This window comes from Gimibacter soli (genome assembly GCF_028463845.1).
GTDB classification, from domain to species: Bacteria; Pseudomonadota; Alphaproteobacteria; order Sphingomonadales; family Kordiimonadaceae; genus Gimibacter; species Gimibacter soli.
In genome coordinates, this window is sequence record NZ_CP116805.1 from 399,195 (window position 1) to 453,643 (window position 54,449).

The 54,449-nt window shown below is 61.7% G+C and carries 60 protein-coding genes (2 of these 60 cut by a window edge); 30 read left to right on the forward strand and 30 right to left on the reverse strand.

Annotation, left to right across the window (positions count from 1 at the left end; genetic code table 11):
• Nucleotides 1-481: the end of a methyl-accepting chemotaxis protein gene (locus tag PH603_RS01840; protein WP_289504216.1), read on the forward strand. 1,307 nt of this gene lie to the left of the window's left edge; the window shows 481 of its 1,788 coding nt (coding positions 1,308-1,788); the start codon falls outside the window, past its left edge; the stop codon is at nucleotides 479-481.
• Here PH603_RS01840 and PH603_RS01845 read toward each other — a convergent pair.
• Genes PH603_RS01845 through PH603_RS01890 form a run of 10 tightly spaced genes read right to left on the reverse strand, consistent with a single transcriptional unit; the run spans nucleotide 478 to nucleotide 8,307 of the window.
• Entirely contained in the window at nucleotides 478-2,178 is a 1,701-nt protein-coding gene (locus tag PH603_RS01845; RefSeq protein ID WP_289504217.1) for a Na(+)/H(+) antiporter subunit D, read from the reverse strand. The two genes, PH603_RS01840 and PH603_RS01845, sit on opposite strands and share 4 nt — an antisense overlap.
• Nucleotides 2,168-2,413 carry a hypothetical protein gene (locus tag PH603_RS01850; RefSeq protein WP_289504218.1) on the reverse strand — a complete coding sequence of 82 codons (246 nt, stop codon included), beginning with the start codon at nucleotides 2,411-2,413 and terminating at the stop codon, nucleotides 2,168-2,170. Before PH603_RS01850 ends, PH603_RS01845 begins: the two co-directional genes overlap by 11 nt.
• Nucleotides 2,413-3,873 (reverse strand): proton-conducting transporter transmembrane domain-containing protein, encoded by a 1,461-nt coding sequence (locus PH603_RS01855; RefSeq protein ID WP_289504219.1) that lies wholly within the window; start codon nucleotides 3,871-3,873, stop codon nucleotides 2,413-2,415. Before PH603_RS01855 ends, PH603_RS01850 begins: the two co-directional genes overlap by 1 nt.
• Nucleotides 3,870-5,360 (reverse strand): monovalent cation/H+ antiporter subunit D family protein, encoded by a 1,491-nt coding sequence (locus PH603_RS01860; RefSeq protein WP_289504220.1) that lies wholly within the window; start codon nucleotides 5,358-5,360, stop codon nucleotides 3,870-3,872. Before PH603_RS01860 ends, PH603_RS01855 begins: the two co-directional genes overlap by 4 nt.
• Nucleotides 5,357-5,710: a cation:proton antiporter subunit C gene (locus PH603_RS01865; RefSeq protein ID WP_289504221.1), complete on the reverse strand. Its 354-nt coding sequence runs from the start codon at nucleotides 5,708-5,710 to the stop codon at nucleotides 5,357-5,359. The genes PH603_RS01860 and PH603_RS01865 overlap by 4 nt, the downstream gene beginning before the upstream one ends.
• Nucleotides 5,710-6,699, reverse strand: coding sequence for a DUF4040 domain-containing protein (locus tag PH603_RS01870; protein WP_289504222.1), 990 nt, complete (start codon nucleotides 6,697-6,699; stop codon nucleotides 5,710-5,712). Before PH603_RS01870 ends, PH603_RS01865 begins: the two co-directional genes overlap by 1 nt.
• Before the next feature lies 1 nt (nucleotide 6,700).
• Nucleotides 6,701-7,027 carry a monovalent cation/H(+) antiporter subunit G gene (mnhG, locus tag PH603_RS01875; RefSeq protein WP_289504223.1) on the reverse strand — a complete coding sequence of 109 codons (327 nt, stop codon included), beginning with the start codon at nucleotides 7,025-7,027 and terminating at the stop codon, nucleotides 6,701-6,703.
• A complete protein-coding gene (locus PH603_RS01880) occupies nucleotides 7,024-7,311 on the reverse strand; it encodes an MrpF/PhaF family protein (RefSeq protein WP_289504224.1) in 288 nt (95 codons plus the stop codon). Before PH603_RS01880 ends, mnhG begins: the two co-directional genes overlap by 4 nt.
• Nucleotide 7,312: 1 nt before the next feature.
• Nucleotides 7,313-7,783: a Na+/H+ antiporter subunit E gene (locus tag PH603_RS01885; RefSeq protein WP_289504225.1), complete on the reverse strand. Its 471-nt coding sequence runs from the start codon at nucleotides 7,781-7,783 to the stop codon at nucleotides 7,313-7,315.
• A gap of 41 nt (nucleotides 7,784-7,824) precedes the next feature.
• Nucleotides 7,825-8,307 (reverse strand): Rap1a/Tai family immunity protein, encoded by a 483-nt coding sequence (locus tag PH603_RS01890; RefSeq protein WP_289504226.1) that lies wholly within the window; start codon nucleotides 8,305-8,307, stop codon nucleotides 7,825-7,827.
• A 199-nt stretch (nucleotides 8,308-8,506) separates the two neighbouring features.
• On the opposite strand from PH603_RS01890, the gene PH603_RS01895 reads away from it, so the two are divergent.
• Both PH603_RS01895 and PH603_RS01900 read left to right on the forward strand, forming a co-directional pair.
• Entirely contained in the window at nucleotides 8,507-9,247 is a 741-nt protein-coding gene (locus PH603_RS01895; protein WP_289504227.1) for a response regulator, read from the forward strand.
• Complete coding sequence (locus PH603_RS01900; RefSeq protein ID WP_289504228.1) at nucleotides 9,244-10,584, forward strand: ATP-binding protein; 1,341 nt, start codon at nucleotides 9,244-9,246, stop codon at nucleotides 10,582-10,584. The genes PH603_RS01895 and PH603_RS01900 overlap by 4 nt, the downstream gene beginning before the upstream one ends.
• A 61-nt stretch (nucleotides 10,585-10,645) precedes the next feature.
• On the opposite strand, the gene PH603_RS01905 is transcribed toward PH603_RS01900, so the two are convergent.
• Together PH603_RS01905 and PH603_RS01910 are read right to left on the reverse strand one after the other, a co-directional pair.
• Entirely contained in the window at nucleotides 10,646-11,683 is a 1,038-nt protein-coding gene (locus PH603_RS01905) for an alpha/beta hydrolase (protein WP_289504229.1), read from the reverse strand.
• Between the two features lie 144 nt (nucleotides 11,684-11,827).
• On the reverse strand, nucleotides 11,828-12,304 hold the full coding sequence (locus PH603_RS01910; RefSeq protein ID WP_289504230.1) for a MarR family winged helix-turn-helix transcriptional regulator: 477 nt from the start codon (nucleotides 12,302-12,304) through the stop codon (nucleotides 11,828-11,830).
• 164 nt (nucleotides 12,305-12,468) lie between these two features.
• On the opposite strand from PH603_RS01910, the gene PH603_RS01915 reads away from it, so the two are divergent.
• From PH603_RS01915 to ptsN, 7 genes are all read left to right on the forward strand, one after another.
• Nucleotides 12,469-13,083: a ribonuclease D gene (locus tag PH603_RS01915; RefSeq protein WP_289504231.1), complete on the forward strand. Its 615-nt coding sequence runs from the start codon at nucleotides 12,469-12,471 to the stop codon at nucleotides 13,081-13,083.
• Between the two features lie 15 nt (nucleotides 13,084-13,098).
• A complete protein-coding gene (locus PH603_RS01920) occupies nucleotides 13,099-13,800 on the forward strand; it encodes a hypothetical protein (protein WP_289504232.1) in 702 nt (233 codons plus the stop codon).
• The gene (locus PH603_RS01925) at nucleotides 13,797-14,321 is read left to right on the forward strand and encodes an LptA/OstA family protein (protein WP_289504233.1); all 525 of its coding nucleotides are present in this window, start codon (nucleotides 13,797-13,799) and stop codon (nucleotides 14,319-14,321) included. The genes PH603_RS01920 and PH603_RS01925 overlap by 4 nt, the downstream gene beginning before the upstream one ends.
• Before the next feature lie 174 nt (nucleotides 14,322-14,495).
• Nucleotides 14,496-15,272 (forward strand): LPS export ABC transporter ATP-binding protein, encoded by a 777-nt coding sequence (gene lptB, locus PH603_RS01930; protein ID WP_289504234.1) that lies wholly within the window; start codon nucleotides 14,496-14,498, stop codon nucleotides 15,270-15,272.
• Nucleotides 15,273-15,283: 11 nt separating this feature from the next.
• Nucleotides 15,284-16,891 carry an RNA polymerase factor sigma-54 gene (rpoN, locus tag PH603_RS01935; protein ID WP_289504235.1) on the forward strand — a complete coding sequence of 536 codons (1,608 nt, stop codon included), beginning with the start codon at nucleotides 15,284-15,286 and terminating at the stop codon, nucleotides 16,889-16,891.
• A 292-nt stretch (nucleotides 16,892-17,183) separates the two neighbouring features.
• Nucleotides 17,184-17,768: a ribosome hibernation-promoting factor, HPF/YfiA family gene (gene hpf / locus PH603_RS01940; protein WP_289504236.1), complete on the forward strand. Its 585-nt coding sequence runs from the start codon at nucleotides 17,184-17,186 to the stop codon at nucleotides 17,766-17,768.
• 88 nt (nucleotides 17,769-17,856) lie between these two features.
• Nucleotides 17,857-18,318, forward strand: coding sequence for a PTS IIA-like nitrogen regulatory protein PtsN (gene ptsN, locus PH603_RS01945; RefSeq protein WP_289504237.1), 462 nt, complete (start codon nucleotides 17,857-17,859; stop codon nucleotides 18,316-18,318).
• A gap of 27 nt (nucleotides 18,319-18,345) precedes the next feature.
• Here ptsN and PH603_RS01950 read toward each other — a convergent pair whose 3' ends face one another.
• The 7 genes from PH603_RS01950 to PH603_RS01980 all read right to left on the reverse strand — a co-directional run bounded on the left by PH603_RS01950 (nucleotide 18,346) and on the right by PH603_RS01980 (nucleotide 22,549).
• Nucleotides 18,346-19,005: a glycine zipper 2TM domain-containing protein gene (locus PH603_RS01950; protein WP_289504238.1), complete on the reverse strand. Its 660-nt coding sequence runs from the start codon at nucleotides 19,003-19,005 to the stop codon at nucleotides 18,346-18,348.
• Nucleotides 19,006-19,083: 78 nt separating this feature from the next.
• Entirely contained in the window at nucleotides 19,084-19,830 is a 747-nt protein-coding gene (gene truA, locus PH603_RS01955; protein ID WP_289504239.1) for a tRNA pseudouridine(38-40) synthase TruA, read from the reverse strand.
• Between the two features lie 5 nt (nucleotides 19,831-19,835).
• Complete coding sequence (gene fmt, locus PH603_RS01960) at nucleotides 19,836-20,759, reverse strand: methionyl-tRNA formyltransferase (protein WP_289504240.1); 924 nt, start codon at nucleotides 20,757-20,759, stop codon at nucleotides 19,836-19,838.
• Between the two features lie 10 nt (nucleotides 20,760-20,769).
• Nucleotides 20,770-21,288: a peptide deformylase gene (gene def / locus PH603_RS01965; protein WP_289504241.1), complete on the reverse strand. Its 519-nt coding sequence runs from the start codon at nucleotides 21,286-21,288 to the stop codon at nucleotides 20,770-20,772.
• A 99-nt stretch (nucleotides 21,289-21,387) separates the two neighbouring features.
• Entirely contained in the window at nucleotides 21,388-21,729 is a 342-nt protein-coding gene (locus tag PH603_RS01970) for a DUF1491 family protein (RefSeq protein WP_289504242.1), read from the reverse strand.
• Between the two features lie 11 nt (nucleotides 21,730-21,740).
• Nucleotides 21,741-22,079, reverse strand: a complete 339-nt coding sequence (locus PH603_RS01975) for a PilZ domain-containing protein (RefSeq protein WP_289504243.1) — start codon at nucleotides 22,077-22,079, stop codon at nucleotides 21,741-21,743.
• Between the two features lie 86 nt (nucleotides 22,080-22,165).
• A complete protein-coding gene (locus PH603_RS01980; RefSeq protein WP_289504244.1) occupies nucleotides 22,166-22,549 on the reverse strand; it encodes a PilZ domain-containing protein in 384 nt (127 codons plus the stop codon).
• A gap of 170 nt (nucleotides 22,550-22,719) precedes the next feature.
• On the opposite strand from PH603_RS01980, the gene PH603_RS01985 reads away from it, so the two are divergent.
• On the forward strand, nucleotides 22,720-24,108 hold the full coding sequence (locus tag PH603_RS01985) for a sigma-54-dependent transcriptional regulator (protein ID WP_289504245.1): 1,389 nt from the start codon (nucleotides 22,720-22,722) through the stop codon (nucleotides 24,106-24,108).
• A 13-nt stretch (nucleotides 24,109-24,121) separates the two neighbouring features.
• On the opposite strand, the gene PH603_RS01990 is transcribed toward PH603_RS01985, so the two are convergent.
• Entirely contained in the window at nucleotides 24,122-26,425 is a 2,304-nt protein-coding gene (locus tag PH603_RS01990; RefSeq protein WP_289504246.1) for an NADP-dependent malic enzyme, read from the reverse strand.
• Nucleotides 26,426-26,616: 191 nt separating this feature from the next.
• Between PH603_RS01990 and mutS the strand changes: the two genes are divergently transcribed.
• From mutS to PH603_RS02015, 5 genes are all read left to right on the forward strand, one after another.
• A complete protein-coding gene (gene mutS / locus PH603_RS01995) occupies nucleotides 26,617-29,328 on the forward strand; it encodes a DNA mismatch repair protein MutS (protein ID WP_434783336.1) in 2,712 nt (903 codons plus the stop codon).
• Complete coding sequence (locus PH603_RS02000) at nucleotides 29,325-32,093, forward strand: [protein-PII] uridylyltransferase (RefSeq protein WP_289504248.1); 2,769 nt, start codon at nucleotides 29,325-29,327, stop codon at nucleotides 32,091-32,093. The genes mutS and PH603_RS02000 overlap by 4 nt, the downstream gene beginning before the upstream one ends.
• A 22-nt stretch (nucleotides 32,094-32,115) precedes the next feature.
• A complete protein-coding gene (murJ, locus tag PH603_RS02005; protein ID WP_289504249.1) occupies nucleotides 32,116-33,675 on the forward strand; it encodes a murein biosynthesis integral membrane protein MurJ in 1,560 nt (519 codons plus the stop codon).
• Nucleotides 33,676-33,754: 79 nt separating this feature from the next.
• Entirely contained in the window at nucleotides 33,755-34,783 is a 1,029-nt protein-coding gene (trpS, locus tag PH603_RS02010; protein WP_289504250.1) for a tryptophan--tRNA ligase, read from the forward strand.
• 136 nt (nucleotides 34,784-34,919) lie between these two features.
• Nucleotides 34,920-35,543 (forward strand): DUF4136 domain-containing protein, encoded by a 624-nt coding sequence (locus PH603_RS02015; protein WP_289504251.1) that lies wholly within the window; start codon nucleotides 34,920-34,922, stop codon nucleotides 35,541-35,543.
• A 60-nt stretch (nucleotides 35,544-35,603) separates the two neighbouring features.
• Here PH603_RS02015 and PH603_RS02020 read toward each other — a convergent pair whose 3' ends face one another.
• Nucleotides 35,604-36,305 carry a CGNR zinc finger domain-containing protein gene (locus PH603_RS02020; RefSeq protein WP_289504252.1) on the reverse strand — a complete coding sequence of 234 codons (702 nt, stop codon included), beginning with the start codon at nucleotides 36,303-36,305 and terminating at the stop codon, nucleotides 35,604-35,606.
• Between the two features lie 99 nt (nucleotides 36,306-36,404).
• Here PH603_RS02020 and PH603_RS02025 point away from each other — a divergent pair, with 99 nt between their 5' ends.
• From PH603_RS02025 to PH603_RS02040, 4 genes are all read left to right on the forward strand, one after another.
• Entirely contained in the window at nucleotides 36,405-37,280 is an 876-nt protein-coding gene (locus PH603_RS02025) for a TolB-like translocation protein (RefSeq protein ID WP_289504253.1), read from the forward strand.
• Nucleotides 37,281-37,372: 92 nt separating this feature from the next.
• Nucleotides 37,373-37,993, forward strand: a complete 621-nt coding sequence (locus tag PH603_RS02030) for a hypothetical protein (protein WP_289504254.1) — start codon at nucleotides 37,373-37,375, stop codon at nucleotides 37,991-37,993.
• 15 nt (nucleotides 37,994-38,008) lie between these two features.
• A complete protein-coding gene (locus PH603_RS02035; protein WP_289504255.1) occupies nucleotides 38,009-38,320 on the forward strand; it encodes a winged helix-turn-helix domain-containing protein in 312 nt (103 codons plus the stop codon).
• An 89-nt stretch (nucleotides 38,321-38,409) separates the two neighbouring features.
• Complete coding sequence (locus PH603_RS02040) at nucleotides 38,410-38,898, forward strand: DUF2306 domain-containing protein (RefSeq protein ID WP_289504256.1); 489 nt, start codon at nucleotides 38,410-38,412, stop codon at nucleotides 38,896-38,898.
• Here the strand turns inward: PH603_RS02040 and PH603_RS02045 are convergent.
• Nucleotides 38,895-39,794 (reverse strand): MBL fold metallo-hydrolase, encoded by a 900-nt coding sequence (locus PH603_RS02045; protein WP_289504257.1) that lies wholly within the window; start codon nucleotides 39,792-39,794, stop codon nucleotides 38,895-38,897. The two genes, PH603_RS02040 and PH603_RS02045, sit on opposite strands and share 4 nt — an antisense overlap.
• 139 nt (nucleotides 39,795-39,933) lie before the next feature.
• On the opposite strand from PH603_RS02045, the gene PH603_RS02050 reads away from it, so the two are divergent.
• Genes PH603_RS02050 through PH603_RS02060 form a run of 3 tightly spaced genes read left to right on the forward strand, consistent with a single transcriptional unit; the run spans nucleotide 39,934 to nucleotide 43,575 of the window.
• Complete coding sequence (locus PH603_RS02050) at nucleotides 39,934-41,157, forward strand: D-alanine--D-alanine ligase (RefSeq protein ID WP_289504258.1); 1,224 nt, start codon at nucleotides 39,934-39,936, stop codon at nucleotides 41,155-41,157.
• A 10-nt stretch (nucleotides 41,158-41,167) separates the two neighbouring features.
• Nucleotides 41,168-41,956 carry an alpha/beta fold hydrolase gene (locus tag PH603_RS02055; protein WP_289504259.1) on the forward strand — a complete coding sequence of 263 codons (789 nt, stop codon included), beginning with the start codon at nucleotides 41,168-41,170 and terminating at the stop codon, nucleotides 41,954-41,956.
• Nucleotides 41,953-43,575, forward strand: a complete 1,623-nt coding sequence (locus tag PH603_RS02060; protein ID WP_289504260.1) for a Mur ligase family protein — start codon at nucleotides 41,953-41,955, stop codon at nucleotides 43,573-43,575. Before PH603_RS02055 ends, PH603_RS02060 begins: the two co-directional genes overlap by 4 nt.
• Nucleotides 43,576-43,586: 11 nt before the next feature.
• Here the strand turns inward: PH603_RS02060 and PH603_RS02065 are convergent, their stop codons facing one another.
• The gene (locus tag PH603_RS02065; protein ID WP_289504261.1) at nucleotides 43,587-44,408 is read right to left on the reverse strand and encodes a tetratricopeptide repeat protein; all 822 of its coding nucleotides are present in this window, start codon (nucleotides 44,406-44,408) and stop codon (nucleotides 43,587-43,589) included.
• Nucleotides 44,409-44,460: 52 nt separating this feature from the next.
• Between PH603_RS02065 and PH603_RS02070 the strand changes: the two genes are divergently transcribed.
• Complete coding sequence (locus PH603_RS02070) at nucleotides 44,461-45,342, forward strand: SDR family oxidoreductase (RefSeq protein ID WP_289504262.1); 882 nt, start codon at nucleotides 44,461-44,463, stop codon at nucleotides 45,340-45,342.
• Here the strand turns inward: PH603_RS02070 and PH603_RS02075 are convergent.
• From PH603_RS02075 to PH603_RS02085, 3 genes are all read right to left on the reverse strand, one after another.
• Nucleotides 45,339-46,028, reverse strand: a complete 690-nt coding sequence (locus PH603_RS02075; protein WP_289504263.1) for a hypothetical protein — start codon at nucleotides 46,026-46,028, stop codon at nucleotides 45,339-45,341. The two genes, PH603_RS02070 and PH603_RS02075, sit on opposite strands and share 4 nt — an antisense overlap.
• Before the next feature lie 40 nt (nucleotides 46,029-46,068).
• Nucleotides 46,069-46,596 (reverse strand): universal stress protein, encoded by a 528-nt coding sequence (locus tag PH603_RS02080; protein ID WP_289504264.1) that lies wholly within the window; start codon nucleotides 46,594-46,596, stop codon nucleotides 46,069-46,071.
• Nucleotides 46,597-46,662: 66 nt separating this feature from the next.
• Nucleotides 46,663-47,688, reverse strand: coding sequence for a DUF2333 family protein (locus PH603_RS02085; RefSeq protein ID WP_289504265.1), 1,026 nt, complete (start codon nucleotides 47,686-47,688; stop codon nucleotides 46,663-46,665).
• 128 nt (nucleotides 47,689-47,816) lie between these two features.
• Between PH603_RS02085 and PH603_RS02090 the strand changes: the two genes are divergently transcribed.
• The 3 genes from PH603_RS02090 to PH603_RS02100 are packed head-to-tail and all read left to right on the forward strand — an operon-like array spanning nucleotide 47,817 to nucleotide 49,640.
• Entirely contained in the window at nucleotides 47,817-48,164 is a 348-nt protein-coding gene (locus PH603_RS02090; RefSeq protein ID WP_289504266.1) for a hypothetical protein, read from the forward strand.
• Between the two features lie 52 nt (nucleotides 48,165-48,216).
• The gene (locus tag PH603_RS02095; RefSeq protein ID WP_289504267.1) at nucleotides 48,217-48,576 is read left to right on the forward strand and encodes a DUF952 domain-containing protein; all 360 of its coding nucleotides are present in this window, start codon (nucleotides 48,217-48,219) and stop codon (nucleotides 48,574-48,576) included.
• Nucleotides 48,576-49,640: a quinone-dependent dihydroorotate dehydrogenase gene (locus tag PH603_RS02100; protein WP_289504268.1), complete on the forward strand. Its 1,065-nt coding sequence runs from the start codon at nucleotides 48,576-48,578 to the stop codon at nucleotides 49,638-49,640. The genes PH603_RS02095 and PH603_RS02100 overlap by 1 nt, the downstream gene beginning before the upstream one ends.
• 9 nt (nucleotides 49,641-49,649) lie before the next feature.
• Here PH603_RS02100 and PH603_RS02105 read toward each other — a convergent pair whose 3' ends face one another.
• Nucleotides 49,650-50,564 (reverse strand): putative metalloprotease CJM1_0395 family protein, encoded by a 915-nt coding sequence (locus PH603_RS02105; RefSeq protein WP_289504269.1) that lies wholly within the window; start codon nucleotides 50,562-50,564, stop codon nucleotides 49,650-49,652.
• Between the two features lie 206 nt (nucleotides 50,565-50,770).
• Between PH603_RS02105 and PH603_RS02110 the strand changes: the two genes are divergently transcribed.
• Both PH603_RS02110 and PH603_RS02115 read left to right on the forward strand, forming a co-directional pair.
• Nucleotides 50,771-51,373: a sigma-70 family RNA polymerase sigma factor gene (locus tag PH603_RS02110; RefSeq protein WP_289504270.1), complete on the forward strand. Its 603-nt coding sequence runs from the start codon at nucleotides 50,771-50,773 to the stop codon at nucleotides 51,371-51,373.
• A complete protein-coding gene (locus PH603_RS02115; protein WP_289504271.1) occupies nucleotides 51,366-52,019 on the forward strand; it encodes a ChrR family anti-sigma-E factor in 654 nt (217 codons plus the stop codon). Before PH603_RS02110 ends, PH603_RS02115 begins: the two co-directional genes overlap by 8 nt.
• Nucleotides 52,020-52,024: 5 nt before the next feature.
• On the opposite strand, the gene PH603_RS02120 is transcribed toward PH603_RS02115, so the two are convergent.
• The 3 genes from PH603_RS02120 to PH603_RS02130 are packed head-to-tail and all read right to left on the reverse strand — an operon-like array spanning nucleotide 52,025 to nucleotide 53,522.
• Complete coding sequence (locus PH603_RS02120) at nucleotides 52,025-52,579, reverse strand: periplasmic heavy metal sensor (protein ID WP_289504272.1); 555 nt, start codon at nucleotides 52,577-52,579, stop codon at nucleotides 52,025-52,027.
• Nucleotides 52,576-52,944, reverse strand: a complete 369-nt coding sequence (locus tag PH603_RS02125) for a hypothetical protein (RefSeq protein ID WP_289504273.1) — start codon at nucleotides 52,942-52,944, stop codon at nucleotides 52,576-52,578. Before PH603_RS02125 ends, PH603_RS02120 begins: the two co-directional genes overlap by 4 nt.
• Complete coding sequence (locus PH603_RS02130; protein ID WP_289504274.1) at nucleotides 52,941-53,522, reverse strand: sigma-70 family RNA polymerase sigma factor; 582 nt, start codon at nucleotides 53,520-53,522, stop codon at nucleotides 52,941-52,943. The genes PH603_RS02125 and PH603_RS02130 overlap by 4 nt, the downstream gene beginning before the upstream one ends.
• 233 nt (nucleotides 53,523-53,755) lie before the next feature.
• On the opposite strand from PH603_RS02130, the gene PH603_RS02135 reads away from it, so the two are divergent.
• Nucleotides 53,756-54,449, forward strand: partial view of a UDP-glucose dehydrogenase family protein gene (locus PH603_RS02135; RefSeq protein ID WP_289504275.1) — the 5' portion only. 608 nt of this gene lie beyond the right edge of the window; 694 of the gene's 1,302 nt are visible here — the first part of the coding sequence; the start codon lies at nucleotides 53,756-53,758; its stop codon lies beyond the right edge, outside the window.

Below are 54,449 nucleotides of genomic sequence, written 5' to 3' on the forward strand. Positions count from 1 at the left end.
AACGCTGCGCGAAGCGGCCGGGTCAATGAACAATATCGTCGAGCTGATCAACGATATTGCCGACCAGATCAATCTTCTCGCCCTCAATGCCACTATCGAGGCAGCACGGGCGGGCGATGCCGGGCGCGGCTTTGCCGTGGTGGCGGGCGAAGTGAAGAACCTTGCCACACAGGTTGCTTCCGCCACCGGCCAGATCACTGGCGAGATCGACCGGATGCAGAGCGTCTCGAAGGAAGTTTCCGTCAAGCTTGGCAGCATCAACAGCGAGATCAGCACGCTGCAGGATGACATGCTGACGGTGAACGGCGCCGTGGAGGAACAAAGCGTCGTCGCGCGGGAAATCGCCTCCAACATGGTCACGGCATCAGACGCTGTCGGCCGTATCAACGAAAGCCTTGAAGAGCTTGCCGGCAATATCAACGATATCTCAAGCGTCGGCCGCAATCTCTACAAGGAAATCGAAGAGATCAGCGCCAGCTAGGCCGTCAGGTAATAGGCGAGGATATAAAGCGACAGCATCGCCGAAACGATGAGCGCCGAGCCCGCGACACTCCAGCTGCGGGCGAGCGCCCCGCTGCCGCTTGCCACGCGTTCTGCCACCGCCATCACCTGCCGGGCAACGCCTGAAGCAGAAGTGGCAACAGCCGACGCCGCACCTGCAACCCCTGCCATCACCCGCCGCGCGAGGCCATGAAGTGCCACACGGTATAGCCAGTCGGTATCAAGGCTGACCGTTTCCGTACGCTTCATCCAGGGCAGCAGCAGGAAGAAGGCAAGGCCCGAGAACAGCAGCAGCTGGAAATAGAAGACAAGTTTCGCGGCCTTGTAGGCCTCAAACTCGACCGGATAAGGCAGAAGCGCATAAAGCGGATCGGGGTAAAGGCCGAAGAAGACGCAAAGCACGGCGAAGAAGATCATCGCTGCCGCCATGTTCCAGGGTGCATCCTTGGGCCGCAGCCCGGAATCCTTCTGGAAGAAGACAAACCACGGGAACTTGATCCCCGCATGCAGGAACACCCCGGCCGACGCCGCTGCCAGTAGGAAATAAACGGCAACCAGCCCTTCCATGTGTGCGGCTTCCGAAATCATCGTTTTTGTGGTGAAGCCGGACGTGAAGGGGAAGCTTGAAATCGCCAGCGCGCCGATGATGCCGCAGATGGCGGTTACCGGCATCGTCTGGAACAAGCCGCCAAGGTCAGTACATTTGCTGCGCCCGGTGCGGTAAAGCACCACGCCCGCACTCATCAGCAGCAGCGCCTTGTAGATGATATGGGCGAAGGCGTGCGCGGCAGCGCCGTTCAATGCCACTTCGGTGCCGATACCGACAGCCGTGACCATGAAGCCCACCTGATTGACGATCGAATAGGCAAGGATGCGCCGCGCATCGTTTTCCAAAAGCGCATAGATGATGCCGTAGAAGACCATGTAAAGGCCGACACCGATCAGGATGGTGGCACCGGGGAACAGGAGGATGAGGACAAGCACCGCCGCCTTGGTGGTGTAAGCCGACAGGAAAACCGTGCCCGTGGCGCTGGCTTCGGGGTAGGCATCGGCAAGCCACGCCGAAAGCGGCGGGGCGGCCACGTTGATGAGCACACCGCCGAGCACCAGCCAGCCGGAAAGGGTGCCCAGCTGATCCGTCAGCACGCGGATATCGAGCGACCCGGTGTTCGACCAGAGGCCAAGGATTCCCGCCATCAGGACAAGCCCGCCAAGAAGGTGCAGAACGGCATAGCGCTGCCCGGCGGCGCGCGATTTTTCCGTGCCGCCCGACCAGATCACGATGGTCGAGAAAATGGCCAGCATTTCCCAGAACAGGAAAAGGGTCAGAAGATCGCCCGCGAAACAGATGCCGAGCGCGCTGCCGGCATAGGCAAAGGCAGCCGCAAGTTCGGTCCGCGCGGCCTGCCGGAAGGCGAAAAGCCCGCCCACAAGGGTCATCAGCGTGAAGACAATCGCGAACAGGCGTCGCACCGGCGAGACTTCCATTACCTCAAGCGTCAGGTCAAGGTAAGGGGCCGAGAGCATCACGCCCTCAGGCGCCGTCCACACGGCCCAAAGGGCGGCGAGCGGCGCCAGGAATATCGCAGCCACGCCCACGGGCCGCGGGGCCAGCGCGATGACAGCAGCACCGATCAGCAGCAGAAGGGGCGGATAGGCCAGAAGATCAGCGGTCATAATAGTCATCCTTGCGCTTCAGGAGCGCGCCTAGCGCCTTGGCGGCAAACACCATGGCAGCACAGCTGAGGAAGCCGAATGCGGCCGCGAAGGCGAACCAGCCATCGACCCCGAAATAGCCTTCGACAGGAATGAAGACCTGCGCGGCCACGGTGAGGGCCAGAACGACCCAGAGGAGGACCCACAGTTTGCGGATCGTCGTCGGGCGGCGCAGGAAATGGACTTGGTCAGTCATCAGAGGCCTCCTGTCACAGGGCCGATAAGGTCAAGGACCGGCTGGTTGAGGAAGAAAAGCGCGATCACCATGAGGGCGGTGAAGGAGAGCGCGACCACGATCGTCAGCGGTGCCTCGCCGTGCGGCTTCGCGTCCACCGGCGGTGCCTTGGCGAAGGCGCGATAGACGATGGGGAGGAAATAGCCGGCATTGAGGAGCGTGCTGAGCGCCAGCGTCGCCACCACCAGATACTGGCCGGTTTCCATGGCGCCGCCCATGATGAACCATTTGGACACAAAGCCGACCGTCGGCGGGATGCCGATCATGCTGAGCGCCCCGATGGTGAAGGCGCCCATTGTCCAGGGCATCAGGCGGCCAATGCCATCAAGCTGGCCAAGTTCGGTTTTCTTGGACGCCGTATAGATCGACCCCGCCGCGAAGAAGAGCGTGATCTTGGCAAAGGCATGCGCCACCAGATGGAAGGCCGCCCCCAGGAGCGACAGAGGCGCCAGCACCGAAACGGCCAGGACCACATAGGAAAGCTGGCTGATCGTCGAATAGGCCAGAAGCCGCTTCAGGTTGGTCTGGCGCAGGGCCACGAGGCTGGCGAGCAGGATGGTCGTGGCGGCGGCGACCATCAGCCAGGTGCCCATGCCCTGCTCTTTCAGGAAATCGATCCCGAAGATATAGACCGCAACCTTGGCCACTGTGAAGACACCGGCCTTCACCACCGCCACAGCGTGGAGAAGCGCACTGACGGGGGTCGGCGCCACCATGGCGGCCGGCAGCCAGCGATGCACCGGCATCACCGCGGCCTTGCCGATCCCGAAGAGATAGAGGGCCAGAAGGACGACGAGCGCGGTGCCTGCGACCTTGCCGTAGAGGATGCCACCGGGTGTGAAATCAAGCGTCCCGGCAAGGCCCGCCGTCCAGATGATGGCGGGCAGCAGCAGCCCGATGGAAGTGCCGATCAGGATGCCGATATAAATCCGCGCCGAGCGGACCGTTGCCGCGTCCCCCTTGTGGGCGACAAGGGGGTAAGTCGACAGCGTCAGTACTTCATAGAAAAGGAACAGCGTAAACAGGTTGCCCGCAAAGGCGATGCCCATGGCGGCCGACAGGGCAATCGCGAAACAGGCATAGAATCGCGTCTGGTGCTTCTCCCTGTTGCCGCGCATATAGCCCACGGCATAGACGGAATTGACGACCCAAAGGAGCGAGGCAAAAGCCGCGAACAGCATGCCAAGTGGCTCGACACTGAAGGCAACAGACAGTGTCGGCGTGATATCGAGAAGCGTTGCGGCAGGCGCCCCGCCCGCCATCACCGCCGGAATCAGGCTCCAGACCGTGATAACAAGGCCGATGGCCGTGGCAAGCGTCACGCCCTCGCGGATATCGGGGAAGCGACCGGCGAGCGCGATGCCAAGCGCGCCAAGGAGCGGCAATGCGAGCGCCAGAAAGATGGTTTCCTGCCCGGTCATGCGCCACCCCCAAGGAGATCAGCTGCCGCGCGCGCCGCAAGCCCGTACGGGGCGTTGGCGGCAAGCCCGAAATAGATATTGAGGCCGGCGAGCGCCCATGTCGGCGCAAGGAGATACCAGGGCGCTTCCTTCACCGCGGGTGCACCTTCAGGGGCGGGGCGGAAATAGGCGGTCTCGATCACCCGCCACACATAGATGACGGCAAGAAGCGAACTTGCGAGGATCACAGCAATAAGGAACCAGCCGAAGGTGCCTTCCTCCATGGCGGCAAGCACGAGATACCATTTCGAAATGAACCCGGCGGTGAGCGGCACACCGACGAGGCTGAGGGCAGCCAGTGTGAAAGCTGCCATTGTCCAGGGCATGGTGCGCCCGGCACCGGCAAGGTCTGCGAGCTTCGCACTGCCATAGCGGTAAACGAGGCTGCCAACCGCCAGGAAAAGGGCGGCCTTCATCAGGGCATGGTTGAACAGGTGCAGAATACCGGCCGACATGCCTGCCGCCGTCAGGAGGCTTGCGCCAAGGACGATATAGCCAAGCTGCGCGACGGAGGAGAAGGCGAGAAGCCGCTTCAGGTCTTTCTCGAAAATCGCGATCAGCGAACCGGCGATCATGGCGACAAGTGCGAAGGGCATCAGGAAGGCGCTGAACTGGATGTCATGGCCTTCAAGGCTTGGCTGGAAAATACCGAGATCGAACCGGATCAGCACATAAAGCGCCACTTTCGTGGAACAGGCCGCCAGGAACACCGCAACGGTGGAAGGCGCCGCCGCATAAGCGTTCGGCATCCACGCATGCAGCGGGAAGATCGCAGCCTTCAGAAGCAGCCCGACCGTGATGAAACCGGCAGCGGCCAGTACCGGGACAACATCGTCAACACCATGAAGTCGTTCCGTCATGTCCGCCATGTTGAGCGTGCCGGTCATCATGTAAACGAGTCCCACGCCGATCAGGTAGAACATCGCCCCGATGCTGCCCATGATGATATATTTGAACACGGCGCTGAGGGCGGTGCGCGTCGGCCCCGCGGCGATCAGCACATAGGTGGCAAGCGACGAAATCTCCATGAAGACAAAGACATTGAAGGCGTCGCCGGTGATGACCATGCCGGCAAGGCCCGCCACCGCCAGAAGCCACGCGCCGTAGAAAAGCGAGACAGGCCGGCTTTGCACTTCCTTGTCGATCACCGGCTTGCCGTGCAGGAGGGCTGCAAGCGACGCGCCGGTGATGAGGAGGAGCATGAGGCTGCTGAAATTGTCGATATGAAGCCCGATCCCATAAGGCACCGGCCAGCCGCCGAGTTCATAGGCGATGGTACCGGTGGCGGCCACCTGCAGGGCGAGCGTGACGGCAACCGCGAAAGCGGCGAGGCTGACGAAAACAGCCGCCATCCACGGCGCGCGGGCACCGGGGCAAAGAACGGCAAGGGGAGCTGCGACAAGCGGAAGGACAACCTGCAGCACCGGCAAATGATGGGCTGCGATCATGCCTCTGCTTCTTTCCCGTAAACGTCGGCTTCTTCGATGCTGCCGAAGGATTCCTTGATGCGCACCACAACGGCGAGCGCGAGCGCCATGGTCGAGATACCGACCACGATGGCGGTGAGGATCAGCACCTGCGGCAGCGGGCTGGAATAGGCGCGGTCGCTGCCGTCAAGGATGGGTGCCGTGCCACCCACAACCTTCCCCATGCTGATGAAAAGCAGGAAAACGGCGGACTGGCAGATGCCGAGCCCGATCAGTTTCTTGATCAGATTGCCCTTGGCGACGATGGCATACATGCCGGTCATCAACAGCAGGACAAAAATCCAGTAATTGAGAATGCCAAGCCAGGCCATCAATGGGTTTCCCGTTGCGCGAAAGCGTGAAAAATGAGGAGGAGGATGCCGGTGACAGTGAGCCCGACGCCGAGCTCGATCACGAGGATGCCAAGGTGCTGGCCGGCAACCGGATCGGCGGAGAGAACCGAATAGTCGAGGAAGTCACCGCCCATCAGGAGCGTGGCAATGCCCACCCCGGCATAGGTCAGGCAGCCGATCACCGCCATGCGCAGAAGGGCCTGTACCGGCAGCACCGCGCGGGCGGCGTTACCGCCTTCGATCAGGGCATAAAGGATGATGCCGGAAGCCACGATGGCACCCGCCTGGAAGCCGCCGCCCGGCCCGAAATCGCCGTGGAACTGCACATAAAGGCCGAAAAGCACGATGAAGGGGATCAGGATTTTCGACACGACCCGCGGCACAGCGTGGTGGCCGATGCCATATAGCCAGGCTGCCGCACTGCGCGCCGAATGCGCGCCGCCGCGCTTCGGCATGCCAAGGATCGAATAGACCCCGATCCCCGCGGTGAAGATCACAAAGACCTCGCCAAGCGTGTCATAGCCCCGGAAGCTGGCCAGAACGGCGGTCACGAGGTTCGGGATGTCGATGGCCTCGGGCGTCGTCTCCAGATACCAGGGCGTCACATGCTGCTGCACAGGCGTTTCGGCCCCACCAAAGGCAGGCTGCCAGAAACCAAGATACAGAAGCGGTGCCGCCATCAGGGCCAGCACAAGGAACGTCAGGAACGGGCGGCGATCCGGATCGGGCTTTTCCTCGTCATCCGTCAGCGCGAGGGCGCTGAGGAAAAGGACGGTTGCGATCCCCGCCCCGACCGCCGCTTCGGTGAGCGCCACATCCGCCGCATCGAGCGTGAAGAAATAGGAGGCCGCCAGAAGACTGAAAATCGCGAACAGCATGATGGCGGCAAAGAGGTTTGCCGTACGCACCACGGCAACCGCCACGACAAGCAGGAAGCTGACAAGAATGACGCTGAACAGGAGGGACATGTCAGGAGTCCTTTTCTTCTGGTGTGCCAGACGACTTTTTAGCTGCGCCCGCGAGTGTCGCGGCATTGGCAAGGGCATAGGTGGCCGTCGGGGTCGTGAACAGGAAGAAGACAAGAATGATCAGGAGCTTGGCCGTCGCAAGGCTCCAGCCTGCCTCGAGCATCAGGCCGCCGAGGATGAGGAGGGGACCCATCGCATCTGTCACGCTTGCCGCATGCATGCGCGTGAAAAGATCGGGGAAGCGCAGGAGCCCGATCCCGCCGACAAGGACGAAAAGACCACCCGAAACGACAAGGAGGGTGCTGACGACCGACAGGAGCTCAGTCACTGGCCACCCTCCCCGGCCGGCGGCCGTGCCTGACGGCGCAGGCGGCTCTGGAAAAATTCGAGAACCGCGAGAACGCCGATGAAGTTGATGAGCGCATAGGCAAGCGCGAGATCGAGGAAATCCGGCCTGTCCTGAAAGAAGGCAAGCACCGCCAGCAGAAGCACCACCTTGGTGCCAAACATGTTGGCGGCCAATATCCGGTCAAAGATCGAGGGGCCGAGGAGCGCGCGGGCCAGCGCCAGCGCCATGGTCACAAAAATTGCGATGGCAGCAGCGTGCAGCATGTCAATTCTCCAGCGCGACAACACGGGCGGCCATGCCCCCGGCCAGCAGGTCCTTCGCCCCATCAGCCGTCAGGCAGTGCACGAGGATTTCGTCGTCGCTCACATCAAGGGTGACGGTGCCGGGGGTCAGCGTGATGCTGTTGGCAAGGGTGACGCGGGTCACATCCTCCATCTTCGCGGTTTTCAGTCGCACCACTTCAGGCACCAGCTTCACACCGGGCGTGAGGATCAGCCGGGTGACGGCAAGGCTCGACACCAGCATTTCCTTCACAAGCCACCCCCAATAGGGGATCACTTTCAGATGCAGGTGCAGGGGCACCGATTCCCGGTCGACGAGATTCATCCGCCAGGCCAGAAGCGCCACAATCAGGCACGAGACGAGCCCGAACGCCAGGAGGAGCGGCGTATATATGCCCGACCACAAAAGCCAGATGGCGCCAAGCGCCACCAGGAGGACAAGAAGATGCTTCATCTGATTCCCGTCTGATTACTGAAAAGCCGCCCGAGGGGCGCTTACCCCTTGCAGGGGTAAAGCTGCATGAGCGCGCCGTAGAGATAATCGTGCGCATGCACGCTGCCCGGCATGTCCCCGCCGGCTGCAAAGGCGTTGAAGCCATCGATCACCGATCCGAGCGATTCATTCGCCGGCAAGCAGTAATGCGCATGGACATTGGAATGCAGCTGGCCCGTCGGGCCCGGTGCCCGGCTGCTGACCGCGCGCTTCATGAAGTCGGAGCGATTTTCATAGAGGGCCCGTACGGAAGCCTCGACCACACTGTCCGTCGCCAGAGCCCCGCCAAGGAACCCCTGGATATAAGCAGCGCATGTCAAGGCCTCCGGGGTGGACGGACCCTGACGATAGTCGCGGCAGGCCTCTGCCAGATCATCGCCATTGTCCACACCTGTTGCGCGGGTGGGCACCGCAACAAACAGGGCCAGGGAAACCGCACCCAGTATCCAAGTTGATTTTCGCAGCCCGTCCCGGACCTTTTTCATCGAAAGCCACCTTTTCCGTGTGTCGTTGTCTCCCTCACAATCTGGCAATTGTGATATGTAAATGTTTGCCGGATTTGTAAAAAAGTGTGTCAGGAATGTACGGGTCGGGATTTTGCTTTGTGCCGCAGACACAAGGGTGGCAAGAATGCTCACCGATGCGCGTACCGCATCCCCGCCGCACTGACACGAAATGGGAGTCATGCCGAACTTGAAGGTCGATACGTCCCCGGGTTTGACCATATTGGTTGTGGATGACGACCGGGAAATCCGCGAGCTACTGATCCAGCTTCTGTCCGGCGAAGGATATAACCCGATCGCCGCCGAGGGGGGCGAGGAGATGTTCGCGCAGCTTGCCGCCGTGCGGGTTGATCTGATCCTCCTTGATGTCATGCTGTCCGGCCGCGACGGGTTCGAGCTTTGCCGCCAGCTGCGCGCCGATCCGGCCATGCCGCCGATCATCATGGTGACCGCCAAGGATGACGAGATTGACCGCGTGGTGGGCCTTGAGCTCGGCGCTGACGATTATATCGTCAAGCCTTTCGCCAAGCGCGAGTTGCTTGCCCGCATCAAGGCGGTGATGCGCCGCGCCAAGCAGGTGCAGTTTCTGTCGCCCCGTTCGCCCGGCGTGATCCGGTTCGCGGGCTGGCAGTTCCACCCGACCCGCATGGAGCTGGTGGACCCCGACGATACCGTTATCCCCTTGTCACAAAGCGAAACCGACCTGCTTCTGGTGTTCGTGCAGCACCCGCAAATCCCGCTGTCGCGCGAGCGGCTTCTGGACCTGACAAAGGGCCGCCACAGCACGCCCTTCGATCGCAGCATCGACACCCATGTCAGCCGCCTGCGCCGCAAGCTCAGGGATAGCGCCCGGCATCCCGAAATCATCAAGACGGCCTGGGGTGCGGGCTATGTTTTCACCAAATCCCTTGAACTCGGATGAAATCCTGGGCTCCGACAACGCTGAAGGCACAGGCGCTGGTGATTGTGACAGCCGCATTTCTTGTGTCGCATGTTGTCAGCCTGCTTCTTTATGAAAGCGACCGGACAGAAACGGTGATCCTGACCGAAGCGTCCGATCTGGCGGCGCGGATCGCCGGTATTGTCGACCTGACACAAAGTTTGCCGGAGGTGGACCGCGCCCGCATTCTGGCCGCGGCGCAAACCCAGTTCCTGTCGCTGACGGATATCGAGCCCGCCAACGATGCCTGCCGTGAAAATGCGTTCGCCGAGCGGATGCACGCCGAACTTTCCAGCTATTTCTCCACCGTGCCCGGCCTTGACGCTGATGTCTGCGTCCGCAGCATGGAAGAGCTTCGTCTGCTGCCGGGCCCAAACGGTGGTGGTTTCGACGTGCTTGTCACCATCCGTTTCCAGGATGGCAGCCAGTCGGTGTTCCACGCCGCCCTGCCCGAGGCGCCCCCCTTGTTTAACGACCGGGTGATCGGCTTCATCGCCCTTTTGGGCCTCATCTTTCTGGTGATCGCCTGGTACCTGATCATCCGGATCATCACGCCGCTCGACCGGTTCACAAGTGCGGCGGATGAAATGGGGCTGAATATCGATGCCCCGTCGATCGCCGAAACCGGCACACGCGAGGTGGTGCAGGCCGCCCGCGCCTTCAACCGGATGCAAACACGCATTCGCAGGCTGGTGCATGGCCAGACCGAGATGATCGCTGCCATCTCGCACGATCTTCGGTCTGCCATCACCCGGCTGCGACTTCGGGCGGAACTTGTTGGCCAGGACGACAATCGGCGCGGCCTGATGCGGGTGATCGACGATATGAGCGCGATGGTGCAAGCCGCCCTTGATTATGCGCGGGGCGCCAGCCCGTCGGAGCCGATGCGCAAGACCGATATCACGGCGCTTGTGGAAAGCCTTTGTGATGACCTTGAAGACGAAGGCCAGCCGGTCAGCCTTTCGCTTCTGGGCGCGGATATCAGCGGCAAATGCCGGCCAAGTGCGCTCCGCCGCGCGCTCGGCAATGTCATTGCCAATGCGGTGAAATACGGGGGCAGCGCCCATGTCTCGCTGATCGCCGATGCCGACTGGCTGGTCATCCGGGTGGAAGACAATGGTCCCGGCGTGCCCGAAGGGGAGGTCGAGAAGATCGTGCAGCCCTATTACCGGGTCGAGCAGTCGCGCAACCGCAACACGGGGGGCATCGGGCTTGGCCTGCCGATCGCCCTGAATATCGCGCATGCCCACGGCGGCGACCTTCATATCTCCAACCGCGCCGAAGGCGGGCTCCGGGTCGATATCCGCCTGCCGCGGTAAAAAGAAGAAGGCAGGACCCCGAAGGATCCTGCCTTCTGCCTTGTCGGCCGAAGCCGTTTACTTACTTCAGGCTTTCCTTCAGGAAATCGCCACCCTGACGCATCGCTGCTTTTACTGCCGGTACGTCGGCGAGCACGTTGAGAAGGCCATAGTCGTGGATCATGCCATTGTAGCGGGTCGCGATGACCGGCACGCCGGCTTCGTTGAGCTTGCGGGCATAGGCTTCGCCTTCATCCCGCAGCACATCCATTTCGGCGGTCTGGACGAGGGCCGGGGGCAGGCCAGCAAGTTCATTGACCGAGGCGCGCAGCGGCGATGCAAGGATTTCATTCCGCTCGGCGGGGTTCACCGTATAGGCGTCCCAGAACCATTGCATCATGCCTTTGGTGAGGAAGTGCCCGTTGCCAAACTGGTTGTAGGAAGCGTTCTCGAAGCTGGCGTCGGTGACCGGCCACAGAAGCAACTGCGCGCGGATCGCCGGGCCTTGTTCGATTTTTGCCTTGAGTGCTACGACCGCCGCCATGTTGCCGCCGACACTATTGCCAGCGAGGGCAAGCCGTTTGCCATCCACACCGATCTTGTCGCCATTTTCAGAAACCCATTTGGTCGCCGCATAGGCCTGATTGATGGCAACCGGATAGTGCGCCTCGGGGGACGGCGTATAATCGACAAACACGGCTGCGGCACCCGAAGCAACAACGAGATCGCGGACAAGGCGTTCATGCGTCGGGAAGTCGCCGAGGATCCAGCCGCCACCGTGGAAGAACATGAACACAGGCAATTTGCCGCGCGCATTCACCGGCTTCACAATATGCACGGTCACATCCTCGCCGTTCAGGCGAACTGTTTTGGCGCTGACATCAGCGGCCGGAAGCTTCACATTTGCGCCTGCCTGTGCACCAACCAGAATCTGACGGGCATCGGCCGGGCTCAGGGTCTCAAGCGGCTGGCCGCCACTTGCAGCGAGGGCATCGAGAAACGCCTGCGTTGTCTTTTCAACACCGGGGCTGCCCGCTGCCAGGACGGGGCCCGCGAGAAGGGCAGCTGAAACGGTGGCTGCAGCAAGCGCCCGGGTGGTTTTCTTGAAGGTCTTGATCATGGTCTTTCTCCTGTCGTGATGAAGGATGCGTCCTTCGGCGTTTTGGCTTGATGCCGTTTAGTATCGATAACGATTATATCGCGCACGATATAATTAGATACAGTTCTTGCTCTCCGGTACCCCTTGGGCGGACCGTGCCTTTCTTCAGGCGTTTGCGGTGAGATTTGCCCTTACCTGGCCAAGCTGCTTGCGCAGCGCTGCCATATCGGGGTCGGAGAGGTTGACTTTCCGGGCCATGCAGACAGGCACTTCCAGAGCTGTGTCCATCATGGCCCGGCCTTCAGCCGTGAGGCTGACAATCACTTGTCGTTCGTCTTCGCTCGAGCGACGGCGATCCAGAAGCCCGCGGGTCTCCAGCCGCTTCAGGAGCGGCGTCACGGTCGCCGTTTCAAGGGCGAGCGCATCACAAATGTCAGAAACGATCACCCCATCCTTTTCCCACAAAACCATCATCACCAGATATTGGGGATAGGTAAGGTCCAGTTGCTGCAACAGCCCCCGGTAAGCCTTGTTGAAAGCCAGCATCGTGGAATAAACCGAGAAACAAAGCTGGTTTTCGAGCCTGAGGCCTTCTCTGGTACCCGCTGCGGGCTTGTTTGATATGTCGTGTTTCTGTTTCATGAATCACATATATATCGTGTACGATATAATATCAAGCGATATTTTTAAATTTCCTGGTACGAAGGATCAAGTGCCGCCTTCACCGCCAGTTTCCGCTCGCTTGGCTGCCCCCTTTATGCCAGAAAGCTTCTATATTCAGACTTCTGCCGTTACGGGGTGCATCCATGACCATCCATATCCACCAGAACGACCTGCCCGATGGCATCGACTTCGGATCGTCTGTCGCGATCGACAGCGAGACGATGGGTCTTATCCCGGCACGCGACAGGCTCTGCGTGGTGCAGCTGTCCTCGGGCGACGGCAACGCGCATCTCGTGAAATTCGATGGCAAGGACTATAGCGCCCCGAACCTGAAGAAGCTGCTGGCGGATCCTGCCGTCCTCAAGATCTTCCATTTCGGCCGTTTCGATATCGCGGTGATGAGCCAGTATCTGGATGTGGAAACAGCCCCGGTTTACTGCACCAAGATCGCCTCGAAACTAGTGCGTACCTATACCGACCGCCACGGCCTGAAGGAGCTCGCCCGTGAGCTTCTGGGTGTGGATATGGACAAGGCCCAGCAATCGAGCGATTGGGGCGCCGATACGCTGACCGATGCGCAGGCCGCCTATGCAGCGTCCGATGTGCTTTACCTGCACCGGATGAAAGAGAAGCTTGATATGATGCTTGCCCGTGAGGGCCGCACCGAGGTAGCACAGGCTGCCTTCGACTTCCTGCCCGTACGCGCCCGGCTTGACCTCATGGGGTTCGAGCCGATGGATATCTTCTCCCACGCCTGAGGACCCACCCTTCCGATGACCGGCAGCGACCATTTCAGCACCCCCGAGACCGCCCACGCCGTGGGCCGGGCCGCGCTGTTGCCGAAAAAGGGCCGCAAGGTGGACGGCGCCGGCTGGGACCGTTTCATCGGCTTCATGCGGATTGTCCTGCCTGCCATTGCGCTGGTGCTGGGTGGCTTGACGCTATTCTGGCCTTTCATCAACAGCCAGGAAGTGAGCTTCACCCTTTCGAAGGAAGAGGTGAGCGAAGGTGACGGCACCGTCCGCATGACCAACCTGAATTATACGGGCACCGACAAGGTGAACCGGCTTTTCAATGTCCATGCGGCATCCGGCGTGCAGGAAGATCCGACAGCGCCCCGCGTGCGCCTGTCCGACATCCGCGCCGAAATGGATATCGAGCCCTTCACCCCGGCGGTTGTCACCGCCCGCACCGGCATCTACCGGCTGAAAGACGGCACGCTTTCGCTGATCGGCGGGGTTACTGTGCGCGTCGGCGCCGACTATGACCTGAAGATGGCCGGCGCCGAGGTGGACCTGCGCGAACGCCGCGCCACCGGCCAGGGGGATATCCAGGGCAAGTCGCCGCTCGGCACGCTGGATGCCGAACGCTTTGAATTGCTGGTTGACGACAAGACGGCGATTTTCGATGGTGGCGTCAGCTTCCATATCGTGCCGAAGCGCACCGCCCGAACGAACGAGAGCGCCAAGAAATGATGCGAATCCGCCACGCCCTGATTGCTGCCCTTCTGCCGCTTGCGAGTGCCGCAGGCGCCGCAGCTGCCGAACCTGCCCTCAAGGGCCACGATACCGAACAGCCGATCGACATCACGGCGGAACGGCTGGAAGTGCGCCAGCGCGATGGCCGCGCCGAATTCAAGGGTGCCGTCCGGGTCGTTCAAGGCGGCATGACGCTGACCGCCGACAGCCTTGTCGTTTATTATGCCGGTGATATCGCCGGTGGCTCGCCCTCGATCAGCCGCCTGGATTCCTCCGGCAAGGTATCGCTTTCGTCCGACAGCGAAGCCGTGACCGGCGACTGGGCGATCTATGACGTGGAAAAACGGCTCGTGACGATGGGCGGCAATGTGGTGCTGACCCGCGGGTCGAGCCGCCTTGCCGGCGAACGGCTGGAGCTTGACCTGGTCAGTGGCCTGACCCGCCTCGACGGCGCAGCCGCCGATGACGGCCGGGTGCGCGGGCGCTTCAGCCTGCCCGAGAAACAGCCCGAAAGCTAAGGCTGCCGCCCCTTCCCGCTTTCCTCTGGAACTCCCGCCCCGAACGTGCTTAACATGGCCTTCGGGGCAGGCTACATGCACAAATTGAGCCAATTAGCCATTCCTTAACCGGAAGGCCCCACCATGAGGGCGGCAACCGCCCACAAGTCGCGAGCCGCGAGGGATACGAACACGATGACGACCGAGACCAAGCCCGCAGGCAAAGGCGCAAACGGCACGGCAAATAGCCAGGCCGGGCTTGAGGTGCGCGCCATTGGCAAGGCCTATGGCAGCCGGACGATCCTGAAGGACGTATCGCTGAGCCTGAGGCGCGGCGAGGTTGTCGGGCTTCTCGGCCCGAACGGCGCCGGCAAGACCACCTGTTTCTATTCAATCACCGGGCTGATTGCGCCGGATCATGGCGCGATCCTCCTTGACGGGGTCGATATCACGCGCCTCCCTATGTATCGCCGTGCGCGGCTCGGGATCGGCTACCTGCCGCAAGAAACCTCGATCTTCCGGGGCATGACGGTGGCCGACAATATCCGCGCCGTGCTTGAAGTGTCGGAAAGCGACAAGGCTGTCCGCGAAGCGATGCTGGACGAGCTGCTCTCCGAATTTTCGATCACGCACCTGCGCGAGACACCGGCCCTTGCCCTGTCGGGCGGGGAACGCCGCCGCTGCGAGATCGCGCGGGCGCTGGCTGCCCGGCCAAGCTTCGTCCTTCTCGACGAACCCTTCGCCGGCATTGACCCCATCGCCATTGCCGACATCCGGCACCTGACCGTGCATCTGAAGGATCGCGGCATCGGCGTGCTGATCACCGACCACAATGTCCGCGAAACGCTCGATATCATCGACCGCGCCTACATCATCTATGACGGCCATGTCCTCTTCGAAGGGGACGCCGAAGCCGTGCTCAAGGATCCTGACGTCCGCCGTGTCTATCTCGGCGAAGGCTTCAGCCTCTAGGAGCGGACGCAATGGCCCTCACCCCACGGCTCGATCTAAGGCAAAGCCAGCAGCTGGTGATGACACCCCAGCTGCAGCAGGCGATCAAGCTGTTGCAGCTGTCGAACCTCGAGCTTGGCGAGTTTGTCGAGCAGGAGGTGGAGCGCAACCCGATCCTCGAGATCGGCGAGCCGGGCGGCGACGTGCCGGGCGAGATGGAAACCGGCGAAGGCGGCGGCACCGCGAGCGACGAGGGCCTGCGCGACTTTAGCGACGATACCTTCCGCGACGGGCGCGATGATTACGGCGACGCGCAGGAAGGCGGCCTGATTGCTACCGACCGCGGGCTGGAAACCGGGATCGACAATACGGCGGGCTCTGATTCCGCGCTCGATGCCGATTACGGCGACAATGTTTTCAACGGCGACGCGGTTAGCGACCGGGTTTCGGCGGCGAGCGACGCGCCTTCCGGCCTTTCCTATGACGGCGCCGGTGCAGTGCGCGGCGCGGGCGGGGTCGGCGATGACCGGGGCCTTGACCAGACGCTTGAGGCCGGTGAATCCCTCCACGACTTTCTGACCCACCAGATGCTGGTGGCGGTGCATGCACCCGCCGACCGGATGCTGGCTGCCCACCTGATCGATCTCGTCAATGAGGCCGGCTATATCGATGCCGCCGAGGTGACCGACGCCGCCGAACGGCTGGACTGCGCCGAGGAAGACGTGGACCGGGTGCTTGGCATCCTGCAGACGTTCGAGCCCGTCGGCGTTTTTGCCCGGACGCTTGGTGAATGCCTGGCGCTGCAACTGAAGGATCTTGATCGTTTCGACCCCTGCATGCAGGCGCTGGTGGCGCATCTGGACCTGCTGGCGCGCGGTGATCTGGCCGCGCTCAAGCGCATCTGCGGGGTCGATCAGGAAGACCTGACCGACATGATCCAGGAAATCCGCGCGCTGAACCCCAAGCCCGGTTTTGCCTTCGGACACGAAGATGTGCAGGCCGTGGTGCCGGATATTTTCGTTTCCAAGGCCAAAACCGGCGAATGGGTGGTGGAGCTGAACAGCGATACCCTGCCCCGTGTGCTCGTCAATTCCAGCTATGTGGCCGAGCTGAGCGAAACCGCATCGGGCGAAAAGGAAGCCAAGGCCTTCATTTCAGAATGCGTGTCGAACGCCAACTGGCTCGTCAAGGCGCTCGACCAGCGCGCCCGCACCATCCTGAAGGTGGCAACCGCGCTTGTGAAAAAGCAGGATATGTTTTTCGAATATGGCGTACGCTACCTGAAGCCGCTGACATTGAAGGACATTGCCGACGAGATCGACATGCATGAAAGCACGGTCTCGCGCGTTACCAGCAACAAATTCCTTGCCTGCCCGCGCGGCCTGTTTGAGCTCAAATATTTCTTCACCTCGTCGATTTCGGCGACAGCCGGCGGCGACAGCCATTCGGCAGAATCGGTGAAATTCCGGATCAAGGAACTGATCGACGCCGAGGACCCGAAGAAAATCCTCTCCGACGACACGATCGTCGACATCATGAAGCGCGAAGGCGTGGATATTGCCCGCCGTACGGTTGCCAAATACCGCGAGGCGATGAAGATTCCGTCCTCTGTCCAGCGTCGCCGCCTGAAGTCGATCTGACAAAATCCGTCGATTTTGCTGAGTCGCACCGCCCGATGTCATAAATCCTTCATCAGGGCCTTCCCATACCCTTGATTTTTCAGCCACTTGCCACACGTTTAAAGAGACAGGCGACATGCAGCCAAACTTCTTGGTAGGCTTGAAGGGACAGCTGCAACGGCTGTCTGGTTGGGCCTATATGGCCCCAGAAGTAAGGAGAAAGCGGGCGGAAGACCGCCTCTGCCGGTCTTCTCGGTCCCGTGACCGACGACAAGCGGCCTCACCGGCCGTGTAGAAAGGATGATTGGCTCCTATGGATATCAATGTAACCGGACGGAAAATGAATGTGGGCGAAGCTCTGACAACCCACGTGACGGACAGGCTTCAAGCCATTACTGAGAAATATTTCACCCGGTCGATCGATGCATCGGCAACATTCCACAAAGAAGGGCATCTCACCCGCGCCGACATTTCGTTGCACGCCAATCAGGGTATCAATATGCAGGCCCGCGCCGAGACGGACGATCCCTACGCCGCATTCGAGCTCGCAGCCGACAAGATCGAAAAACAGTTGCGTCGTTATAAACGTCGCCTTAAGAACCACCACGCTATGACAGGCCACGAAGAAATGATGTTCGAGCCAGTCAGGAGCACCGTGCTCGCCCCGCACGCAGATGAAGAGGGCGAAGCTGTGAACGGTGCTGATCATCATCCTGTGATCATCGCAGAAGCCAATGTGGAAATTCCGCGGGTTACAGTGAGCGATGCCGTGATGCTGATGGACTTGTCGGATTCGAACGCCTTCATGTTCAGAAACACGAAGAGCGACACGCTCGACGTTGTGTATCGCCGCGGCGATGGCAACATCGGCTGGATCAGTCCGGGCGCGCGAGACTAAAGTGTCTTGCACAGGCACCCCTGACTGATCGATAATGAACCCATTGATCCCCGGACCCCCTATCGGGGTCCGGTCGAGAGGTAGCCTTATGGAGATCGAAGATCTTCTAAACCCGGATAATGTCCTCGCGGGCTTCCGGGCATCGAGCAAGAAACAGGCGCTTCAGGCCCTTTCCCGCCATATGGCGGAGCAAGTGGGCGTGGATTGCCGCGACGCCTTTGACGGGCTGATGGAACGCGAACGCCTTGGCTCCACCGGTGTGGGGCATGGTGTGGCCATCCCGCACGCGCGGATGAAGGGCCTTGATCGCATCGTCGGCCTTTTCGCCCAGCTTGCCGAACCCATTCCGTTCGATTCGGTAGACGACCAGCCGGTCGACCTGATTTTCATGCTGCTGGTACCTGAAGAAGCCGGCGCCGACCATCTGAAGGCGCTTGCCAAGGTATCGCGCCTGCTGCGCGATGACCGTATGTGTGAAAAACTGCGCGCCACGCACAAGGCCCCGGCCCTGTTTGCAATGCTGAGCCAACCGGCCACGAACGCCGCCTGACCCCAGGCGGCGTCCTTCTTTCCAGCGTCAGATCCTGCCTTCAATCACCCAGCTGCCGTCACTACGGCGGCAGGCGAGGTTATTGCCCGAAAGCGAATAGCCGGAAGGACCGTCGAACGTGAAGCGGCGGCAATATTGCTCGCCCCGCCACAGGGTCTCGACCGGACGCATGGCAAAATCGTTGCGCCCGTCCGACCAGCGCACGGTGACGCCGTCGCCTGCATATTCGAGCGAATGGTCGATACAACCGCGACCGGCCTTGTCGACCGTTTTGCCGATCTCGCCGCCCACAATCACACCGATGACCGTGCCGGCAAGGATGGCAGCGAGGCGGCTATCCTTGTCGGAAACCTTGGCACCGACCGTGGCGCCAACAGCGCCGCCAAGAATCTGGCCCATGGCTTTATAATCGCAGCGACCATCGCGCGGCTCGAAGATCGGGGCCGCATAGCCCCAGTCCTTGTATTCACCGCGCCGGTATCCGTGCGCTGGTGCCCAGGGCGGCGGTCCACCTTTGAAATTCTTGTGTTCGCCCTTGTGGCTCTTGTCCTTGTGGCCCTTGTCTTTCTTGCCGTGCGACGCCGCATGTGCAGGCGGGTCGGCAAAGACGGCGGGCGCTGTGGGCGCTGCCAGCACAAAAGCGGCCGAAAGGGCAAGCGAACGGGCCAAACCGGATTGAAGCGTCATGATTACTGCCTCCTCAAATAACCTCGGGAAACAGAATATCATGTCAATTGGGGCGGGATCGCGGCAAAAATCAGCCGATCAATAGTCCACACGCAGGAAATAAAGCCCGTCAGGCGGCGCGTTGAGGCCAAGCGCTGCGCGGTCGCGGGCCTCGAGGGCCGCTGTCACATCATCCGCCGTCCATTTGCCGCAGCCGACAAGCTCGAGCGTGCCGATCATCGACCGGATCTGGTGATGCAGGAAGGACCGTGCGCCCGCCAGCATGTGGATTTCTTCGCCGTGCCGTTCGATCCGCAGGTAATCGAGCGTTTTGACCGGGCTTTTCGCCTGGCATTCCACATGGCGGAAGGTGGTGAAATCGTGGGTGCCAATAAGGCGCTGGCCGGCCTCGTTCATCGCTTCGGCGTCAAGCGGGCGAATGACATGCCACGCCAGCCCCCGGTCAAACGACAAAGGCCCGCGCCGGTTGATGATCCGGTAGAGATAATGCCGGCCCTTGGCCGAGAAGCGGGCGTTGAACTCCGCGTCCACTTCCTCGATCTTCAGGATACTGATCCCGGTTTCGCGAACCTTCAGGAAGTGATTGAGCGCGGCTTGCAGGGCATCCGATGTCATCGGTCGGGCGAGATCGACATGGGCAACCTGCCCCTTGGCATGAACGCCCGCATCGGTGCGACCCGATCCGAAAACAGTGATCTCCTCACCGTGGGCAAATTCGGCAAAGGCATCCTCAAGCACGGCCTGCACGGTGGGGCCGTTGTCCTGCCGCTGCCAGCCCACATAGGGGCGGCCGTCATATTCGATGGTGAGCTTGAAGCGCGCCAAGATGATTACTCGTCCGGACTGACTTTGGTGCCGGTCGGCACGCTGAAGCCGCGCAGAAGGGTCTCGCGGTCCATCGGCGCCTTGCCGGCGCGCTGGGCGCGGTCGATCCGGTAGGCGCCTTCGCCGCACGCAACAAGGAGCGTGTCATCAAGGAAGGTGCCGGGCTCGCCGGACTTCGCCTCCAGATGACCGCCGAGAATCTTCAGCCGCTCACCTCCAATTTCGGTCCAGGCGCCCGGGAAAGGATTAAGCCCGCGCACCAGCCGGTCGACTTCCGAGGCCGGCTTTGCCCAGTCGATCCGTGCTTCCGCCTTGTCGATCTTGCGGGCGTAGGTAACACCTTCTTCCGGCTGGGTTTCAGGTATAATCGTTCCAGACGACAATCCTTCAAGCGCGGGGTTGATCAGCGCTGCGCCCAGCAAGGCAAGCCGGTCATGAAGACTGGCTGTGGTGTCGTCCGCGCCGATAGTCACCGCTTCGCGCATCAGCACAGGGCCGGTATCGAGCCCGGCTTCCATCTGCATGATGCAGACGCCGGTTTCCGTGTCGCCTGCCATCAGGGCCCGGTGGATGGGTGCGGCACCGCGCCAGCGCGGCAGGAGGGAGGCATGGACATTGAGGCAGCCAAGGCGCGGCGCATCAAGCACCGCCTGCGGCAGGATCTGGCCGTAGGCAACGACCACACAGGCATCAAGGTCGAGGGCCGCAAACTCGGCTTGCACGTCAGCGTCCTTGAAGCTTTTGGGGGTGAAGACCCTGAGGCCCGCATCAAGGGCTGCCTGATGCACAGGGCTCGGGCGGACGGACTGGCCGCGCCCGGCCGGTGCCGGCGGCTGGCTATAGACCGCTGCGATTTCGTGGCCGGCGGCGATCAGCGCCTTGAGCGTCGGCACCGCGAAGGCAGGTGTCCCCATGAAAGCAAGGCGCATCGGGCTTCCCTTAGAGGATTTCGACGTCCTTGGACGCCTTCAGCAGTTTCTTCACGATCATGTTGCGCTTCAGCTTCGACAGATGGTCGATGAAGACAACGCCGTTCAGGTGATCGATCTCGTGCTGGGCGCAGGTCGCCAGAAGGCCGTCCATCTCTTCTTCCACCTGCTTGCCGTGATAATCGACATAGCGGATGCGAACGGTCGCCGGGCGTTCCACCTCGGCATAATGCTCGGGCACGCTGAGGCAGCCTTCGTTATAGACGCTGTAATCGTCCGATTCCCACACGACTTCCGGATTGATCAGGAATTTCGGCTTGGGGTTCGCCTCGTCGCCTTCGGTGTCGATCACCAGCATGCGGCGCGGGATGCCGACCTGAATGGCGGCAAGGCCGATGCCGGGCGCGGCATACATGGTTTCCACCATATCATCGAGCGTACGGCGAACGGCGTCGTTCACTTCCTCGACCGGGTCGGAAATTGTGCGGAGGACCGGGTCCGGCACATGGATGATGTTCAGTTTGGCCATTCGGATCGCCTGTTCGTTCGGGTGCGGCGGCCGGTACGGCGCCAGTCATTGGGCCTTACCTAGGCGCAGGGAGGCCAAAGGTCAAGGCGGCTGCGCGTTTCAGAGCCGTTCCACCGGCGCGTCGGGCTCGAAGGTTGCGGCCCTGTCTTCAATTTCGACAATCCAGAGATCACTGTCCATCTGGCGGCGTTTGGCGATGCGCTCGTCTGCCGAAGCCTCGTTCTGGTCATCGGCGCCGAGCGGCCGCCAGACGGCGTTTCCGTCGAAATCGACAGCGCGTTCAAGCAGCCACACGCCTTTTGCAAAGCGGTTCACCTTGAGGAGAAGCCCGCCGCGTTCAGCGTCCCCCTTGTGGGCGATATAGGCCGGGCGGTCGCTGCTGAAGGCCGTGCGCACGATGGCGGCGGCATGCAGGGCGCTTGGCAGACGGTAGGATTGCACGGGAAGAGCGCTTAATCAGGCGGATTATCGAGGCCGAGGACGGCAACACCCGAATGGAACATCTCGCGCACGCGGTCGGGGCCAACCTGGAAGGAAAGGCCAAGGCCCTGTTCGTTCGACCAGGATACGACCGAGGGGATACGCCCGCGCGAAGGAATATCGAGTACGACTTCGCTGCCCTCTTTCAGGGGAACATCAATGCGGAGGCGCGCACCGCCAAGCGATACGTTCCAGATCTGGCAGGAAAAGACATGCTTGCCAACCTCAAGCTTCGCCGGCCACAGGACATGGCGGCGGCTGAAATTGCGGCGCTTCGTCTGGCTTTCAGGCTTCACGGTTTCTGCCGGCACGGCATAGCTCCCCAATCATCGCACTCGCCTGAGAGTATGCCCCAAAGGTTAAGCGAATCTGAATGATAAAAGTTGCGATAATCGGTTCAGGCCGTGCTGCCCGCCGGCTCCCCGCGACCGAGCCCCAAGGCTTCGGCGATATCTGCCAGCTGTTCGAACACGCGTGTTGGAGCATCCCTGAAGGAAAGGCCAAGGTCCGGCCCGCCTTGCCAGGCGACCGTCGCGGTGAAAGTGCCGCGAGAAGGAATATCAACAGTGATTTCAGTGCCTTCGGCGAGCGCCACGTCAGCGCCGGCACGTGCCCGCACGCCACCGAGCGACAGGTTGCGCAGGTGGCAATATCTAACCTGGCCACCAAGCCTGATGCTTGCCGGCCACAATATCGTCCGGCGCGTCCATTGACGTCGATTATCGAAATCTGCCGAGCCCTCACTGGCGCCCGGATCAACCCCTTGACCCATCGTTCTCATGCCCGCATTTGGCCGGTTTTCCGGCCGATTCCCCCGTGTGAACCAAGTATAACGAATTTTTAACGTTTGGCGACCGGCTTCATGCGGCTTGTGCAGATTTCCGGGACGGGCTACGACTTTTGAAGAGAGGGCCACCGCCCGACACGGTGGAAAGGAGGACCGTTCCCGCCATGCCAAGCCGGCCGCGCATCCTGATTGTCGAGGACAGCCCGACGCTGAACCTGACCTATCAGGCCTATCTGAAGGAACTGGATGCCAATATGGTCGGCGCCTCGACGGGAGCGGAAGCACTGCAGGCCATCGAAAAATCCCTGCCCGCTGTTGTGCTGCTGGATCTTAAGCTCCCTGACATGGACGGGCAGGAAATCCTGAAAGTGCTGGCCGCCAAGCCGGTGCCGCCCAAGGTGATCGTCATCACGGCGCATGGCTCTGTCACCACCGCTGTGGACGCGATGCGCGCTGGCGCCACCGATTTTCTCCTGAAGCCCTTCACTGCCGAACGGCTCGTGACCACCACGCGGAACGCGCTTGAAATCCACCGGCTGGCCGGGCTTGTCGACAGCATGCGAGTGAAGCCCACGGGCGGGTTCGAGAAATTCATCGGCACCAGCCCCGCCATGAAGGCAGTTTACGGCATGATCCGCGACGCAGCCCCTAGCCGCGCCAGTGTGTTTGTGATGGGCGATTCCGGTACAGGCAAGGAACTGACCGCCGAAGCGATCCATGCCCTGAGCCCGCGCGCCGAGAAGCCTTTTGTCGCCATCAATTGCGCGGCGATACCATCGACCCTGATGGAAAGCGAGATTTTCGGCCACAAGCGCGGCGCCTTCACTGGCGCGATGGCCGACCATGTGGGGGCGGCAGTGCGTGCCGATGGTGGCACCCTGTTCCTTGATGAGCTTTGCGAAATCCCGCTCGATATCCAGGCGAAGCTGTTGCGGTTCCTGCAGTCGGGCGAGGTCCGTCCGCTCGGCTCCGCCGAGACCCGCTCGGTGAATGTGCGCTTCGTGTGCGCCACCAACCGCAACCCGTGGGAGGAAGTGGAAGCCGGACGGTTCCGGGAAGACCTGTTCTACCGCCTGCATGTGATCCCGATTCACATGCCCCCCCTGAAGGACCGCGCGACCGATGTGATCGCCATCGCGCAGTCCATGCTGAAACGTTTCGCAGCGGAGGAAAGCAAGGCCTTCACGGGCTTCTCTGCAGATGCAGAAGCGCTGCTGATGGCGCACACTTGGCCCGGCAACGTGCGGGAACTCGGGAACGTGATCCAGTCGGCTGTGGTGCTGAATGACGGGCGGGAATTGACGGCCGCAATGCTTGATGGCCTGATCGGCCGCAGCCGGGCGCCCGCAAAACCCTCAAGTGCCGCGGCAGCACCGGTGACGCCCGCGCCGCAGCCGGTGGTCAAGGCCGAGGACATCGTGCCACTTGCCGAAAGCGAGCGCCGCGCCATCGAAGCAGCCCTCGCTGCTTTCAAGGGAAAGGTGACGCCGGCTGCCAAGGCGCTCGGCGTCAATCCGTCAACGCTGTATCGCAAGATGAAAGAGTGGGGCTGAGGCGCCCCGCTCCTTACTCGCCGCTGTCTTCTTCGGCTGCTTCGTCGGCCTCGAGCATATGGGCGGCACTTGCAGCAAGGGCAGCCATATTCACAAGATCGGACGTTGTCGAGGTCATGCGCGCGATCTGCACCGATTTCGACAGGCCCAGAAGCATCGGACCAACCACCTTGCCGCCGCCGATTTCCGCCAGAAGCTTGTAGCTGATGTTGGCCGAATGCAGGGCCGGCATGATCAGGATGTTGGCAGGCGCCGTCAGCCGCATGAAGGGATAGAGCGACATCAGGTCCTTGTTCAGGGCCACATCGGCCTGCATTTCGCCGTCATATTCGAAATTCACGTCGCGCTCATCGAGGATATGCACGGCTTCGCGCACGCTTTCCGTCTTGTCCGAGGGCGGATTGCCGAAGTTCGAGAAGGACAGGAAGGCCACGCGCGGTTCATGCCCCATGCGGCGCACGAAATCGGCGCTCATTTCGGCAATCGTCGCCAGCTGCTCGCCGGTCGGACGGTCATTGACCGTGCTGTCGGCAATGAAAACCGTCCGCGACTTGGTGACCATCACCGACAGGCCGAAGGCAAGCTTGCCGGGCAGCGGATCGATCACGCGCTTGATATTCTTGAGGCCGCGCCAATATTGCCGCGTCAGGCCCGTGACCATCGCATCGGCGTCGCCTGTCGCCACCATGCAGGCGGAGAAGACGTTCCGGTCGCGGTTCACATAGCGCTGGATATCACGCAACAGGAAGCCGCGGCGGTTGAGCCGCTTGTAGAGAAGGTCGATATAGGCGTCCTTGTTGGGGCTGTTGGCGGCATTGACGATTTCGATGCCGTCATCTTCGACGCCCATCTCGCGAAGCTTCTCGCGGATCGGCGCTTCATAGCCCACCAGCACCGGAATGCCGTAGCCGTTGTTCTTGAAGCTGATCGCCGCACGCAGAACCTTGTCTTCCTCGGCCTCGGCAAACACCACGCGCTTTTTCGGGCGGCGCTGCAGGTCCTCAAGGATCAGCGACAGGGTCGACGCCGTCGGGTCAAGACGGGCCGAAAGCTCCTGCCCGTAGGCCTCGAGGTCCTCGATCGGCTTCCGGGCAACCCCCGTGTCCATCGCGGCCTTGGCCACCGCCATCGGCACGGCCTTGATAAGGCGCGGGTCGAAAGGCGCTGGGATGATATAATCGGGGCCGAAGTGCGGGCGCGCGCCACCATAGGCAGCTGCCACTTCATCCGGCACTTCCTCGCGGGCGAGCTCGGCAATAGCTTTCGCCGCCGCGATCTTCATTTCCTCGTTGATGGTCCGCGCACGCACATCCAGCGCCCCCCGGAAGATATAGGGGAAGCCGAGGACGTTGTTCACCTGGTTCGGATAGTCCGAACGGCCGGTTGCGATGATCGCATCCGTGCGCACTTCAAGCACTTCTTCAGGCGTGATTTCGGGATCGGGGTTCGACATGGCGAAGACGATCGGCCGCGCATTCATCGAGGCGATCATTTCCTTCGTCACCGCGCCCTTGGCGGCAAGGCCGAGGACAACATCGGCGCCGACCATGGCTTCTTCCAGCGTGCGGGCATCGGTACTCACCGCATGGGCCGATTTCCACTGGTTCATGCCTTCTTCGCGGCCGGTATAGATCACCCCGGTGCGGTCCACCATGATGACATTCTCATGCGGCATACCCATCGCCTTGATGAGTTCGACGCAGGCGATGCAGGCGGCACCAGCGCCGATGGCCACCATCTTAGTGTCCTTCAGCGACCGACCGGTCAGATGCAGCGCATTCACAAGACCGGCAGCCGAGATGATCGCGGTGCCATGCTGGTCATCGTGGAAAACCGGAATATCCATCAGCTCGCGCAGGCGCTGCTCGATGATGAAGCAGGACGGCGCGCCGATATCTTCAAGGTTGATACCGCCGAACGAAGGGCCGAGAAGCTTCACGCAGTTCACGAACTCGTCGATATCCTCGGTATCAACTTCAAGGTCGATACTGTCCACATCGGCGAACCGCTTGAAGAGGACGGCCTTGCCTTCCATCACCGGCTTCGATGCCTGGGCGCCGAGGTTACCAAGGCCAAGGATTGCCGTACCGTTCGAGATGACGGCCACAAGGTTGCCCTTGGTGGTGTAATCATAGGCCGTATCCGGGTCTTCCGCGATCTTCAGGACGGGCACGGCAACGCCGGGGCTGTAAGCCAGCGAAAGGTCGCGCTGGGTGGCGACAGGTTTCGTCGGCGTGATCTCCAGCTTGCCGGGACGACCGGCGGCATGGAAACGCAGGGCTTCAGCTTCGGTAAACTTGGTGGGTTTGTTTGTCATCGCGACAGCCTGTACTTGTTTATGGCGGGTGCGGCCGGAATGCTCTAGAAAGCGAAACAGGATGCTGGGGCTTTCATGGGGCATACTATGACCGCCCTTTCGAGACAACTGAAATCGGGACGCGAAGGTTGCGCCCGGCAGGTACGATCTGGGACTATGGACTGATGGACGGACAATCAAAGGCAAGCGCGATGAATGAAGACAATGGTACCGCTAACAGCGGCGCCGGCGAGCCGCTTGACCTTTCGGGCGCCACGCCGATGATGGTCCAGTATATGGAAATCAAGGCCGCCTACCCGGATTGCCTGCTGTTTTACCGCATGGGCGACTTTTACGAGCTCTTCTTCCGCGATGCCGAACAGGCCGCCGAAGCGCTCGATATCACCCTCACCAAACGCGGCAAGCATCTGGGCGAGGATATCCCCATGTGCGGCGTGCCGGTGCATTCGGCCGAAATGTATCTCGCCCGCCTCATCCGCAAATCCTTCAAGGTGGCCGTGTGCGAGCAGGTGGAGGACCCGGCGGAAGCCAAGAAGCGTGGCTCCAAATCGGTTGTGAAGCGCGATGTGGTGCGGCTTGTCACCCCCGGTACGATCACCGAGGACGGCCTCCTGGACGCCCGCCGCGCCAACTATATCGTCGCCCTTGGCCGCGCGCAGAACGCCCTGTCGCTGGCAGTCGCCGATATGTCGACCGGCGAGTTTTTCCTCGCACCCACCAAGGCCGGGCGGCTGGACGCCGATCTTGCCCGCCTGTCGCCAGGTGAATTGCTGATCGCGCCCGATCTGATGAAGGACGAGACGATTGCCACGGCGCTTTTCGACTGGCGCAGCATCACCTCGCCGCTCGATGCCCGCCATTTTGACAGCACCGACGGCACCGCGCGCCTGAAGGCACTGTTTGACGTGGCGACCCTTGACGGTTTCGCCAGTTTCGACCGCGCCGACCTCGCCGCCGCCGGGGCGCTTCTCTATTATCTTGAGGATACCCAGAAGGGCCAGCTGCCCCATCTGTTCCCGCCGCGCCGCCTGAATGCGGGCGAAACGATGATGATCGACGCGGCCACGCGGCGGAGCCTCGAACTGACGCGGACCCAGACGGGCGAGGCCGATGGCAGCCTTCTGTCGGTCATCGACCGGACGGTAACGGGCGCCGGCGCGCGGCTCCTGATGAAGCGGCTTTCGGCACCGCTGACCAACCCGGACGCTGTTGCCTCGCGCCTTGATGCGGTTGAACACCTGATCGAGCGACCGAGCCTGCGCCACTCCATGCGGGCCGCACTCAGGGCGGCGCCAGACATGGAACGGGCACTTGCCCGCCTGTCGCTCGGGCGCGGTGGTCCACGCGATCTTCTGGGTATCCGCGAAGGGCTCGAGGCCGCCCACGCCATCCGGCAGGAGCTTCTGACCGTCAGCGAGGCGATCGAACGCCTGCCAGACGAGATGACCGAAGCCATGCGCGACCTTGGCAGCCATCACGAGCTGACGGCAGAACTTGGCCGTGCCATCGTGGCCGAACCACCGCTTCTGGCACGCGACGGCGGTTTCATCGCAGCCGGCTATGACGCCAAGCTTGATGAGTTCCGCACGCTCCGCGACGAAAGCCGCCGCCTGATCGCCGGGCTTGAAGGCGACTATCAGACCCTGACCGGTATTTCTGGGCTGAAGATTCGCCACAATAACGTCCTCGGCTTCCATGTGGATGTGACCGCCAAGCATGCCGACAAGCTGATGACGGCCCCCTTGTCGGATACCTTCATTCACCGGCAGACGCTGGCGAACGCTGTGCGCTTCTCAACAACCGAGCTCGCGAAGCTCGCCGGGCGCATTTCGGAAGCCGCCGACCGCGCACTGGCGCTGGAGACCGAGATTTTCGAAAGCCTCACCAAGGCTGTCCTGTCGCTCAGTGACCCTATCGCGCTCGCAGCCGATGCGCTGGCCCGCCTTGATGTGGCCGCAGCGCTCGCCGAACTTGCCGAAGCGGAAAACTGGTGCCGCCCCACGGTCGATGACAGCCTCGCCTTCCATATCGAGGCAGGCCGCCACCCGGTGGTGGAACGTGCATTGAAGAAATCGCGCGAGACGACTTTTGTTGCGAACGACTGCGATCTAAACCCCGATGATCGGCTGTGGCTGATCACCGGCCCCAACATGGCCGGTAAATCGACCTTCCTCAGGCAGAATGCGCTGATTGCCATTCTGGCCCAGATGGGCTCCTACGTGCCCGCCGCACGCGCCCACGTGGGGATTGTGGACCGGTTGTTCAGCCGGGTCGGGGCGTCCGACGATCTCGCCCATGGCCGCTCGACCTTCATGGTCGAAATGGTGGAAACCGCCGCGATCCTCAATCAGGCGGGGCCCAAATCGCTCGTGATCCTTGACGAGATCGGGCGCGGTACGGCGACCTATGACGGGCTTTCGATTGCCTGGGCCGCTGTTGAAAACCTCCATAATATCAACCAGTCGCGCGCGCTGTTCGCCACGCACTATCATGAACTGACGGCCCTCAAGGAAACGCTCGAGAGCCTGTCGCTCTGGTCCATGAAGGTGCGCGAGTGGAAGGGCGACGTGGTGTTCCTGCATGAAGTGGCGAAGGGCGCTGCCGACCGGTCCTATGGTATCCAGGTCGCCAAGCTTGCCGGCTTGCCGCCGCGCGTGATAGCCCGTGCCCGGCAAGTGCTGTCGCATCTCGAGACCACCGACAAGGGCGACAAGGCCCGGGGCCTTGTCACCGATTTGCCGCTTTTCCAGTCGATACCCGAGCGCGGCACAAGTGCGGGGCCGCACGGCGCCCCGAGCGAAATGGAAGCGAAACTGAAGGAGATCAACCCTGATCTCCTGACCCCGCGCGAAGCGCTTGACCTTCTCTATGCGCTCAAGGACCTGTCGAAGGAGACACCATGACGGTCAGGAACCGCCGCGGCATCATCAACCGGAAAGACCTTGTCGCCGCGCTTGAGGCGATGGTCGAAACCGTCCCGCAGGCGGACTGGCAAGCCGAACTGGTGCGTCACCTGAAGGGCGCCCACAAGGCCGGCTGGGCCGAGGTCAAACGCCGTTTTGTCGACGAAGGCGACAAGGGCCGCGACAGCGCCGAGGCGCTGGCCTATCTGATGGACCAGATATTGGTCACCCTCGCCGATTTCGTGACAACGCATGTCTACCCGCTGTCGAACCCGACGGCATCGGAGCGTCTGGCACTTGTCGCCGTTGGCGGATACGGGCGCGGCGAACTGGCGCCGTTTTCGGATATCGATCTGCTGTTCCTCATCCCCTACAAGGCTACCGCATGGGCTGAACAGGTGGCGGAATATACCCTTTATGTGCTCTGGGATCTTGGCCTGAAGGTCGGCCACGCGACCCGCAGCCCCGAGGATTGCTGGCGTCTTGCCAAGGAAGACCTGACGATCAAGACATCGCTTCTGGAATCGCGCTTCCTGTGGGGGGATGAACCCCTGTTCAATGCCGCCGCCAAGGGCTTCATCCGGCGGGTTGTCACCGGCACCGGCCCGGCTTTTGTGGAAGCCAAGCTCGCCGAACGCGACAGTCGCCACCAGAAGCTTGGCGACAGCCGCTATGTGGTGGAACCGAACATCAAGGAAGGCAAGGGGGGCCTCCGGGACCTTCATACCCTCTGGTGGATCGCGCGGTATCTGTATGGCGGCATTGAGAAGCTGAAGATCGAGGCCGGCGGGGTATTGACCGACCGCGAATTCAAACAGTTCGCCAAGGCTGAAAGCTTCCTCTGGACCGTGCGGGTGGCGCTTCACTATCTCGCCGGTCGCGCCGAGGAACGCCTGACGTTTGACCTGCAGCGCGCACTGGCCGACATGCTGCAATATAAGGCGCACCCCGGGGCATCGGGCGTCGAGCGCTTCATGAAGCATTATTTCCTGACCGCCAAACAGGTGGGGGACCTGACCCGCATCTTCTGCGCCGTACTTGAAGACCGGCACCAGAAAAAGTCGCTGTTATCGCGCCTCCGCCGCAAGAAAACGATCCAGGGCTTCGCCATCGATGCCGGGCGGCTGAGCATTGTAGGCCCGGACGACTTCAAGGATGACCCGACCGCGATGGTCCGCATTTTCGCGGTGGCGGACCGGGAGGGGCTGGATATCCACCCTGATGCCTTGCGCGCCATCCAGCGGCATCTGTCGCGCATCACCGAAAAGGTACGGAACGACGCGCAGGCGAACGAGGATTTCCTGTCGGTCCTTGCCAGCATGAAAGACGGCGAGGTGAACCTTCGCCGCATGAACGAAGCCGGTGTGTTCGGCCAGTTCATCCCGGATTTCGGCCGCGTGGTCGCCCAGATGCAGTTCGACATGTATCACCATTATACGGTGGACGAACACACGATCCGCGCCATCGGACTACTGTCGCGCATCGAAAAAGGCGAGCTCAAATCCGATCACCCGCTGTCATCGGACGTGATCCAGAAGGTGATTAGCCGCCGCGTTCTTTATGTCGCGGTGCTTCTGCATGATGTGGCCAAGGGCCGGGGCGGCGACCATTCGATTGTGGGTGCCGAGGTTGCCGAAAAGCTTTGCCCGCGCCTCGGGCTCAAACCCGCTGAGACCGAAACCGTTGCCTGGCTGGTGCGCTGGCACCTGTTGATGAGCCACACGGCTTTCAAGCGCGACCTTTCGGACCACAAGACGATCCTCGATTTCTGCGCCGTGGTGAAAAGCCCCGAAAGACTGCGGCTTCTCCTCGTCCTTACCGTTGTTGATATCCGGGCGGTCGGCCCCGGCGTGTGGAACGGCTGGAAAGGCCAGCTGTTGCGCGATCTTTATTATGCGGCCGAGGAAGTCCTCCTTGCCGGCCACGCCACCACGGGCCGCAATGCCCGCGTGGCCGCGCGCAAGGAAACCGTCCGCGAACGCCTGAAGGACTGGAGCGACCGCCGCTTCAAGGCACATGCCGACCGTATGCTTGACGCCTACTGGATCGCCGAGGACGACGACACAATCGTCCAGAATGCCGAACTGATCCGCAAGACCGACGACAAGAAGCAGCTTCTGGGCGTTGTCGCCCGCGTCGAGCCCACGCAGGATATGACCCAGGTATCGGTCTATACCGAAGACCATCCCGGCCTGTTCGCGCGGATTGCCGGGGCGCTCGGTATCGCCGGCGCCTCGATCATGGGTGCCAAGATCCACACCAGCCGTGACGGCATGGCCATCGACAATTTCATTGTCCAGAGCCTCGATGGCAGCGCCTTTGACGGTCGCCGCCAGCTCGACAAGCTTGAAGGCATCATTCTCGACACCCTCGGCGGCAATGTGATGCCGAAGGAGCAGCTGCAGAAACGCCGCATCCTTGGCCGCCACACCGACAGTTTCGAAATCGAATCCGTGATCCTGATCGATAACCGCGCCTCCAACTGGTCAACCGTGATCGAGGTGAATGCGAAGGACAGGCCGGGCCTTCTCTATGACCTCGCCTATGCGCTTTACCGCCTGAAGCTTTCGATCTTCTCGGCGCATGTGGCGACCTACGGCGAGCGCGCGGTGGACGTTTTCTATGTGCGCGACCTTGTCGGCCAGAAGATCACCAACAAGGTGCGGCTGAGGAACATCGAAGCCAAGCTGCAACGTGCCGCAGACGGCCTGCCCATTTTCGAGAAGGACGACAGCATGAGCGCCGTCCTCGAGATCGATATCTGAGTTTCCCGATGAGAAGCCGTCCATGAGCATCGCCAGCCGCATTTCCAAGGTCGGGGGCCTTACCCTCGTCTCCCGCCTGTTCGGCTTCATCCGCGACATGCTGATGGCGCGCTATCTGGGCGCGGGCATGGCGGCAGACGCTTTCTTCATCGCCTTCAAGCTGCCCAACTTTTTCAGACGACTTTTTGCTGAAGGCGCTTTTTCCGCCGGTTTCGTACCGCTCTTTTCCCGCCTTCTCGGCAAGGAAGTGACCCCCGAAAGCCATGCCGCCGCCGAGGCGTTCGCGGGCCGGGTGCTGTCCGTGCTGTTGCCCGTGCTTTTCGTCTTCCTCCTGATCATGGAAGCCGCGATGGTGCCGGTGATGCTGGGGCTGACCGGTGGGTTTGAGGGCGACTCCGAGAAATTCGCGCTGACGGTGGAGCTCGGTCGGCTGGCCTTTCCCTATCTGATGCTAGTTTCGCTCGTCTCCATGCTCGCGGGCATGCTGAACGCGTTCGACCGGTACGGGGCGGCGGCCTTTGTGCCCACGCTCCTCAATTTCTTCATGATCGGCGCGCTTCTGACGGCGCCTGAGGGGGAGGCGATGGCGCGGTGGCTGGCGGTTGCCGTGTCGCTTTCCGGCGTTGCCCAGTTCATCTGGCTGTATGTAGCGGCCAAGCGTGCCGGCATCCATCTGAAGCTTTCGATGCCAAAACTCAGCCCCGATGTGCGGGAACTGCTGAAAGTGGTTGGCCCTGCGGCCATCGGCGCTGGCGTCATGCAGCTCAATCTGCTCATTGATCTTGCCCTTGCCGCCCGTTTCCTGCCTGAAGGATCGGTGTCCTGGCTTTTCTATGCCGACCGGCTGAACCAGCTGCCGCTTGGTGTGATCGGTGTGGCGGTCGGTACCGTGCTGCTGCCTTCCATCTCCCGGCTTCTGGGGTCGGGCGACACCGCTGGCGCCAATGCGCAAACCAACCGTGCCATCGAATTCGCCCTCACCCTCACCTTGCCTGCCGCCGTCGCGCTGATCATGGTGGCGCCCGAGATTATCGCGACGCTGTTCGAACGCGCGGCCTTCACGGCGAACGACACAGCGATGACCGCAACCGCCCTTGCCGTTTTCGCGGCGGGCTTGCCGGCCTTCGTGCTGGGCAAAACGCTGACCCCCGGCTATTTCGCCCGCAAGGACACACGCACGCCGGTGCGGTTTGCCATCGTTGCCGTTGTGGCGAATACTGCGCTCAGCCTTCTCCTCATCCCGCATATCGCCCATGTGGGACTCGCTGCTGCCTCCACGCTTTCCTCGTGGCTCAATGTTGCGATGCTTTACTGGGGCCTCCATACACGCGGTCATCTGATGATTGAGCGGGTGACGCTGGTACGCACGGCAAAGGCGCTGGGTGCTGCCGTCCTGATGGGGGCCGTTCTTGTCGGCCTCAGCCGTCTGATGGCCGACGCGTTCCGGACGGACGGACTGGAACGGATCGCCACCCTTGGGCTCCTTGTGATTGCCGGGCTTGTCGTCTATTTCGGGCTTGCAGTCCTCACCGGTGCCATCCGCATGGTGGACTTCCGCCGCATGATCAAGCGCGGCGCTTGACCGGCCCCCACGCGCTTGCCATAAGCCATTTCGAGCATTCCGCTCCTGATCTGAGCCCGTCCACAGGGAGAAACCAATCGTGACCGACACTCAGCCCGCAACCCGCACCTTCCAGAACCGCGTCTTTTCCGGCGCGCAGCCAAGCGGCAACATGCATCTTGGCAACTATCTCGGTGCTTTCCGCAACTGGGTGAAGCTGCAAGACAGCTTCGAATGCATCTACTGCGTGGTGGATATGCATGCGATCACGGTGTGGCAGGACCCCGCCGACCTTGTGGCGCAGACGCGCGAAGCCGCTGCCGCCTATATCGCCGCCGGTGTGAACCCTGAAAAATCGATCCTCTTCAACCAGAGCCAGGTTTCGGGCCACGCTGAACTTGCCTGGATCTTCAACTGCGTGTCGCGCCTTGGCTGGCTGAACCGCATGACCCAGTTCAAGGACAAGGCCGGCAAGAACCGCGAGAATGCCTCGACCGGGCTTTATGTCTATCCGAACCTGATGGCGGCCGACATTCTGCTGTATCAGGCGACCCACGTGCCGGTGGGCGAGGACCAGAAGCAGCATCTGGAACTGACCCGCGACATCGCCCAGAAGTTCAACAATGACTTCGGCGTCGAGATGTTTCCGCTGACCGAGCCGATCATCCAGGAAGAAGGCGCGCGGATCATGAGCCTGCGCGACGGATCGGCCAAGATGTCGAAATCCGACCCTTCGGAATATAGCCGCATCAACCTGAATGATGACGCCGATGCCATCGCGCTGAAGATTCGCAAGGCGAAAACGGACCCCGAGCCGCTACCGGCGCTTGCCAAGGACCTCGAAGGCCGGCCCGAAGCCCTGAACCTTGTCGGCATCTATGCCGCCCTCACCGACCGCACCCGCGACAGCGTCTGCACGGAGTTCGAGGGGCAAGGCTTTGCAGAGTTCAAGAAGGCGCTGACGGACGTGGCCGTATCGAAGCTTTCGCCCATCACCGGCGAAATGCGCCGCCTGATTGCAGCACCCGACCATATCGATGCGGTCTTGCGGCAAGGGGCGGAGCGGGCATCTGCCATTGCCGCGCCCATTCTCAAAGATGTGAAAAAGGCGGTCGGCTTCATCGGCTGACCGCAGTTTTCCTTGTTCAGCGCGCGTTCAGCGTACCCGGCATAGATTCAAATCAAAGAATGCCACGAACAGGCGCGCTAGACTTGGGTGCAATGGCCGGATAGGCTCTGGCCAGGTACCCCTCAATGAGGATGACATGATGTTCAAGCAACTGAAAACGCTGGTGATCGTGGCTGCTGCCGGTTTCGCAGCCGCCTGTACGCCAATGTTCCGTAGTGACGTTTCGACCTTCCATTCGAACTTTGCACCGTCGGGCCAGACCATCGCGCTGACGCCGATGAACCCGGATCGCCGCGACAGCCTCGAATTCCGCCAGTATGCCAACATGATCGGCCTGCAGCTTGGCCGGTATGGCTTCCGTCAGGCAGGGGATAACGAGCCCGACCTGATCGCCGGATTCGATATCACGATCAACGATGGTCGCGAAAAGATCGAGACCTATCCCTCGGCTTCGCGTTCGTCCTTCTGGTACAGTCGGCACTATTGGGGTTTCTGGGGGCCGTATGATCCCTTCTTCGACACCCGCTTCCATGACGAGCTGCGCGCCACCACGGTTTACCGGGTGGAACTGCGGGTAGAGCTGCGCCAGAAAGACGGCACGATGCTTTATGAAGGCCGCGCCGAAACCGAGACACGCTCCAACAACCTGCCGAAGCTGGTGCCGCTGCTCGCCGAAGCCCTGTTTGAGGAATTCCCCGGCCCGAATGGCCAGACGCGCCATGTGAAGCTTGATCTCACGGACCGCAACGACCTCAACTGATCCGGAAGCGCGATCGACAATGCCGACAATAAAGCCCGTGGCCATGCCGCGGGCTTTTTTTCATGAGGCGCTGCGTTGCCGGGCCTGATGCCGCCGGGCTTTGGCATTGTTGCCGCAGGTAGCCATGTCGCACCAACGACGCCGACCCGCTTTTGAGTGATCGACGAAAAGCCAGCCGCAACGATCCCCAGCGCATTGGCGCAAACGCCCGGCGGGGAAGGTGCCAGCCAGATCCACCGCATGCCGCGCCAGCCGGTCGGAGATTTCATCAAGATCCGCGGCGCGGGACGCCGACACGACAACAAGCCGCCCGTCGATGCAAGTAATGGTGTGACTGGCAAGCGCCCGCCGCCAGAAGGCCTCCACCTTCAACAATATGTCGTTCTCGGGCTCCCGGTTCTCAGCCAGAGCTGAAAAGAGCGAATGAAGCGCAAGGCGCAGATCCTTGGCGCGCGCCAGGGCCTTTTCTGCCTGTTGCCGGTCGTTCGCTGCAGCTTTTCGCAGGGCCGCCGCCCTGTTTGTATCGACAAGCCCTCCCATCACCGCCCAGTCTACCAGACGGCTATAGGTATCGATCCAGTCCCGTGGCGCCTGATCCCAGCTGGTGATGGTGTTGGCGAAATCCAGCGCCGGGTGCCCGCCGATAAAGTCGGCGATAGTAAACTCGTGGGCTTCAATCCGGGGCATCGTATCCGTCATAGCATTCTTCCTTTCCAGCAACGTGAACCCTGACACCCCTGCTGTCGCGTTCAGTGCGATCATATAACTGTTTAATGTTGTTTTAAAGGTTATTTGGAAATATAACCCCTGAAATAAACATTATCGGTTATTCGACATCGACTTCAGACTTGGAGAAATATCTTGGCATCCGTCGTCGTACAGCTTGCTGGAATCCTGCTGGGCGCGGCGAGCGAAATCCCTGTCCCGCAAGCACTCGCCAGATGGACCCCCGAAGAACTTTCGACGCAGGGGTATGAATCCTCACCCACCTTCACCGCCGACGGGCGGGAAATGTATTTCTTTCGGGGAGATGCGGGTTTCCGACAGTACAGCCTGCGCTGGGCATTGTGTACGACCAGCGGATGGGAAGAACAGGGTGCTTTGCCGTTCGCGGCCAAACAACCGGTTTCGGATTCCGATCCCTTTGTCACACCGGATGGCAAGCGGCTCTATTTCATATCGACCAGAACCGACCGCGCCGGAGTCCCGAAAGAGGACTTTGATATCTGGTATGTGGACCGTACCGCAGGAGGCTGGGGCACGCCGGTGCGCATGCCGGAACCCGTCAACTCCTCGGGGTCTGAACTACTTCCCCGGCTTCTGACGAACGGGCAGCTGCTGTTCGGATCGGACCGACCGGATGGTCTTGGTGGCCACGATATCCATATCGCGACCCAGACACCGGACGGCCGCTGGGAAGCCCGCAATCTCGGGCCATCGGTCAACACCGGCGCAAACGAATATGAAGCCGACATCTCGGCCGATGGCAGCACCATGGTTGTGGTATCCGACCGGGAGACCCGGTCACGGCTCTATCTTTTTCGGAAAGATCAGAGCGACTGGAAGCTCAGCGGCCAGATTATGGCACGCCAATCTGTATTTCAGGTGGGGCCACTGTTGTCTCCGTTAGCGACTCGCCTTGCATTTGCGCAGGCCGGCGACGCCCTGTCGGGTGAATTCTATCTGGTCAACCTGACCGCTGATACACAAGAAAACTGGCCGCCATCCTGCCCCTGAACAGCATTTCGGCCTTCCGCATTCGGTCAGGCTTGACAACTTCGTCCTGAAGTGTACTTTGTATTGCAAAGTTCTTTGCACGGAGATTCGATATGACTGACAAGTTTGATGCCGACGACGGTAACCGCGCCGCAAATCCTGCGGGCGATCTTGCCTTCATCCGCGCCATGATGGATGCCGGCCGCCGGCGCGCGGGGATCGACGGCGCCCATATGATCATCTGGGGCATCATCCTCGCCGTCGCTTTCTTCCTGCAATATGCATCCGTCGTCGGGCGGTTGCCGGTCCTGTTTCTGGAAATCTGGGTTCCCGCCTTCATCATCGGCTTCCCCTTGTCCTTCTGGATTGGCCGCAAGACACCGGGCGGCGCGGAGCGCGGCAATATCGCGCTCGCGGCCTATAGCACCGTCTGGCTTTCGGTCGGGGTTGTGATGGGCCTTTACATGATTGCGGGCATCTCGACCGGTCATTTCGACGGGCGGGACGCCACGATGCTGGCAAGCGCCCTCTTTGGCACCGCCTATTTCGTCGTGGCGAAGGTCACGCAGCTTAATTGGATGTATGCCTGTGCGGCGGGCTGGTGGCTCTTCTTCTTCCAGGTGATTGTCCAGAGCCATCTCGACCGCGAAATCCTGCTGCAGATGGCTGGCGCCTGCCTTGTCCTGATCCTGCTGCCGGGCCTTGTGCTGCGCCGCATGGCGGGCAAGGCATAGTCGGGCCGGACGAATATGAGCGGGTTTGATCACAAGAAGCTCGATGAGGTCATCCATGGGCGGGTGCGGCTCGCCGTGATGTCCTACCTGATGACGGCCCGAAGCGCCGACTTCACCGAGCTAAAATCTGCCCTTGAGGTATCGGACGGAAACCTTTCGACCCACCTCAAGAAGCTGGAGGACGCAGGCTTTGTCCTTCAGGAAAAGAGTTTCGCCGGGCGCAAACCGCAAACGACGGTACGCCTGACCGAAGCCGGGGATGCTGCCTTCCGGCGGTATCTCGAAGAAATCGCCGCCATGCTGGGCACCGGCCGGGCCGGCGAGTGAAACGAAAAAAAAGACCATACGACAGACGACAGCAACCGACCCACCAGAGCCGAAAACGGCCCGGGTCACGACCAGCGAGGAGAAACCTGATGTCCCCTTTTGCCATCATGCATGTGAGTGCCGTGTTCGTTTCCTACGCGTCCGCCATCGGCATAGCCTTCGCCCCAATTGGCAGCCGCGGCCACAAGCTTTGGGGCCGCGCCTATGCCGGTGGCATGCTGACAACGGCCCTCTCGGGCTTCGGCATGTATAATTTCGGCGGGCCGTCGATGTTCCACGTCTTTTCCATCGTCACCATCACCGGCATCACGCTGGGGCTCAGGTCGATCTGGAAATTCTCGAAAACGCGGGACAAGAAATATCTGGCCGGCCATTATTTCCACATGGCTTACAGCTTCATGGGGCTGAATATGGCGGCTGCCGGACAGGCGCTGCGGCTTTTCGATTTCAGCAGCTTCAACACCTATCTGGCGGCCATGAGCATCTGTTTCTTCCTGATCGGCATCGCCGCGCGGGTGCTGATCCGGGGCTGGTTCCGCACCCGGATCGCACCGCGTTTCGGCATCAGGCTCGCCTAGAGGCTGTTGTAAACGAACCCGATGAACATGCCCGGCCAGGCTTCGTTGTCCGTCTGCCACTTGGCCGGCATATCGGCAAGGGGCTTGGCCGCCACGATGGCCTCAAGGCTTTCGCCTTTTTTCTTCAGTGCTTCAACCCGGCCGCGCGCCTCGATCAGCATGTCGCGATAGTCAGTGAGGCCGGCCTTGTCGGTAAGCGGACCATGGCCCGGGATGATCACCGTCTTGTCGTCGGCAATCTGCAAGGCTTTTTCAGCCGCCGCGATGATGCCGTCAATCGAACCGCCGCCATCCACATCGATGAAGGGGAAGCGATTGTTGAAGAAGGTATCGCCCATGTGCAGCACATTGGAGCCCCGGAACCAGATGATACTGTCACCGTCCGTATGCGCATTCTTCACATGGATGGCGCGGGCTTCCTCGCCGTTGAAATGCAGGCTCAGCTCGCTGTCGAAGGTGATCACCGGCAAGGCACCCGATGGTGCGGGCGGGTTCTTCATGTTGAAAGCCTTGACGAACGAGCCGGCCGCCAGCCGCACCCGCACATTATCGTGCGCCACGATCACGGTGCCGCCGGTGCCGAAATTCTCGTTCCCGCCCGTGTGATCGCCGTGGAAGTGCGTGTTGATGACATAACGGATCGGCTGGTCGCTGATCCCGGTCACTGCGGCACGGATCTTGGACGTCAGCGGGGCATACTGGTCATCGATGAGGAACACACCGTCAGCGCCCGATGACACCCCGATATTGCCGCCTGCGCCAAACAGCACGTGGATGTTGCCGGCAGCCTTTTCAGCGGTGACTTCAACCTTGTCGAAGTCCTGCGCCACAACGGGCAGCGCCGTCATCAGCGCGGCCAATGCCCCGGCGGCGAAAAATTCTGTTGATCGTTTCATACCTGTCCTCCCCTTATTGCTTGCTTGGCCGGCATCCTGCCATGCTTTTGCCCATATATGTTTTCACTTTGCCGGGAGCGGCAAATAGGGCTAAACCTGAGCCAAATTCCGACTGTTACGATACCAAGGGGATAGTTACGTGGGCAAGCAGGTGATCGCGGTGATCTTCGGGGGCCGCAGTGTCGAGCATGACGTGAGTGTGCTCTCAGGCCTCCAGTTCCTCGAAGCGCTTGATCCCGGCCGGTATGAAGGCCTTCCGGTTTATGTCGATGCCCTTGGTCAGTGGTGGACGGGTGCCGCGCTCCTGAAGCGCAGCCGTTACCCGCTCACCGAAAAGGCCCCGAAAGACCTGACCCCCGTTCAGCTTGACCTCGCCACGCCGGCGAATGGCCGCCCGCAGCTCGTCGGCACGCAGAAGGGCCTTCTGGGCGAGAAACGCATCAACCTGCCGTTTGACCTGATGGTACCGGCAATCCATGGCTCGAACGGCGAGGATGGCACGCTTTCCGGCCTTCTGGATTTTGCCGGCGTGCCCTATGCCGGTTGCCGCACGCTTGGCGCCGCCGCCACCATGGACAAGGCCTTTGCCAAGCGCACAGCGCGGGCGGCAGGCCTGAAGGTGTTGCCCGAACTGGTGGTCAAGCGCCCGAAGGCGGGCACTTTCCTGGATGCCGACCAGCTGATGAAAGACCTTGAGGCCGCAACCGGCCCTGTCACCTTCCCCTATATCGTGAAGCCCAATAACCTCGGCTCGTCGGTCGGTGTTTCGAAAGCGAAGGACGCCGACGGCCTTGTCGCCGCGCTCATGAGCGCCTTCCGGCTCGATAGCGAAGTGATTGTCGAGCCGTTTGTCGCCAACCTCACCGAATATAACGTTGCCGTCCGCCGCGACGCCGATGGCACCATCCTGACTTCGGCCATCGAGGAACCGATGCGCGACGCCGATCTTCTGGATTTCAAGAACAAGTATCTGGCCGGCGGCACACCGGGCGGCGCCAAGCTCGACACCGGCCCGAGCGAAGGGATGGCGAGCCTCAACCGCACGCTCAACCCGCCGAGCCTTTCAGCCGCCGAGGATGCCTTCATCCGCGAAACCGCGAGCGCCATCTTCGATGCCCTGTCGCTGGCGGGTTCGGTGCGGATCGATTTCCTGTGCAACCGGGAAAGCGGCGACATCTGGCTGAACGAGGTGAATACCATCCCCGGGTCCTTCGGCTATTTCCTGTGGGAAGCCGCCGCCAAGCCCATCAGCTTCCTTGCGCTGACCGCTGCCATGATCGAGGAAGGCTTCCGCCTTTCCGCCGCGCGGCTCGGCAGCACCGACGGTGCCGCCGTCGGCGCCGGTATCTTCGCGCGCGGATGAGCAGACCGGCATGAGCGGCACAGCACAGCCCCAACCCTGGCACCGGATGGAAATCGGAGAGGGCGACAGCGGCCCCACCTTCGTCTGGCTGCACGGCTGGGGCCAAACTCTCGGATCGCTTGAACGCATCGCCCAGCTTTTCAAGGCGGACGGCCGCCATATCCTGTTCGACCAGCCGGGCTTCGGCCAGACACCGCCGCCGCCCAGCGGTGCGGGCTCGGCCGACTATGCCGACATGCTGGCGTCCGAACTGACCCGCCTTGGTGTTGGCCCCTGCATTTTCATCGGCCACAGCTTCGGGGCGCGGGTTTCGGTGCAGATGGCAGCGCGGCACCCAGCCCTCGTCGCGGCAATCGTACTGGTGGCAGGTGCGGGGCTCCGCCGGCGCAAGACCTTCAAGGCCAAGGTCCGCTCCTTCTTCATCCGGCTAGTCGGCAATCTGGCCCGCCTGTCGGACGATATCCTCGGCACATCTTTGCGCGATCGTCACCGCGAGCGGTTCGGCAGCCCGGACTACAAAAATGCCGGCGTGCTGCGCCCCACGCTTGTCAGCGTCGTGAATGAAAATCTGGTCGCCGAAGCCCGCGCTGCGCGCTGCCCGGCACTTCTCGTTTATGGCAGCGATGACACCGAAACCCCGCCCGAGATTGGTCGGCGCTATGAGGCCGCGCTGCCGATTGCGCGCTATGTGGAACTCGCCGGTTTCGGGCACCTCGATATCCTGTCGCGCGGCGCGTGGCAGGTGGAAGCCGCGATGCGCGCTTTCCTCACCGATCTCAAGAAAGGAGATAGCCTGTGACAACCGGTTTTATCGCAGGCCTGATCCTTTTCGCGCTCACGTTCACCTTCGCGCACCTGCGCGGCCTCGCGCTCATGAAATTCTTCCAGCAAGAAGAATATGACGGTCGCCGCTTCCTTGGCTGGTTCCGCCATGCCCGCGCCTTCGACCGCGCCGCCAGCCTCTGGTGGCTTGTCGCTGTGATCATTGCGCTTGCCGGCTACCGCGCCCCCGGCGTGGCGCTCACGCTGATCGGCTTTGGGCACGGTATCCTTCTGTCGCGGCGCGTTTCCAAGGAAGCCAAGAAGGCGCTTGTGATGACCGAACGGGTGAAGCGCATTCATCTGGTTTATCTGGTGCTCGCCGGGCTTCTTGCCGCCTATGTCGGCTATGACCTGTCGTTGAGCGAGGATGAGGCTTTCCTCAATGCGAGCTATGAAGGCCTCAATCTCATCCCCCTTGTGCAGCTGCTGCCACTTGTTCTTGTGCTGGCCAACTTTATGCTTTCGCCTTTCGAGGCAAGGGTGAAGGCGCGTTTCCGGGCCGAGGCCGTGGAGAAATTCAACCGGCTTGCCCCCAAGGTGATCGCCATCACCGGCTCCTTCGGGAAAACCTCCACGAAGCATATCCTGCATCACATCCTGTCGGCAGCAGCGCCCACACTGGCCACGCCCGGCAGCGTGAATACCGATATGGGCATCACCCGCGTGATCCGCGAAAGCCTGACGCCCGAACATGGCTTCTTCATCGTAGAGATGGGCGCCTACGGCCCCGGCTCCATCGCCCGCCTCTGCAAGCTGACGCCGCCCGATGTAGGCCTTATCACTGCGGTCGGTGCGGCCCACTATGAGCGTTTCAAATCGCTTGAGACGGTCGCCAAAGCCAAGTTCGAACTCGCGGAAGCTACCTTCCGGCGCGGCGGGCCGGTGATTGTGAATGCCGGCGGTATCGCGCCCAACCTACTTGCCGAGCGCATGACGGCTGTGACCGGTGACTATCGCCTGCTTGGCGACGGCGGTGCGCTGGTGCTGGAGAAAAGCGAGATGACTGCCGACGGACTTGTCCTTACGCTCCGGGAAGGCGAAGCGACCGAGACGCTGAAAGTGCCGCTTTGGGGTCATCATCAGGCCGGCAATGTGGCGCTCGCCGCCCTTACCGCCCGCGCGCTCGGCCTGCCCTGGAGCGCGATCCGCGGGGCGCTTGCCACCATGGGCCAGATCCGCCACCGGCTGGAGGTCACCAAGGCACCGGGCCAGCCGACCATCGTGAACGACGCCTACAACAGCAACCCTGTGGGCTTCAAAGCCGCCCTTGAAACGCTGGATGTGCTGAAGGCGGACGGCGGCAAACGCATTCTGGTAACACCGGGCATGGTGGAACTGGGTGCGCGGCATGATGAAGACCATTTGGAGCTCGGCAAGGCCGCCGCCACCCACGCCGATATCGTGGCTGTTGTCACCCCCGACCGTATCCCGACCTTCGTGGAAGGGCTGAAGGCCGCCGGCACCGCTGTCGAGGTCCGCGAATTCGCAAAGCAGGACGAAGCCGAAGCCTTCGTGCGCGGCATTGTGAAAGCGGGGGACGTGGTGCTTTTTGAAAACAACCTGCCGGACCTTTACGAGGCAAAAGTCCGGTTCTGAGGGCTGCGGCCTCACTTTTTCTTCAGGTCGATCCGTTCAAGATTGCGCTGTGCGGCAAGGGCCGCACCCGAATCCGGTGCCATCTGAGCGACCTTGAGCCATGCACTACGGGCGGCAGGCGTATCGCCTTCAGCATCCTTCAGGTTACCGAGTTCAAGCCAGTAGGCCGGGTCGCTTGCCCGGTCGGTCGCGATCTTTTCAAGGAGCTGCTCGGCCTCGGCCAGCCGCTCGGTCTGGCGCGCAGCTGATGCCAGCAGCAGAAGCGCTGACGTGTCGCCGGGGTCCGTTACCGTCACGCGCTTTAGGTCGGTATAAGCCAGATCAAAGTCGCCGTCTGCCGCCGCAATCCTCGCGCGGTCGGTCAGTGCCTGACGCTCCACCTTTGTGCCGCGCGGCGCCAGGCTCAGGGCCTGATCAATCGCCGCTTCGGCGCGGGTGATCTCGTCCGCCATCAGCCAGGCGTTTGCCGCCTGCGTCCAGATGGAGGCCAGCATCAGCGCCGTTCCTACCACGCGCTTGCCGTCCTTCAGCGGCATGTCACGACCATAGCGCATGTCCTCGGCGATAAGTTCAAGCCGGGCCGCGCTTTCAGCATATTCACCGATATTGAAAAGCCCGACCGCTTCGCAGTGGCGGGCAGGCGCACCGCCGCCTTCGCCTTGCCAGACAAGCGCTTCGTTGATCCCCTTGTCGGGCGAGCGGGAGGCAGTCATCAGGCAGTTGCCGTAGCGTTCTTCGGCCGCTGTCATGTCGTCGGCCGCGATGCCCGCCTGCAGCGTGACGAGCGGGCTGGCGGTCATCAGAAGCCATGTTATGGTGCGCAGTCTTTTCATGCCCCAATGAGTGGCGCGGCGCAGTGACAATTTCAAGGCAAAAGGTTTCCCCATGACACGTCTCCCGATCCGGCTTCTGGTTATCGGCCCCGGCTTCACCGGTGGCGCCATCCTGAAAGCCGCACGCGCAGCCGGGCATCAGGTGGTGGCCAGCTGGCGAAATCCTGTTGTGCGGGACAGCCTTGAAAAGGCCGGGATTGAAACGCTTGACCTTTCCGGCGACGGCCCGCTTGCCCCTGATACGCTTGAAGGTGTCACCCACCTTCTCGTCAGCGTGCCGCCGGGGCCAGCGGGTGATCCGGTGCTGCAGCGCCTGCAGCCTGCCTTGGCCAAGGCAGGGGGCCTTGAATGGATCGGCTATCTTTCCAGCACCAATGTTTACGGCGATCATGGCGGCGACTGGGTCAGCGAGGATACGCCGACCGCGCCGAGTCTCGAACGTGGCAAGCGCCGGGTGGTGGCAGAGGCGGCCTGGCAGGCCGCGGGGGCTGCTATCGGGGCACGCGTCGATATCTTCCGCCTTGCCGGCATCTATGGCCCCGGCCGCAACGCCATACGGTCCCTGATCGATGGCAAGGCGCGGCGCATTGTGAAGGAAGGCCAGGTATTCAGCCGCATTCATGTGGCTGATATCGCCGCCGCAGTATTGCTTGCCATGCAGCTTGAAGGCCGGCCGGGCATGGTCTTCAACCTTGCCGACGACGACCCGATGCCCCCCGCCGATGTGATCGGACTTGCCGCCGAAGCGCTGGGCGTCACCCCGCCGCCCCTTGAAGCGTTCGAAACGGCGGAGATGAGCGAAATGGCACGGAGCTTCTATCTGGAATCGAAGCGCGTTCGGAACGACCGGGTCAAAGAAGTGCTCGGCTTTGCGTTCCGTTACCCCTCGATCCGGGATGCGCTGCCCGACCTGATCCGGTCAGAACAGCGCTAGCCGAAAAGCCACGCCGTAAATCCGGCCCATCCCTCGCTCGGCCCCACTAGGAAGAAAGCGGCGTACCTCAGGGTGAGCACAAGAAGGGCCACCTTGGTGATCATATGGACCCGGCCAAGCTTGCGTCGGTCATGGATAACAAGGGCGACCAGCAGCCCGAAGTGCAGGACAATCCCGATCATCGGATTGCCGAGCGTTCCGCCGAGCCGCCCGAAGGCCGGATCCATGATCATCACGGCAGCCAACAGCATGAAATGCTTGTGCGCCTCTGCCCTGCGGCGATTGACGAAGGCGAGCGTGTAATAGGCTGTGAACAATATGCCGTCCATCAGCGGCAGGATGATGAAATGCTCCCGGCTGAGCATCGGGATATTGTTGTTGTAAGTGTGGAAGGTTTCCACCGTCAGCAGAATACTGGTGGCGATCATCAAACCGGCCAGAACCGGGCTGACGGCGCCAAGCCGCATGTGAAGCGCGCGGTTCCCTGCCCCCACAAGATGGGCCTGCAGGATGAACACGCAAATCCAGATGAAAAAGACGACCCCGTGCAGAACAAGAACGGGGCTTGCTTGCACACCGTTTTCAAACCGGTGCATCACATAGGGGCCAAAGCCCGCCAGAATGAAAAGAAGCATCGCAATGCCCATACGGGCATAGAAAGTCGAACCAAACCGTGCAGCGCCCATGGATTCCCCCCATACTGCCGTTTTGAACGAACCGGATTTGTCAGGCCATCTCGTCGACCTGTTCGTAACTCATGTTACCGGGCACCAGCATCACGGGGCATTTCAGGCTGCCCGCCAGATCGTGCGCGAAATAGTCGACAAGCGGGCCGGGGTTGCCCGCAGGGCCTGCGCCAAGCACAAGGCCGAAAATATCGGGGGTTTCATCAATGAATTTCAGGAGCTGTTCCTTGGGCTCGCCTTCAATGATCCGGACTTCGGGCGTGATGCCACAATAGGAATGCAGCCGTTCAGCCACTTCATCCAAGAGCACACGGGCTTCCTCGTAAGCTTCTTCTCGCATGCGGTCGGCAACTGCCATCCAGTGCTGGAACTCGCCGGGGCGGATGCAGTGGAAAAGGATCAGCCCGCCGCCCGTGATATGTGCAGCACGCGCAGCGGCAAAGCGGATCGCCACTTTGGATTCGGGGGAGCCGTCGACCACGACAAGAAGCTTCCTGTAGCGCTTCTTGATCGGCCTGATGGGGCCGGAAATCTGCGGTCCGCCGCTATCGATCGTGTCGGTCATCATGATCAGTTGAGAGTGACAGTGCCGGGCAAGGCTGGCAAGCCCCATTTCTCGGGGGCTGGCCGGTGCCTATTTCAGCAGGATATTCCCGATTTCACGGAGCTGCGTGCGTGCCCGCAACAGATAGAAACCCTGCACCGCCAGATGGTTCGGCAGCATGATCCCGTCCACATCGCCGTTAAGGACAATCAGCGGATCAAGCGAGGCCGCCGCCCGAAGCGACACCAGAAGCGATTTGTAAAGCGGCTGAACATCGCGGCCGACGATCACCGAGGCAAAGTCTTTCTCGAGGGCGGCAAGGATCAGCGTATAGGCATACACCTGTCCCTTCACCTGATAGAAAAGGTCATCCGCGCCGGTATCGGGCAGCACGCCGCCGCTTTCCGCGGTGATATAATCATCAATCGCCGCCGAAGACGCGCCGAGATCGAGGGTGATTCGGTCAAGCGTGGCGAGGAGATTGTCAGCCCGGCGTTCGAACACGGCATCGCCCGCTGCCAGCCGCTCGTTATAGGCGCGCAGCTGCCGGGCGGCCTCGCGGAAATAGGAATCCGACGGGGTCGTGGGCAGAAGCGACGTCGAGAAATCAATGATCCAGCGCTCGGGCTCCTTCGACAGGTTTCCCGCAGCCTTTTCAAGATCCGTATCCACTGCACTCGAGCCGCGCGTGCGGCCAATCTGGTCGCGCAATTCGAAGGTGAAACGCGACAGCGCCCCCATGATGCCCTTCTGGTAAGAGGGCGTGTTGTCAAGCCAGCCGCCGGGCAGGAAGAAGGGGTCGTTGGGTGTCCAGTTATGGTCGACCGTTTCGCGCTCCACGAGACCCGCGACCAGTTCCACCGTCACCGAAGCATTCTCCGGCACATCGGGCAGCGGCCGGAATTTGTCGTCAATCCGGTTCACGATCATCATGCCGATTAGGATATAAAGGAGGAAGACACCGGGCACGGCAACCGCCACCATGCGCCAGGTGCGCGCACTGATAGTGGCGCCCCAGGTGAGTGCCCATGTCCAGAGCGTGCGGATACCCCGCCACAGAAGCGCCCCGAAGGCCTTCAGTTTTTCAAGGACCCACTGCCAAAGTTCGCCTGCCATCGACCTTTCTCCCTGATAGGGTTACATTGTTGGAATTGCAGGGCCGAATTGCAAGGACTTAGCGCCGTTCAGGCCGTGTTCAGCCTTGCAGGCCAAGGATAGTGCCAATTTGATGCAGAAAGACGCGCATGAAAGCGATACTCGCCTTGTTCCTCGCCGCCGGTATGGCCGTATCGGCAGCCGCCGATGAAAATCTGGCCCCCGGCCCCGCCTGCGTGGTGGCCGAGCGGATCAGCAACTACAAGATCGAAAGCGATACCCGCGTGCGCCTGACGATCAGCGAGGGCGACGACATCTATATGATGCTGAAGGACGCCTGCCCGCAGCTGAAATTCCACGGCTATATGAGCTATACGCCGCTCAATGGTCGTCTGTGTGCCGGGCGTGACGACATCATGAGCCGGGCAGGCGTGACCTGCCGGATTGCCACTTTCAACCTGACGCACCCCAAGGACCCTGCCCCCGGCAGCCGCTGAGCCTTTCACGCCGCCTCTTGCGCGAAAGCCCCGCGGCCCTTATGGAGTCCGCATGGAAACAGCAATTTACAAGATACTGCGCGCCGACGAATGGCAGGCGCTGATGGCGGATGGCACCTTCGAGGGCGCCCCTGTCGACCTTGCCGACGGCTTTGTGCATCTTTCCACGGGCGCGCAAGTGCGCGAAACCGCCGCCCGCCACTTTGCCGGTGAAGCAGGCCTGATGCTTGTTGCCATCGACCCGGAAACCACCCCCGAAGGCGCACTGCGGTATGAGCCATCGCGTGGCGGTGACCTGTTCCCGCACCTTTATGCGCCGCTCGCGACCGACATGATCGAAAGCGCCTGGCCACTGGCCCTGGGGGCGGACGGTGCGCATGATTTCTGGATGCTTGAAGCGGAGAGTGAGTGATGGACCTTTTCTCGATTGCCCGCCCGTTCCTGCATGCAATGGACCCCGAGCGCGCCCATAACCTGACAATCCTTGGCCTGCGCACGGGCCTTCTGCCGGAAGCCACCGATGCGGACGACCCGGTCCTGAAAACCAGCGTGTTCGGCATCGATTTCCCGAACCCCGTGGGCCTTGCCGCCGGGTTCGACAAGAATGCCGAAGTGATCGAGCCGATGCTCGGCCAAGGCTTCGGTTTTGTCGAAGCGGGTTCGGTGACACCCAAGCCACAAGCCGGCAACGCCAAGCCGCGTCTTTTCCGCCTGACGGAAGACCGCGCGGTGATCAACCGCTTCGGTTTCAACAACAAGGGATTGGGTGCCTTCTGCGCCCGGCTTGAAGCCCGTCGTGGCCGCAGCGGTGTTGTCGGTGCCAACGTCGGCGCCAACAAGGATGCCACCGACCGCACCGCCGACTATGTGACGGGCGTTGAAGCGCTTTATGGCCTTGCTGACTATTTCACCGTGAATATCTCGAGCCCCAACACACCGGGCCTGCGCGCGCTGCAGTCACGCGCGAGCCTTGAGGACCTGATCGGCCGTGTGCTTGCTGCCCGCGCAGCGAAAGTGGCGGCGGGTGCTGCCCGCGTGCCGATCCTTGTGAAAATCGCGCCTGACCTGACGGAAGAAGATGTTGCCGATATCGCCGCTGTCGCACGGGCAAGCGAGATTGACGGGCTGATCGTATCGAACACCACGATCGTGCGGCCTGAAAGCCTGAAGTCCGCGCACAGGGCCGAGGTTGGCGGCCTTTCCGGTGCGCCGCTGATGGCGCCTTCCACGCGCATGCTGGCAAAAGTCTATAAGGCGACAGAAGGCAAGGTGCCGCTTATTGGTGTTGGCGGGATTGCCTCGGGCGCTGATGCCTATGCCAAGATCCGGGCCGGCGCTTCACTTGTGCAGCTTTATTCGGCGCTTGCGTATGAAGGCACCCGGCTGGTGCCGCAGATTAAGGCTGACCTCGCGGCCCTCCTGAAGGCTGGCGGCTTCAAGGATGTCGCATCAGCTGTCGGGGCTGACCACCGCTGAGGCGGGCTTTCAAGCGAAAAGATTGATCAGGTTGACGGCCTGAGGCGCCGGGAAACCACCACCGCCAATGGCCGGGGTGAAGATGGGGGCGGCAGGTGCCGCAGGCGTCACGGGCGCACTTGTCGGAACACTCGGTCCTGAAACGACTGCTGGCGAAGGCGATATATCCGTCGCCGGGGTTTCCGCGTCCGGCGCGGGGTCGGTTTCCGTTGCAGCGCCAATCTCTCCCGCTTCGCTATCGGACTTGGGCTCTGCGCTTTCAGCAATGGCCTTGGTTTCTTCCTTCTTCTCGGCCTGTTCTTGCGCGGCGGCTTCGGCTGCTGCCTTTTGCTGTTCGCGCTGCTGACCTTCGGCTTCCCGGATCGTGGCGGCGGCAGCGGCGGCTACCGACCGGTCCTGACCGGACGGGCGCGCGGGTGCAAGGGCAGCGGCACGGACGACTTCCATCTTGGCGATCGTGGCGCGCGGGTCACCCGGCACCGTGCTTGTATCGATCTGCACATGCCCGCCAACGGCATACTGACGGCCATCCGGCCCGCGCACATATTCGAAATTCGGAGACCCCGCATAGCCGGCGCCGGCTGTCTGGTGCGCAGTTTCATGGGCACGGACTTCGCGGTCACGTGCGGCAAGCCTCGCAACTTCGGCCTGTTCGTCCTCAGAAAGCTGGTTCGGGAGCCGGGTGCTGGTGCCCGCCGGGCGGCTATCCGAGAAATTGGATTCGATCACCTGCACGGCCACACCGCTAGCGCGGCTCTGGCTGATCGGGGCGCCACTGCTGCCCTCTTGCGCACGAGCAGACCCGTCGCCTGAAGCCGGGGTTTCCGGCACAGCCGTGGATCGGGAAGCGGGCGCGGCCACTTCGGGGCGTCTGAGGCCCGGCGGCGGCGCACCCGTTGTTGGCAGGATCACGCTCGTCGTCATAAGGCACAGTTTACCATTGTTTCTGCCGTTCGGGAACGCTGATGCAACGCCGCACTGATCCGACGTGGCGACCGGCGCGTAAGAGGAGGAAACCGGAGCCCGTTACAATGCCAGCCCTTGCTGTTGCCGAGACTGTCCGAACCGCCCCGTCCGTGCTATGCCGGACGAAGCCTCAGGATTATCCGCGGGGCGCAAGGGGATGGCGGATGGGCACCGGCCGCACACAGGCGGAAAAGGATACGAAAGCGAATGCGGCGGCGCATGCAGCGCTGATCGCGCGTATCGCGACCGGTGCCGACCGCACGGCCTTTGCCGAGCTTTTCGCCTGGTACGGCCCGCGGCTCAAGGCGTTCGCGCTGAAAGGCGGGCTTGAGGATAGCGCGGCCGACGATCTGGTGCAGGATGTGATGCTGACCGTCTGGCGCAAGGCAGCGCTTTTCGACCCCGCGAAGGCAGCGGCCTCCACCTGGATCTTCACGATCCTGCGCAACCGGCGGATCGATCTTCTGCGGCGGGGAACCCTGCCAACGCAGGAGATCGATGCGGCAGAGAGGGTCGCGGCAGACGGCGAGGACCCGGAAGAAGCCACCTCGGGCGAGCAGCTTGCTACCCTTGTGAAGGACCGGATGGCAAGCCTTTCGCCCGAACAGGCGGAGGTCATCCACAAGGCCTTTTTTGAAGACAAATCCCATAGCGATGTGGCCGCAGAGCTCGGCCTGCCGCTCGGGACCGTGAAATCAAGGATACGGCTGGCGCTCGCGCATCTGCGGGGCCGGCTTGAGAAGGAAATCGAGGTAAGCGATGCCTGACAAGGACATGCTGGCCACACTCGTGACAGACCATATGGCAGGCGCCTTGCCGCCGCCCCTGATGCTGTTTGCCGACAGCCTCATTGAAATCAACAGCGAAGCCCGGCGCACCCACAACAGCCTGATGGCCGCGGGCGGCACGCTCATTGACGATATGGCCCCGGCCAGTCTGGCGCCGGACCTGTTCGACCGCCTGCTGGACAAGCTGGATGCCATGCCTGCTGAAGATGAAGGTTCAGCCGTGGAGGACAATGGCAGCGATACAGACCTCCCCACCGCCTTGCGGGCAAGCCTGCCCGGCCCGGTCGCGGGCCTCAAATGGAAGCGGATCGGCGGCGGCGTGCGGGAATATCCGATGGTGGCCGGGGTGCGCGGCTACAAGATCAGCCTGCTGGACATTCCGCCCGGGCAGACGATCCCGATGCATACCCACCGGGGGCGGGAATATACGCTCGTGCTCCGCGGGTCCTATACCGATACATACGGCGATATGAAAACCGGTGACTTCATCTGCACGACCGAGGCAGACACCCATAATCCGGTCGCTGATGCAGCAACCGGCTGCCTGTGCCTCGCCGTTCTCGATGCGCCCCTGAAGTTCAAGGGGCCGCTCGGCTGGCTGATCAATCCGTTCCTGAAAGTATAGGCCGCTCAGTCTTCGGGCGGACCATCCTCGGGACCGGGGCCTGGTTCATCGCCCGGCGGCGGGGGTGGCATGTCATCGTCGCGGTCATCCTTGAATTTCATCTTTTTCGGCATGCGCGGGCGGCTGAAAAAGGCGTCGGCAAGAGCCGCACGTGTGGGCTGATCAAGCGTCGGCAATATCTTCAGAAGCGCCTCGCGCATCGGCCCGTGCATTGCCCGCATGGCATCGTCATGCTGGTTCAGCGCGGCTTCAAATGCAGCAACGTCGAAGGTTTCAGCGGTAAGGAGCGCTTTCAGCGTCCGCTGATCCTCGCGAAATGCCTTGTAGCTTTCACGCATCATGGAGCGATTTTCGCGCAGGGCGTCCTTCAGCTGGCCACGAGCTTCTTCAGGTAGCAGCTTGTGGATAGCCCGGAGATTGAACTCGATCGGCCCCATGGGCGGGCGGTCACTATGGTGTTTGGGCGGCAGGCCACGACCGATCACATGACCAAGCGCGAACACATTGAGCGCCAGCGACAGGCCGAGAACCACAAACAGGATCTTCATGTTACGCGTCATAGGGTGCCGTCCTCAAAAAGGTCGATGTCGGTGCCTGCGATCAGGCTTGTGGAAAGATCAAGGTCGGTGACCTGCTCGGCCCCCGAAAGGCCGGCGTCATAGCCGACGAAAAGCCCGAGGCAAAGGGCAGCGGCAAGCGCACCGCCCTCGGCCAGTATCCAGGGCCGCGGGAAGGCCGCGAACAAGCCGCCAAGGAAAGACCGCCCACCGCCTGCCGCCGCCGAGGCGCGCGCCTGCGCATGGTCATCCGGGATGCGGTGCAGCCTTGCCATGAAGGCAGCAAGGGTCGCGTCATCCCGCCCGGGGACGCTGCCTGCAGTTTTCAGGAGTTCAGCCAATTTTGCGTCCTCCAGATCCTTCATCATGCCGTCCTTTCCTGGCCGCCCTGCGACCATTCCTCCATCAGGGCCTTCAGCGATTTCCGCGCCCGCACAAGGAGCGACTCGAAAGCCTTGATATGGATCTCCATCACTTCGGCCGCTTCCTGGTTGGACAGTTCCTCGAAATAGGTGAGGACAACCGCCGTCTGCTGCCGTTCGGGAAGCGTCGCGACCGCGTCCCTTATCCGTTGCCGTTCGCTTGCATCCGCCATCAGGTCTTCGGCGTTCATCGCATCGTCCGGCGCATCATAATCTTCGGGCAAGGCATCCGGCTTGCGGCGCCGCGCCTCGTCAAGGCAACGGTTGACCACCATCCGGTAAAGCCAGGTGCCGAACTTCGCCTTGCCCGCGTCAAAGAGCTCGGCCTTTGTCCAGACCTTCACAAACACGTCCTGCACCATATCCTCGGCGAGGGCCATGTCGCGCGTCATGCGGAAGGCAAGCGCCCGGCATTTCACCGCCCAGCGGTCCACAAGAACCGCATAGGCAGCCGGCGAGCCTGCCGCCACCTCGGCGATCAGGCGATCATCGCTTGCGTCCGCAAACGTGGGCCGTTGCCCCATGCGCGCAATCCTTCCATTCACTCACCGGCGGTACCCTTCCGGACAGGATACCACCTCGACGTCACACCTGTTACGGGCATGATTTCACATACCCTTCGCATTTTGTGCCATTTTTCCGTCATCTACAGGCGTTATCACCCGGCGCATCGCTTGAAACCGGGCCAAGAGTGTGGCTATGGTGCGAAAATTTGCGCGCCCCGGCAACCGGGTCCGCCGAACCATAAGGAAACGCCATGAAAATTGCGGTGATCGGTACGGGTTATGTGGGCCTTGTCTCGGGTACGTGTTTTTCCGAATTCGGCCATGAGGTCATTTGCGTCGACAAGGACGTGAAGAAGATCGAGAACCTCAAGAAGGGCATCGTCCCGATTTTCGAGCCCGGCCTCGATACCATGGTAGTGCGGAACGCCGAAGCCGGCCGCCTCGATTTCACCACCGATCTTGCCGAAGCCATGGACGGTGCCGCTGCCGTCTTCATCGCTGTGGGCACGCCGAGCCGCCGCGGTGACGGCCATGCCGACCTTTCCTATGTGATGGCAGCGGTCGACGAAATCGCGGCGCTCATTAAAAGCTATACGGTTGTCGTGACCAAATCGACTGTGCCCGTGGGCACCGGCCGCGAGATCAAGGCGCGTCTGTCGGCCAAGCTGTCGACCGACATGTTCGATGTGGCAAGCAACCCCGAATTCCTGCGCGAAGGCGCCGCGATCGAAGATTTCATGCGCCCCGACCGCGTTGTTTGCGGTGTCGAGAACGAGCGTGCCCAGGGCGTGCTGAAGGAACTGTATCGTCCGCTCTTCCTGAATGAAACGCCGGTCATCTTCACCAGCCGCGAAACCGCGGAAGTGGTGAAATATGCGGCCAACGCCTTCCTCGCCACCAAGATCAGCTTCATCAACGAGATGGCCGACCTTTGCGAGCGCGTCG

What these genes read in the sequence shown, in the direction of transcription:
- PH603_RS02080 (WP_289504264.1), bottom strand. Translation starts at nt 46,596, where the DNA reads ATGATGACCGACACGATCGATAGCGGCGGACCGCAGATTTCCGGCCCC.
- PH603_RS01865 (WP_289504221.1), bottom strand. Translation starts at nt 5,710, where the DNA reads ATGGCCTGGCTTGGCATTCTCAATTACTGGATTTTTGTCCTGCTGTTG.
- PH603_RS02100 (WP_289504268.1), top strand. Translation starts at nt 48,576, where the DNA reads ATGGACCTTTTCTCGATTGCCCGCCCGTTCCTGCATGCAATGGACCCC.
- PH603_RS02000 (WP_289504248.1), top strand. Translation starts at nt 29,325, where the DNA reads ATGACGGTCAGGAACCGCCGCGGCATCATCAACCGGAAAGACCTTGTC.
- PH603_RS01870 (WP_289504222.1), bottom strand. Translation starts at nt 6,699, where the DNA reads ATGTCCCTCCTGTTCAGCGTCATTCTTGTCAGCTTCCTGCTTGTCGTG.
- rpoN (WP_289504235.1), top strand. Translation starts at nt 15,284, where the DNA reads ATGGCCCTCACCCCACGGCTCGATCTAAGGCAAAGCCAGCAGCTGGTG.
- PH603_RS01885 (WP_289504225.1), bottom strand. Translation starts at nt 7,783, where the DNA reads ATGAAGCATCTTCTTGTCCTCCTGGTGGCGCTTGGCGCCATCTGGCTT.
- PH603_RS01880 (WP_289504224.1), bottom strand. Translation starts at nt 7,311, where the DNA reads ATGCTGCACGCTGCTGCCATCGCAATTTTTGTGACCATGGCGCTGGCG.
- PH603_RS02115 (WP_289504271.1), top strand. Translation starts at nt 51,366, where the DNA reads ATGCCTGACAAGGACATGCTGGCCACACTCGTGACAGACCATATGGCA.
- PH603_RS01905 (WP_289504229.1), bottom strand. Translation starts at nt 11,683, where the DNA reads ATGATCAAGACCTTCAAGAAAACCACCCGGGCGCTTGCTGCAGCCACC.
- PH603_RS02040 (WP_289504256.1), top strand. Translation starts at nt 38,410, where the DNA reads ATGTCCCCTTTTGCCATCATGCATGTGAGTGCCGTGTTCGTTTCCTAC.
- hpf (WP_289504236.1), top strand. Translation starts at nt 17,184, where the DNA reads ATGGATATCAATGTAACCGGACGGAAAATGAATGTGGGCGAAGCTCTG.
- PH603_RS01890 (WP_289504226.1), bottom strand. Translation starts at nt 8,307, where the DNA reads ATGAAAAAGGTCCGGGACGGGCTGCGAAAATCAACTTGGATACTGGGT.
- PH603_RS02125 (WP_289504273.1), bottom strand. Translation starts at nt 52,944, where the DNA reads ATGATGAAGGATCTGGAGGACGCAAAATTGGCTGAACTCCTGAAAACT.
- PH603_RS02105 (WP_289504269.1), bottom strand. Translation starts at nt 50,564, where the DNA reads ATGACGACGAGCGTGATCCTGCCAACAACGGGTGCGCCGCCGCCGGGC.
- PH603_RS02015 (WP_289504251.1), top strand. Translation starts at nt 34,920, where the DNA reads ATGATGTTCAAGCAACTGAAAACGCTGGTGATCGTGGCTGCTGCCGGT.
- ptsN (WP_289504237.1), top strand. Translation starts at nt 17,857, where the DNA reads ATGGAGATCGAAGATCTTCTAAACCCGGATAATGTCCTCGCGGGCTTC.
- def (WP_289504241.1), bottom strand. Translation starts at nt 21,288, where the DNA reads ATGGCCAAACTGAACATCATCCATGTGCCGGACCCGGTCCTCCGCACA.
- PH603_RS02110 (WP_289504270.1), top strand. Translation starts at nt 50,771, where the DNA reads ATGGGCACCGGCCGCACACAGGCGGAAAAGGATACGAAAGCGAATGCG.
- PH603_RS01980 (WP_289504244.1), bottom strand. Translation starts at nt 22,549, where the DNA reads ATGAGAACGATGGGTCAAGGGGTTGATCCGGGCGCCAGTGAGGGCTCG.
- PH603_RS02070 (WP_289504262.1), top strand. Translation starts at nt 44,461, where the DNA reads ATGACACGTCTCCCGATCCGGCTTCTGGTTATCGGCCCCGGCTTCACC.
- PH603_RS01915 (WP_289504231.1), top strand. Translation starts at nt 12,469, where the DNA reads ATGACCATCCATATCCACCAGAACGACCTGCCCGATGGCATCGACTTC.
- PH603_RS01900 (WP_289504228.1), top strand. Translation starts at nt 9,244, where the DNA reads ATGAAATCCTGGGCTCCGACAACGCTGAAGGCACAGGCGCTGGTGATT.
- PH603_RS01850 (WP_289504218.1), bottom strand. Translation starts at nt 2,413, where the DNA reads ATGACTGACCAAGTCCATTTCCTGCGCCGCCCGACGACGATCCGCAAA.
- murJ (WP_289504249.1), top strand. Translation starts at nt 32,116, where the DNA reads ATGAGCATCGCCAGCCGCATTTCCAAGGTCGGGGGCCTTACCCTCGTC.
- fmt (WP_289504240.1), bottom strand. Translation starts at nt 20,759, where the DNA reads ATGCGCCTTGCTTTCATGGGGACACCTGCCTTCGCGGTGCCGACGCTC.
- PH603_RS02035 (WP_289504255.1), top strand. Translation starts at nt 38,009, where the DNA reads ATGAGCGGGTTTGATCACAAGAAGCTCGATGAGGTCATCCATGGGCGG.
- PH603_RS01845 (WP_289504217.1), bottom strand. Translation starts at nt 2,178, where the DNA reads ATGACCGCTGATCTTCTGGCCTATCCGCCCCTTCTGCTGCTGATCGGT.
- PH603_RS02065 (WP_289504261.1), bottom strand. Translation starts at nt 44,408, where the DNA reads ATGAAAAGACTGCGCACCATAACATGGCTTCTGATGACCGCCAGCCCG.
- PH603_RS02095 (WP_289504267.1), top strand. Translation starts at nt 48,217, where the DNA reads ATGGAAACAGCAATTTACAAGATACTGCGCGCCGACGAATGGCAGGCG.
- PH603_RS01985 (WP_289504245.1), top strand. Translation starts at nt 22,720, where the DNA reads ATGCCAAGCCGGCCGCGCATCCTGATTGTCGAGGACAGCCCGACGCTG.
- PH603_RS01910 (WP_289504230.1), bottom strand. Translation starts at nt 12,304, where the DNA reads ATGAAACAGAAACACGACATATCAAACAAGCCCGCAGCGGGTACCAGA.
- PH603_RS01925 (WP_289504233.1), top strand. Translation starts at nt 13,797, where the DNA reads ATGATGCGAATCCGCCACGCCCTGATTGCTGCCCTTCTGCCGCTTGCG.
- PH603_RS02090 (WP_289504266.1), top strand. Translation starts at nt 47,817, where the DNA reads ATGAAAGCGATACTCGCCTTGTTCCTCGCCGCCGGTATGGCCGTATCG.
- PH603_RS02020 (WP_289504252.1), bottom strand. Translation starts at nt 36,305, where the DNA reads ATGATCGCACTGAACGCGACAGCAGGGGTGTCAGGGTTCACGTTGCTG.
- PH603_RS01855 (WP_289504219.1), bottom strand. Translation starts at nt 3,873, where the DNA reads ATGACCGGGCAGGAAACCATCTTTCTGGCGCTCGCATTGCCGCTCCTT.
- PH603_RS02130 (WP_289504274.1), bottom strand. Translation starts at nt 53,522, where the DNA reads ATGGGGCAACGGCCCACGTTTGCGGACGCAAGCGATGATCGCCTGATC.
- PH603_RS01950 (WP_289504238.1), bottom strand. Translation starts at nt 19,005, where the DNA reads ATGACGCTTCAATCCGGTTTGGCCCGTTCGCTTGCCCTTTCGGCCGCT.
- PH603_RS02120 (WP_289504272.1), bottom strand. Translation starts at nt 52,579, where the DNA reads ATGACGCGTAACATGAAGATCCTGTTTGTGGTTCTCGGCCTGTCGCTG.
- PH603_RS02030 (WP_289504254.1), top strand. Translation starts at nt 37,373, where the DNA reads ATGACTGACAAGTTTGATGCCGACGACGGTAACCGCGCCGCAAATCCT.
- PH603_RS02045 (WP_289504257.1), bottom strand. Translation starts at nt 39,794, where the DNA reads ATGAAACGATCAACAGAATTTTTCGCCGCCGGGGCATTGGCCGCGCTG.
- PH603_RS02055 (WP_289504259.1), top strand. Translation starts at nt 41,168, where the DNA reads ATGAGCGGCACAGCACAGCCCCAACCCTGGCACCGGATGGAAATCGGA.
- lptB (WP_289504234.1), top strand. Translation starts at nt 14,496, where the DNA reads ATGACGACCGAGACCAAGCCCGCAGGCAAAGGCGCAAACGGCACGGCA.
- PH603_RS01920 (WP_289504232.1), top strand. Translation starts at nt 13,099, where the DNA reads ATGACCGGCAGCGACCATTTCAGCACCCCCGAGACCGCCCACGCCGTG.
- PH603_RS01990 (WP_289504246.1), bottom strand. Translation starts at nt 26,425, where the DNA reads ATGACAAACAAACCCACCAAGTTTACCGAAGCTGAAGCCCTGCGTTTC.
- PH603_RS02085 (WP_289504265.1), bottom strand. Translation starts at nt 47,688, where the DNA reads ATGGCAGGCGAACTTTGGCAGTGGGTCCTTGAAAAACTGAAGGCCTTC.
- PH603_RS01860 (WP_289504220.1), bottom strand. Translation starts at nt 5,360, where the DNA reads ATGATCGCAGCCCATCATTTGCCGGTGCTGCAGGTTGTCCTTCCGCTT.
- PH603_RS02075 (WP_289504263.1), bottom strand. Translation starts at nt 46,028, where the DNA reads ATGGGCGCTGCACGGTTTGGTTCGACTTTCTATGCCCGTATGGGCATT.
- mutS (WP_434783336.1), top strand. Translation starts at nt 26,617, where the DNA reads ATGAATGAAGACAATGGTACCGCTAACAGCGGCGCCGGCGAGCCGCTT.
- PH603_RS01895 (WP_289504227.1), top strand. Translation starts at nt 8,507, where the DNA reads ATGCCGAACTTGAAGGTCGATACGTCCCCGGGTTTGACCATATTGGTT.